The sequence below is a fragment of the Streptomyces sp. NPDC045022 genome, from assembly GCF_056432605.1.
On sequence record NZ_JBWKIR010000019.1, the window covers coordinates 1 to 57,671 of the forward strand.

Sequence of the window (57,671 nt, forward strand, 5' to 3'; positions counted from 1 at the left end):
GTACTGCAGGGGGGACCCTGTGGGAGAGTAGGACACCGCCGAACAAATTTTAGGGAAACCCCCGCATCGAAAGATGCGGGGGTTTTCTGCGTTCCGGGGTGATTGCCGACCCTCTGAAGCGGCGGAAGAGGCCGCTCAGAGCCGACCCGCTGCCTTCAGGGCCAGGTACGCATCCGCCAGTGCAGGCGCCAGATCCTCCGGAGTCGCGTCCACCACCGTCACACCATGACGACGGAGCTGTTCCGCCGTGCGCTGACGTTCGCTTTGCGCCTGGGCCGCAGCCGCGGCCTCGTAGACCGCCTCCGCGTTGCCCCGTGCCTTCCCCATGCCGGCGATGTGCGGGTCCGCGACCGAGGCGACCAGGACGGTATGGCGCTGAGTGAGCTGGGGCAGCACGGGAAGCAGCCCCTGTTCCACCGGCGCCGCGTCGAGCGTCGTGAGCAGCACGACGAGGGAACGGCGGGATGCCGTACGCAGGGCTGTGGCGGTCAGGCCACGGGCGTCGGTTTCGATCAGTTCCGGTTCGAGCCCGGCCATCGCGTTGACCACGGAGGGGAGCACGTCACCTGCTGACCGGCCCTGGACCAGGGCGCGTACCCGGCGGTCGTAGGCGAGGAGATCCACACGGTCGCCGGCGCGGGAAGCGAGCGCTGCGAGGAGCAGGGCTGCGTCCATGGAGGCGTCCAGGCGTGGGGCGTCGCCCACGCGGCCGGCCGAGGTGCGGCCGGTGTCCAGGACCAGGAGGATGCGGCGGTCGCGTTCGGGGCGCCAGGTGCGGACGGCGACGGCGGACTGACGAGCGGTGGCTCGCCAGTCGATCGAGCGGGTGTCGTCTCCGGGCACGTACTCGCGCAGGCTGTCGAACTCCGTTCCCTCACCGCGGGTCAGCACGCTGGTGCGGCCGTCGAGTTCACGCAATCGAGCGAGTTTCGACGGGAGATGCTTCCGGCTGGTGAACGGGGGCAGAACTCGCACCGTCCAGGGCACCGTGTGGGAGCCCTGGCGGGAGAAGAGGCCGAGGGGGCCGTAGGAGCGGATCGTCACGCGGTCGGCCTGGCGGTCGCCGCGGCGGGTAGGACGCAGCCGGGTCATCACACGCCGGCGTTCGCCTGGGGGGATCGTCAGGCGGTGGCGGGAGGCCGCGACCTCGGTGCCGGGCTGCCAGCTGCTGGGCGGCCACCCGTCGCGCAGGCGCGCCCGCAAGGGGCGGCGGGACGGGTTGGTGATCGTGAGCGTGACGTCGGCGGTCTCACCGAGACGCGTGGAGGTGTCGCCGGAGCGCGCCAGGACGAGCCGTCGTACGGGCGCGGCGAACGCGACATCGCAGGCGCAGGCCAGAGCCAGTGGGCCGTTGACCGCGAGGATGCCCGTCCAGCCGGGTTCCAGGATGCCGACGGGGATCGAGCCGAGGGCCGCGAGGAGGGCGGCGCGTCCGGTGAACGCCATCAGCGGGGGACCGGGACGTGGGCGAGGATGGCGTTGATGACGGCGTCGGCCGTCACCCCTTCCATCTCGGCCTCGGGGCGCAGTTGCACGCGGTGGCGCAGAGTGGGCAGGGCGAGGGCCTTCACGTCGTCGGGGATGACATAGTCGCGGCCCGTCAGCCAGGCCCAGGCGCGGGAGGCGGCGAGGAGGGCGGTGGCGCCGCGTGGGGACACGCCCAGGGTGAGGGAGGGCGACTCGCGGGTGGCGCGGCAGATGTCCACGACGTAGGCGGTGATCTCGGGCGACACGGTCGTCTTGGCGACCGCCGCGCGGGCGGCTTCCAGGTCGGCGGGGCCGGCGACGGGGCGTACGCCGGCGGCGCGCAGGTCGCGTGGGTTGAAGCCCGAGGCGTGGCGGGTGAGGACGTCGATCTCGTCCTGCCGGGAGGGCAGAGGGATCGTCAGTTTGAGGAGGAACCGGTCCAGTTGGGCCTCGGGGAGAGGGTAGGTGCCCTCGTACTCGACGGGGTTCTGGGTCGCGGCCACCAGGAACGGCTCGGGCAGCGGGCGCGGGGTGCCGTCGACGGTGACCTGGCGTTCCTCCATGGCCTCCAGGAGGGAGGACTGGGTCTTGGGCGGGGTGCGGTTGATCTCGTCCGCGAGGAGGAGGTTGGTGAAGACCGGGCCGGGCTGGAAGGAGAACTCGGCGGTGCGGGTGTCGTAGACGAGGGAGCCCGTGATGTCGCTCGGCATCAGGTCGGGGGTGAACTGGACACGCTTGGTGTCGAGTTCGAGTGCCGACGCGAGTGCGCGGACGAGCAACGTTTTGGCGACTCCGGGGACTCCTTCAAGTAGTACGTGTCCGCGGCAGAGGAGGGCGACGACGAGACCGGTCACGGCGGGGTCCTGGCCGACCACGGCTTTGGCGATCTCGGCGCGCAGGGATTCCAGGGAGGCGCGGGCGTGGCCCGCGTCCCCGGTCCGCCCGGCGTTGTCAGTGGTCGGGTCCGTCATGAACGGCGTACCTCTCTTTCGAGGGCGTCGAGTTGGTCGGTCAGTGCGATGAGGGCCGCGTCGTCGCGGGGCGGCGGTCCGAAGAGGAGGGAGTGCAGGGGCTGTCCGTCGCCGGTGAGGTGGGCGGACAGGGCGGGGAGCAGGGCCTCGGGCGTGTGCGCCTGGGTCACGGGGACGCCGACGAGGGGGGCGAGGCGCGTGCGGGTGGTGGAGCGAAGAGCGGCGGCCGCGCGGTCACGGGCGTTGGCCTTGCGGTAGAGGCGGGCGCGGCCTTCGGCGGTCTCGGAGGCGCGGATCGCGACCGGGAGTCTTTCGGGTACGAGGGGGCCGAAGCGGCGTGCCCGCCAGAAGGCGGTGAGGACCGCTGCGATGAAGAGCTGAAGGGTGCCCCAGAGCCATCCCGAGGGGAGCAGGTCGAGGAAGTTCTTCTGCTCGCCGGTGTCGGTGGCGGAGGAGTCGGACAGCGAGGGGAGGTACCAGACCAGATGGGGGCGGGAGCCGAGGAGTTGCAGGGCGAGCGAGGCGTTGCCCTGCTCGTCGAGGCGGTCGTTGTAGAGGATGTCGGGTGCGCCGAGGACCACGGTGTCGCCGTCCCCGGCTGCCGCGGGGATGCGCAGCAGGGTGGCGAGGCGCTCGCTGGGGTAGCAGGAGTCGGCGTCGAGGTGGGTGGTGGTGTAGCGGATGCCGCCGGTGTCGGCGCTGCCCGCGCGCCGGGCCTCGGGCAGGGTGCAGTCGGGGGCGAGGGTGGAGTGGAGGCTGTTGGCGGGGTCCGCGGTGACCCCGGGGGCGAGCTGCTCGATGGACGAGCTGCCGGCCGCGACGAGGACGGTGCGTCCGCCGGACGCCGCGGTCGCCTCGCGCAGTCGGGTCTGCTGGCGGCTGGTCAGCAGGTCGGGGACGGCGACCAGGAGAGTGGTGTCGGGGCCGGCGGCGGCGCGTGCCGCGTCGAGGGTGGTGACGGCGCGGGTGGACACGCCCCGGTCGGCGAGGAGCTGGGCGACGGCGCGGCTGCCGTAGGGGTCGGCGGAGCGTGGGTCCAGGGCGCCGTGCCGGGCGGTGGAGCGCACGGCGGCCATGGCGACGGCCGCGGCGAGGATGAGTACGACGGCGAGGCTGATGCCACGCGCGCGGGTCCACAGCTGGCGGGCGGTGGGCGCGGTGGAGGTGGCCGGCCAGGTGGCCTCGGTGGTCACTCGGCGGCCCCCTGGCGGGGGCTGTGGGCCGGGGCGGCGGCGCTGGCGGCGAGGGCGGGCCTGGTGCGTTCCAGGTCGCGGTCGAGTTCGGCCAGGCGGTGGTACGCCTGCTCGCTCGCTCTGCGTCCGCCGTATGTGACGTCGTCGAACTCCCGGGCCGCGGCGCGCAGTCCGTCCGCGTGCGTGGGCAGGGTGCGGCCGGCCTCGGCGGCGGCTTCGTCGGCGGTGCGGCCGGGGCGGACGTCGAGCAGGGCCCGCTCCTCCAGCGAGCGGACGATGGCCCGCATGCGTTCCTGGACGGCCTGGTTCCAGTGGCCCTGGGCCGCGTGTGCCTCGCCGGCCGCACGGTGTTCGGCGGCGCTGCGGGGGCGGTCGTCGAACAGGACGGCGGCGGAGGCCGGGTGGCGGCGGGGCGTGCCCAGGCGCCACCACAGGGCGGCCGCCACGGCGATGACGAACATGATGACGACGATCAGGCCGACCGTGCCGCCGGGTGTCGCCGACGCGGCCGTGCCGAACAGCCCGTCGAGCCAGTCCCAGAAGGCGTCGAGGGCACGCTGGAGGAGGCTGGGGTCGTTCTCGTGGTACATCCGCTTGGACAGCTCACGCCGTGCCGCCTCCCGCGCGGGATCACGCGGGATGGTCACGGGCGGCTCGTCTCCCGAGCCGCCGGCTGCCAGCACGGCCGTGTCCGCCGCACGCAGCAGGCCTCGTATGACCGTGTTGCCGACGTCGGACGCCGCCGGCGTCGTGAGAACTCCCCCCGTGAGGCTCACCGCATCAGCTCCTCGGGACGGGGCCGCCGGCGCCGTACCCCTGGACGCCGGCGGCGCGGGCCAGTTCCAGGTCGAGGGCCTCGCGGCGGATGCGCTGGTCGATGTAGAGAAGCACGGTGACGCCCGCGCTGATCGGGAGGGTGAGCGTGGTGCCGATCAACGACCCGATCCCGCGGATGACCAGGAACGTCCAGCTGACGTCTTCGCCGCCGGTGCCGAACAGGCTGCGCATGCTGTCGCCGCTCACAGCGGCCCCGATGAGGCCGAAGGGGATGGCGACGAGCGATGCCACGATGTTGGTGATGAGGCCCGTGAGCAGCACGATGCCGAAGACGCGCCACCACGAGCCGCGCACCAGCCTCGTGGAGCGGCTCATGGCCTTCACGATGCCCTGCCGTTCCAGCATCAGGGCGGGCGTGGCCAGGTAGAAGCGGATCATCAGCCATCCGGCGACGATGATCGCCGCGAGGATGCCGAGGGCCAGCAGTGCCGCTCCGGCGCCGTCGTTGCCGGCGAGCAGGACGAGGATCCCGGGCAGCGTGCCGGCGAGGCCCACACCGGCGACGATCAGGCCGAGCAGGAGGAGCAGGCCGAACAGCTTGGGGATCTGCGGACGGGCTTCGCGCCAGGCCTCGCCGGTGCTGACCGGCCTGCCGAGGACGGCACGGCTGGTGATGGTCGTCAGCAGGGCGGTCGCGACGATGATGGCGACCGTGGAGATCACGGTGACGATACCGGTGCCGATCATGGTGTCCCGCAGGGCACGGAGGACGTCGCCGGGGGTGGCGCTCTGGTCGTCGAACGACGTCTGGGCGGTGGTGCCGTTCATGACGAAGCCCTGCACCAGGACCAGCGTGGTGTCGACGAGCAGAGCGACCGTCAGCGAGATGCCGAGCACCGTGCGCCAGTAGGTGCGCATCGTGGAGACGGCGCCGTCGAGGATCTCGCCGACGCCGAGCGGGCGCAGCGGGATGACGCCGGGCTTGGCCGCGGGCGGGGGGCCGCCCCAGCCGCCGCCCCAGGCCCCGTAGCCGCCGGGGGTGCCGTAACCGCCGTGGCCGGCGGGCGGGCCGCCGTAGCCGCCGGTGCCGGATCCGGGGCCGCCGGGCTGCGGGCCGCCCCAGCCCGGGCCGGGCGGCGGGGGCGGCGGGGCCTGGTTCGGGCTGGGGGCACCGGTGGGCGTGGACCATTGGCCGGGTGCCGGCTGCTCCTTGGACCACTTCGCGTCTGGGGTCTGCGCGTCCGTGCCCGGCTGTGGTGCGGGCTCGGTGGGACCAGGACGGTCGGCGGGCTCGGCGGGGCCGGACGCACCGGGTTCCCGCCCCTCGGACGACGGGGCGGATCCGGGCGAGGCCCAGCCCGGAGTGTCTGTCATCGAAGCTCCTTCTCGGTGCCCGTCCGCGGTCGCGGCGGCAGGTTGGCAGCCATCGTGCCATGGGGTGGTCACCGGCGGACCGGCCGCGGTAGGGGCCGGACACCTTCAATTGTCCGCGGTATCCGGGGCAGACTGAGCGCATGGCTGATCAGCAGGCGCGAACCGGCGGGGACAAGCGGCCGAGCGAGATACCGGCGATCCGATGGGAGGAACCACCCGAGGGTCCCGTACTGGTCCTTCTCGATCAGACGAGGCTTCCGGCCGAAGAGGTTGAGCTGGTGTGCACCGATGCTTCGGCGCTGGTGGAGGCGATCCGTTCGCTCGCCGTGCGCGGGGCGCCCCTGCTCGGGCTGGCCGGGGCGTACGGCGTCGCGCTCGCCGCCGCGCGCGGCTTCGAGGTCGCCGAGGCGGCACAGGCCCTCGAGGGCGCCCGGCCCACCGCGGTGAACCTGTCCGTCGGCGTGCGCCGGGCCCGGGCCGCGCACCAGGCGGCACTGTCCAGGACCGGCGATCCCACCGCGGCGGCCACTGCCGCGTTGGCCGCGGCGCGGGCGCTGCACCGGGAGGACGCCGAGGCCAGTGCGCGGATGGCGGTGCACGGTCTGGCTCTGCTGGACGAGATGCTGCCCGGTGGCGGGCACCGGGTCCTCACCCACTGCAACACCGGATCGCTGGTGTCGGGTGGCGACGGCACGGCTTTCGCGGTGGCTCTCGCGGCACACCGCGAAGGGCGGCTGCGGAGGCTCTGGGTGGACGAAACGCGTCCGTTGCTGCAAGGTGCTCGCCTGACGGCGTACGAGGCGGCCCGCAACGGCATGGCGTACACCTTGCTCACAGACAACGCGGCGGGATCCCTGTTCGCGGCGGGCGAGGTGGACGCCGTACTGGTCGGAGCGGACCGGATCGCGGCCGACGGTTCGGTGGCGAACAAGGTGGGGAGCTATCCGCTCGCCGTGCTCGCGCGCTACCACCATGTGCCGTTCATCGTGGTGGCGCCGCTGACGACGGTCGATCCGGACACCCCCGACGGGGCGTCCATCGACGTCGAGCAGCGCCCCGGCTTCGAGGTGACCGAGGTCACAGCACCCCAGGTGACGGTGACGGGAGCAGGAGGCGGGATTCCGGTGGCACCCCTGGGAACCCAGGCGTACAACCCGGCGTTCGACGTGACGCCGCCCGAACTGGTGACGGCCATCGTCACCGAGGAGGGGGCCGTTTCACCCGTGACCACCGAGTCTCTTGCCGAGCTGTGTGCCAGGTCACGCCAGGTAACGATTAGCTAATGGGATGATGTCGTTTATGAAGGGACGAGTCCTTGTCGTCGACGACGACAGCGCACTGGCCGAGATGCTCGGCATCGTGTTGCGTGGTGAAGGTTTTGAGCCGTCTTTTGTAGCCGACGGCGACAAGGCGCTGGCCGCTTTCCGTGAGTCCAAGCCCGATCTGGTGCTGCTCGACCTGATGCTGCCCGGGCGGGACGGCATCGAGGTGTGCCGCCTGATCCGGGCGGAGTCCGGGGTGCCGATCGTGATGCTCACCGCCAAGAGCGACACCGTCGACGTGGTCGTGGGCCTGGAGTCGGGCGCCGACGACTACATCGTCAAGCCGTTCAAGCCGAAGGAGCTGGTGGCCCGGATCCGGGCGCGGCTGCGCAGGTCGGAGGAGCCGGCGCCGGAGCAGCTGACCATCGGTGACCTGGTGATCGACGTGGCCGGACACTCGGTCAAGAGGGACGGGCAGTCGATCGCGCTGACCCCGCTGGAGTTCGACCTGCTGGTGGCGCTCGCGCGCAAGCCGTGGCAGGTGTTCACCCGTGAGGTGCTGCTCGAGCAGGTGTGGGGCTACCGGCACGCCGCCGACACGCGGCTCGTCAACGTCCATGTCCAGCGGCTGCGCTCCAAGGTCGAGAAGGACCCGGAGCGGCCGGAGATCGTGGTGACCGTCCGTGGCGTCGGTTACAAGGCCGGACCGAGCTGACATGTCCCGGGACAGTGCCGCTTCGGCTCCCGGCGGGTCCGGGTCCCGGCCGGGGCGGCCTGTCGGCCGGACGACAGCGGGTGCGCGCTTCAGGCGGCTCTTCGAGGGCGGGCTGACGCGGGGCGGGGTGCAGGGCAGCCCGGTCCTGCGGCTGTTCCTGCGCTTGGTGCGTCGGCCGCTGCTGCCGGTCATGCGGCTGTGGCGGCGCAACATCCAGCTGCGGGTCGTCGCCACGACCCTGCTGATGTCGCTGGGTGTCGTCCTGCTGCTCGGCTTCGTCGTGATCGGCCAGGTGCGCAACGGCCTGCTGGACGCCAAGGTCAAGGCGTCACAGAGCCAGGCCACGGGCGGGTTCGCGGTGGCCAGGCAGAAGGCCGACGAGGCGGCCGGCGGGACGGGCACCGGTACGGGTGCCGGGACCGGCGCCGCTGACGGCACCTCGACCGCGGACGGGCGGCAGTCACAGAACGTCATCCAGTGGATGAGCGACCTCGTGGAGTCGCTGTCCAGCGGTGGCGCGGGCGCCTTCGACGTGGCGACGCTGCCCGTGGGCGACGACAGCGGCGGCGGGCGCAGCCCGCGCGGCTCCGGGAACGTCAACCCCACCTCCAGCGTGCCCGCCGACCTGCGCGAGCGGGTCAACAGCGGTACGACGGCCGCCCAGAGCTACACGCGGATCGTCTACTCCAACGCCAAGGAATCCCAGCCGGCGCTGGTCATCGGCAAGCAGGTCAACGACCCGAACGGGCGCCCGTACGAGCTGTACTACCTCTTCCCGCTGACGCAGGAGGAGAAGTCCCTGAGCCTGGTCAAGGGCACTCTCGCGACCGCCGGGCTGTTCGTCGTGGTGCTGCTCGGCGCCATCGCCTGGCTGGTGGTGCGGCAGGTCGTCACGCCGGTGCGGATGGCGGCGGGGATCGCGGAGCGGCTGTCCGCCGGGCGGCTGCAGGAGCGGATGAAGGTCACCGGCGAGGACGACATCGCACGCCTGGGCGAGGCCTTCAACAAGATGGCGCAGAACCTCCAGCTGAAGATCCAGCAGCTGGAGGACCTGTCGCGGATGCAGCGCCGGTTCGTGTCCGACGTCTCGCACGAGCTGCGCACCCCGCTGACGACCGTCCGCATGGCCGCCGACGTCATCCACGAGGCGCGCGAGGACTTCGACCCGGTGACCTCACGGTCGGCCGAGCTGCTCGCCGACCAGCTGGACCGGTTCGAGTCGCTGCTCGCGGACCTGCTGGAGATCAGCCGTTTCGACGCGGGCGCGGCGGCCCTGGAGGCCGAGCCGATAGACCTCAGGGAGGTCGTCCGGCGCGTGGTCAGCGGCGCCGAGCCGCTCGCCGAGCGCAAGGGCACCCACATACGCGTGGTCGGCGATCAGCAGCCCGTCGTCGCCGAGGCGGACGCACGGCGCGTGGAACGGGTACTGCGCAACCTCGTCGTCAACGCCGTCGAGCACGGCGAGGGCAAGGACGTCACCGTCAAGCTCGCCGCCGCCGGCGGCGCGGTCGCCATCGCGGTGCGCGACTACGGCGTCGGGCTCAAGCCGGGTGAGGCGACCCGGGTCTTCAGCCGCTTCTGGCGGGCGGACCCGGCACGCGCGCGTACCACCGGTGGCACGGGTCTCGGGCTGTCGATCGCCCTGGAGGACGCGCGGCTGCACGGCGGCTGGCTGCAGGCCTGGGGCGAGCCGGGCGGCGGCTCGCAGTTCCGGCTGACGCTGCCCAGGACCGCCGACGAGCCGTTGCGGGGCTCGCCGATACCGCTGGAACCCAAGGACTCGCGCCGCAACCGCGGCCTCGACGACGCCGGGCTGCCCCGCGGGAGCGAGGAGAAGCGGGCGACCGTTCCGGTGCAGCAGTGCGGCGCCCAGGCGCCCGCGCTGCCGCCGCGCGCCACGATCGCGCCTCGGCTGGCCACCGGCGCGCCCGCCGCCGACCCGACCGCCCTGCCCGGCAGCGGCAACGGCACCCGCGTGGTGCCCCGGTCCACCGGCGGTGCACGGCGGCCGAACGACAGGCCCGCCCAGGACCCGGCACCCGACACGGGCCCGGCCGGAGCGGAGGACTCGAACGAGCCAGGGGAGGCATTTCGTGGGCGCTGACCGCGAGGGGGGCGCCCGGCGGCGGCCGGGACGCGCGGTGGCCTACGCCGCCTTGGGAGTCGTCCTGCTGGCCGGGTGTGCCTCGATGCCCGACAGCGGGGATCTGCGGGACGTGGAGTCGACACCACGGCAGGACACCGGGGTCCGGGTGTTCGCCATGCCGCCGGCCGACGGCGCCGGTCCGGGCGAGATCATGCAGGGCTTCCTGGAGGCACTGACCAGCGACGACCCGCAGTACGACACGGCTCGCAAGTACCTGACGACCGACGCGGCGCGTGCCTGGCGGCCCGAGCGGTCCACCACGGTTCTGGCGAACGGGCCGAGCATCGAGACCGACTGCCAGGCGGGCGGCCGGGAGGAGGCCAACAGCGTCACCTGCGTCCTGGCCGGCAGCCGGGTCGCCACGGTCGACGCGGAGCAGGCGTACCAGCCCGCCGACGGGTCCTACCGCAAGAAGCTGCATCTCACGAAGAACCCCGAGAGTGGGCAGTGGCGCATAGACGGCCTGCCCGACGGGGTCGTCATGGGCAAGTCGGACTTCCAGCGGAACTACACGTCCGTCGACAAGTACTACTTCGCCTCCAACACGGCGGTCGGGGCGAGCGGGCAGCCGGTGGCGGTCGCCGACCCGGTGTTCGTGCGCAGCAAGGTCGAGCCGATGACCCAGATGGTCCGCTCGCTGCTGAAGGGCCCCACCACCTGGCTCGGGCCGGTGGTCAGGTCCAGCTTCCCCACCGGTACGGCCCTGCAGAAGGACGTGTCGGGGCTGACGCCGGACGACCAGAACAAGCTGACGGTGCCGCTGAACCTCAAGGCGTCCCAGGTAGCGGCGACCAAGTGCACCGAGATGGCGACCCAGGTGCTGTTCACTCTGCGGAATCTGGCGCCGACGCTCGAGTCCGTCGAGTTGCAGGGGCGCGGTGGCGAGCGGCTGTGCGATCTGACCCAGGAGCGCGCCGAGTCCGCCGCCTGGCACGGGTCGGCCAGGCGTCCCGAGTACCTGTACTACCTCGACGGCAAGCACCAGGTGGTGCGGATGCCCACCGGGAGCACCGGCACCGGGGCCGTTCCGGTGCCGGGTCCGCTGGGCGAGGGGGACAAGGGGCTGCAGTCGGTGGCGGTCTCGCGGGACGAGCAGAGCGCGGCCGGGGTCGGTGACGGCGGCAGGTCCCTGTATGTGACGTCGCTGGCGTCGGGCGCCTCGCTCGGGGAGGCGCTGGTGACCAGTACCGGCGCGACACCCGCCGACCGGCTGACCACGCCGAGCTGGGACGCCCGCGGCGACCTGTGGGTGGCCGACCGTGATCCGCACCATCCGCGGCTGAAGGTCATGGAACAAGGCGTCGCGAAGCCGGAGGAGGTCGCCGTCCCGGACCTGTCCGGCCGCATCACGGACGCGCGGGTTGCCGCCGACGGGGTGCGGATCGCGCTGGTCGTGGAGAAGGCCGGCAAGCAGTCCCTGCTCATCGGCCGCATTCAGCGTGACGACGGGACCGGGCAGGGCATGTCGGTGGACGGGCTGCAGTCCGCGGCGCCCGGTTTGGAGCAGGTCAGCGCCATCTCCTGGGCCGGGGACAGCAGTCTGCTCGCCGTCGGCCGGGAGCAGGGCGGCGTGCAGCAGATGCGGTACGTCCAGGTCGACGGATCCGCGCTGGACGCGCCGGCCCCCGGGGCGCTGCCGGGTGTGAAGGCGATCGCCGCGTCCGAGGACGAGCGGGTGCCGCTGGTGGCCTACTCGGACGACGGGATCGTCCGGCTGCCCTCCGGAGCGCAGTGGCAGAAGGTGGACAAGGACGGGACGGCACCGGTCTATCCCGGCTGAGCGGCAGGCACCGGCCCCTCTTGCCGCTCTCCGGGCGGGGCGTACGTGTGCTCATGGCCGGTGGGCCTGCCCCTCGGGTGGCCGACCGCCCCTCGTGTGAGGGACGGCCGGCGCGGGTCGCCTCCGGTTGTCCACAGGACGTTGTCCACAGGGGTGGCAGGCCGTCTCCGGCGTCGGCACAGTGGAGGTCATGCGGGGGTGGTGGCAGGACCTCACCGACCTGGTGCTGCCGGCCGAATGCGCGGGCTGCGGGGCACCTCGTATGGTGCTCTGCCCGCGGTGCCGGGCCGCGCTGAACGGGGGTGGCCCACGGCGGGTGCGGCCAGTGCCGGAGCCGGTCGGGCTGCCGGTGGTGCACGCGGCGGCACCGTACGCGGAGGGGGTGCGGGCGCTGCTTCTCGCCCACAAGGAGCGGGGCGCGCTGGCGCTCGCCGGTGTACTGGGCACGGCTCTGGCGGGAGCCGTACGGGCGGGACTCGGCTGGAGCAGTGCTGCTGCCGGTGCCGGCGCTTTTGTCGGCGGCGAGTCGGCCGAGCCGGTGGGATCGGTCGGGCCGGTGGGATCGGTCGGGCCGGTCGGGTCGGTCGGATCCGGCGAGTCGGGAGGGTCGGTCGGTCTCGGCGGGACTCAGGGGCGTGGGCTCGTGGTGCTCGTGCCCGTGCCCTCCGCCCGGTGGGCCGTGCGGGCGCGTGGACACGACCCGGTGCGGCGGATGGCGCTCGCGGCGGCCGGTGAGCTGCGGCGCACCGGGACACCGGCCCGGGTGGCGGCCGTACTGCGGCAGCGGCGGAGCGTGGCGGATCAGGCCGGACTCGACGCGCGGCAGCGCCTGGAGAACCTCGCGGGCGCGCTGGAGGTGACAGCGGGCGGTGTCCGGCTGCTCGACGCGAATCGGATCGTGCTCGTCGACGACGTGATCACCACGGGCGCGAGTCTCGCGGAAGCGGCGCGTGCCCTGCGGGAGGCGGCCGGATGGCGTCACGAGAGGAGGAAGGAAGAGGGAAGCGGGACGGGAGGAGTCGTGTACGGGGCCGTAAGCCGGGAAGGTAGGGGGGAACGACGGACCGGAGCGCGGCCGGAGAGAGAGATGTGGGTGCATGGTGCATCGGAAAAGACGGCAGTGAACGCCCGTGGCCGGGCGCTCCACGCTGCCGTGATCGCCGCTCCCGGGGATTCTTTCGAAATGGACAGGAACTGACCGTCGACCTGCATCGTTGCAGGTAGCAGGAGGGGTAATTCACTTGAACGGAGGTACGCGGTAGTAGAGGGTGACGCCATCCGTCCGGGCGAGATATGTTCGGTTGTGAGGAAAGGCGCAGGCCACACCCCTCATATCCGAATGCCGTGCCGCGGGTTTTCCGCAATCACCCGCACCGGTGAGGTGGAGATCGCGCCCATGGGGGAGGAGGAGGTGGGAGTCACCCAGTCCGAGGTCCGGTGATCACCGGACCTGGTGCAAAAGGGAGATGCTCCGCCGAGTCAGCGGAGCGATCCGGGAACGGAGTTCTGCGTGGACATCGTCGTCAAAGGCCGCAAGACCGAGGTGCCCGAGCGGTTCCGCAAGCACGTGGCCGAGAAGCTGAAGCTGGAGAAGATCCAGAGGCTCGATGCCAAGGTGATCAGCCTCGACGTCGAGGTGTCCAAGGAGCCCAACCCACGACAGGCCGACCGCTGTGACCGAGTGGAGATCACGCTCCGCTCCCGCGGTCCGGTGATCCGGGCGGAGGCAGCGGCCAGCGATCCGTACGCGGCACTCGACCTGGCGGCGGAGAAGCTGGATGCCCGGCTGCGCAAGCAGCACGACAAGCGTTTCTCGCGCCGCGGTGCACAGCGGATCCCGGCGGCGGAGGTCGCCGATCACGTCCCGGACGCGGCGACGCTGAACGGCAACGGCCTCCCCGTTCATGAGGAGGAGACGGACGGAGTCCCGACCAAGAAGATCGGCTCGCTGGAGGTCAAGGGTGAAGGACCCCTGGTCGTCCGCGAGAAGACCCACGTCGCCTCCCCGATGAGCCTCGACCAGGCTCTCTACGAGATGGAACTGGTCGGCCACGACTTCTACTTGTTCATCGACTCCGAGACGAAGGAACCGAGCGTCGTCTACCGGCGTCATGCCTACGACTACGGCGTGATCCACCTCAGCACGGACCCGATGGTCACCGAGGTGCAGCCCCCCGCGGCCGGTGGCACGCTGGGCGGCTGACCCACTCTGCCGAAGCTGAGCCGGTGCCCCTGGAGTGCGTGTGCGCCCCCAGGGGCACCGGTGTGCGACCACTTCGCGCCCCGCGCGTCGCCGCTGCGTCGTCCAGGCATGAAATCATGGCCGCACCGGCCCAACCGGTGGGCCGCTGCCTTGGGTTGGCGATGGCACAGGACCACAGGCCACAGCCTTCAGGGGGAGGAACGATGGCGGACACCTTCGGACCGATGCGGGACGAGGATGCCGACGACCATGTCATCGGCAGGGACCCGGACGCGGGCTCTCCACGCAAGGAGCCGATCAGAGTCCTGGTCGTGGACGATCACGCCCTCTTCCGGCGCGGCCTGGAGATCGTGCTCGCGGCCGAGGAGGACATCCAGGTGGTCGGCGAGGCGGGTGACGGTGCCGAGGCCGTCGACAAGGCGGCCGACCTGCTGCCCGACATCGTGCTGATGGACGTCCGCATGCCCAAGCGCGGCGGCATCGAGGCCTGCACCTCCATCAAGGAGGTGGCCCCCAGCGCCAAGATCATCATGCTGACGATCAGTGACGAGGAGGCCGACCTCTACGACGCGATCAAGGCGGGCGCGACCGGATACCTCCTCAAGGAGATCTCCACGGACGAGGTGGCTACCGCCATTCGCGCGGTGGCCGACGGACAGTCGCAGATCAGCCCGTCGATGGCGTCGAAACTCCTCACCGAGTTCAAGTCGATGATCCAGCGCACCGACGAGCGCCGGCTGGTGCCCGCGCCGCGGTTGACCGACCGGGAGCTGGAAGTCCTCAAACTCGTCGCCACGGGGATGAACAACCGGGACATCGCCAAGGAGTTGTTCATCTCCGAGAACACCGTGAAGAACCACGTCCGCAACATCCTGGAGAAGCTCCAACTGCACTCCAGGATGGAGGCCGTGGTCTACGCGATGCGGGAGAAGATCCTGGAGATCCGGTAGCGGATCGGCCCTAGGCGAGGGCGCGGGTGAGTTCGCGCGCCAGGGGCTCGCGCAACTCGGGTGCCTCCACGCGCTCCACGCGGACGTCCGTGCAGTCCACCCAGGTCGCCGCCTCGATCAGGGCCTGGGCGACCGCGGGGACCGCGCTCGGACCGTCCAGGGTGACCTGCCGGGCCACCAGGGTGCGGCCCTCGCGGGCGGGGTCGACCCGCCCGACCAGCCGGCCGCCCGCGAGCACCGGCATCGCGAAGTAGCCGTAGACCCGCTTGGGCTTGGGCACGTAGGCCTCCAGGCGGTGGGTGAAGCCGAAGATCCGTTCCGTGCGCGCCCGCTCCCAGACCAGCGAGTCGAACGGCGACAGCAGCGTGGTGCGGTGGCGGCCGCGCGGCGGTGCCGCCAGGGCCGCCGGGTCGGCCCAGGCGGGCTTGCCCCAGCCGTCCACCTCGACCGGCACCAGACCTGAGTCGGCGATCACCGCGTCGACCTGCTCGCCCTTGAGCCGGTGGTAGTCGGCGATGTCCGCGCGCGTGCCGACGCCGAGGGACTCGCCGGCCAGCCGGACCAGACGGCGCAGGCACTCGGCGTCGTCCAGCTCGTCGTGCAGCAGCGCCTGCGGGACCGCGCGCTCGGCGAGGTCGTACACCCGCTTCCAGCCGCGCCGCTCGACGCACACCACCTCGCCGTACATCAGCGCCCGCTCCACGGCGACCTTGGTGCCCGACCAGTCCCACCAGTCGTTGGTCTTCTTCGCGCCGCCCAGCTCCGTGGCGGTCAGCGGGCCTTCCGTGCGCAGCTGCTTGACGACCTGCTCGTAGGCACCTTCGGGGAGTTCGTGGTTCCAGTGCGGGCGGTTGCGGTAGGCGCGGCGGCGGAAGGCGAAGTGCGGCCACTCCTCGATGGGGAGGATGCACGCCGCGTGCGACCAGTACTCGAAGGCGTGCGCGTCCTTCCAGTACGCGGCCTCCACCGTCTTGCGGCCGACCGCGCCGAGCCGGGCGTACGGCACGAGCTCATGGGAGCGGGCGAGCACCGAGATCGTGTCGAGCTGGACCGCGCCGAGGTGGCGCAGCACCCCCCGGACACCGGCCCGCCGGTCGGGCGCACCGAGGAAGCCCTGGGCACGCAGGGCGATACGGCGGGCGTCGTCCGCGGTGAGGGTGACGGTGGGGCGCGGAAGGGTCGTCATGCTTCGGACGATAGAGGGTGCCACTGACAGCCCGCGGTGAGCCGTGGTCCCGTCCGTCCCTAGGCGCGCGCGGGCAGGTACGGCGCTGTGGACGGCAGGCCCAGGTCGGAGGGGAGCAGGGAGCCGACCCAGCAGTCGCGTCGCACTCCTTTGTTGTTGAAGCCCGAGCGCAGGGTGCCCTCGATGGTGAAGCCCGCGCGCTCGGCCACCGCGCGGGAGAGGTGGTTGCCGACCTCGGCGCGCCATTCGACCCGGTCGACACCGATCTCGGTGAAGATCCAGCGGCAGGCGGTGAGGGTGGCCTCGGTGATGTAGCCGTGACCGCGGTGTTCCTTGGCCATCCAGAAGCCGACCTCGGCCGTGCCCAGCGAGTGCATCGTCAGGCCGAGCATGCCGGTCAGTTCCCCGCCGGTCAGGAAGACGCCGAAGGTGTACATCGAGCCCTGCGCCCAGCCGTCGGGGACCAGCTGCTCGGTGAAGCTCCGGGCGTGCTCGGGCAGGTAGGGCGAGGGAACTACGGTCCAGCGCTGGATGTCGGGGTCCTGCGCGGCCTCGTACACCGTCTCGGTGTCGGCCGGGCCGACGGTGCGCAGCACAAGACGGTCGGTGGTGAGTGTGACGGGTTCCATCGGCAGATTCTGCTCGGGATGTCCGCGGGGAGACCATCGATTTTCGCGATACGTGAGTGCGTGATCACATTTCGCGCAATTCCTGGTGACCGGTGCGGCACCATCGGTGTGCCCCGTCCGTTGTCCTGATGAAGCAGCCGCCGGGTCGCCAGGCCTCCCGACGTGGCCGGGTCCTCGCATACGATGGCGGTTGCTCAGTACGTCAGAAGGAAACCCGACCGTCCCAGGCCCGACCGGCAAGGAGACCAGCCCCCGTGTCCGTCCTCTCGAAGATCATGCGTGCAGGCGAAGGTAAGATCCTGCGCAAGCTGCACCGCATCGCGGACCAGGTCAACTCCATCGAAGAGGACTTCGTCGACCTCTCCGACGCCGAGCTGCGGGCCCTCACCGAGGAGTACAAGCAGCGGTACGCCGACGGCGAGTCACTGGACGACCTGCTCCCCGAGGCGTTCGCCACCGTCCGCGAGGCCGCCAAGCGTGTCCTCGGCCAGCGCCACTACGACGTGCAGATGATGGGCGGCGCCGCGCTCCACCTCGGTTACGTCGCCGAGATGAAGACCGGTGAGGGCAAGACCCTCGTCGGCACGCTGCCCGCGTACCTGAACGCCCTGTCCGGAGACGGCGTCCACCTCATCACGGTCAACGACTACCTGGCCGAGCGTGACTCCGAGATGATGGGCCGGGTCCACAAGTTCCTGGGCCTGGACGTCGGATGCATCCTCGCCAGCATGACGCCGGCTCAGCGCCGCGAGCAGTACGCGTGCGACATCACCTACGGCACGAACAACGAGTTCGGCTTCGACTACCTGCGCGACAACATGGCGTGGTCGCAGGACGAGCTGGTGCAGCGCGGCCACAACTTCGCCATCGTCGACGAGGTCGACTCCATCCTCATCGACGAGGCCCGTACGCCGCTGATCATCTCGGGCCCGGCCGACCAGGCCACCAAGTGGTACGGCGACTTCGCCAAGCTGGTGACGCGCCTCAAGCGCGGCGAGGCGGGCAACCCGCTCAAGGGCCTCGAGGAGACCGGCGACTACGACGTCGACGAGAAGAAGCGCACGGTCGCCATCCACGAGTCCGGTGTCAGCAAGGTCGAGGACTGGCTGGGCATCGACAACCTCTACGAGTCGGTGAACACCCCGCTCGTGGGCTACCTGAACAACGCCATCAAGGCCAAGGAACTGTTCAAGAAGGACAAGGACTACGTCGTCATCGACGGCGAGGTCATGATCGTCGACGAGCACACCGGCCGTATCCTCGCCGGCCGCCGCTACAACGAGGGCATGCACCAGGCGATCGAGGCGAAGGAAGGGGTGGACATCAAGGACGAGAACCAGACGCTCGCCACGATCACCCTGCAGAACTTCTTCCGCCTCTACAAGAAGCTGTCCGGCATGACCGGTACGGCGATGACCGAGGCCGCCGAGTTCCACCAGATCTACAAGCTCGGCGTGGTCCCGATCCCGACGAACAAGCCGATGGTCCGCAAGGACCAGTCGGACCTGATCTACCGCACCGAGGTGGCCAAGTTCGAGGCGGTCGTCGACGACATCGCCGAGAAGCACGAGAAGGGCCAGCCGATCCTCGTCGGCACGACGTCCGTCGAGAAGTCGGAGTACCTGTCCCAGCAGCTCAGCAAGCGCGGCATCCAGCACGAGGTGCTGAACGCCAAGCAGCACGAGCGTGAGGCGTCGATCGTCGCCCAGGCCGGCCGCAGGGGCGCCGTGACCGTGGCCACCAACATGGCCGGCCGTGGTACGGACATCAAACTCGGCGGCAACCCCGAGGACCTCGCCGAGGCGGAGCTGCGGCAGCGCGGCCTCGACCCCGAGGAGCACATCGAGGAGTGGGCGCACGCCCTGCCCGCCGCCCTGGAGAAGGCCGAGCGGGCGGTCAAGGCCGAGAAGGACGAGGTCGAGTCGCTCGGCGGCCTGTATGTGCTCGGCACCGAGCGGCACGAGTCGCGGCGCATCGACAACCAGCTGCGCGGTCGTTCCGGCCGTCAGGGCGACCCCGGCGAGTCCCGGTTCTACCTGTCCCTCGGTGACGATCTGATGCGCCTGTTCAAGGCCCAGATGGTCGAGCGCGTGATGTCGATGGCGAACGTGCCGGACGACGTGCCGATCGAGAACAAGATGGTCACGCGCGCGATCGCGTCCGCCCAGGCCCAGGTGGAGACGCAGAACTTCGAGACCCGTAAGAACGTCCTGAAGTACGACGAGGTGCTCAACCGGCAGCGCGAGGTCATCTACGGCGAGCGCCGCCGCGTCCTGGAGGGTGAGGACCTGGAGGAGCAGATCCAGCACTTCATGGACGACACGATCGACGCGTACGTCGCGGCGGAGACCGCCGAGGGCTTCCCCGAGGACTGGGACCTGGACCGGCTGTGGGGCGCCTTCCGGCAGCTGTACCCGGTGAAGGTCGTCATCGAGGAGCTGGAGGAGGCCGCCGGTGACCGGGCCGGTCTGACCGCCGAGTTCATCGCGGAGTCCGTCAAGGAGGACATCCACGAGCAGTACGCGGCCCGTGAGGCGCAGCTCGGCTCCGAGATCATGCGTGAGCTGGAGCGCCGGGTCGTGCTGTCGGTCCTGGACCGCAAGTGGCGCGAGCACCTCTACGAGATGGACTACCTCCAGGAGGGCATCGGCCTGCGCGCGATGGCGCAGAAGGACCCGCTGGTCGAGTACCAGCGCGAGGGCTTCGACATGTTCACCGCGATGATGGAGGGCATCAAGGAGGAGTCCGTCGGCTACCTGTTCAACCTGGAGGTCCAGGTCGAGCAGCAGGTCGAGGAGGTCCCGGTCGAGGAGGCCCAGCCGGTGGGCGAGGGCGTCCAGGACACGGTGCCCGCGCAGGCGGGGGCCCGTCCCGAGATCCGCGCCAAGGGGCTGGACGTTCCGCAGCGGCGTGAGCTGCACTTCTCCGCGCCGACGGTGGACGGTGAGGGTGGCATCGTCGAGCGCGACCTGGAGGACGACGAGCCGGTGCGGTCCGAGTCGGACGGGCTGACGCGGGCGGAGCGGCGCCGGCAGGCCAAGGGCGGGCGGCGCCGTAAGAAGTGACGCGTGCGGTTGAGAAGGGCCGGGTCTCCTCTGGGGCCCGGCCCTTCCGCGTTGCCGTGCGGTGGGCTGCCGCGTGGGCTGTCAGCCGGTCGTCGGGTGGGTGGGGGCCGTCCTCGGAGTGCCCGTTTCCACGGCTGTGCAGCGCCAGCGGAGGTCGGGGCCCTGTTCCAGGCGGAAGGCCAGGGCCCGTAGCTGGCTGCCGGCGGCGATGCGGGCGAACGCCTCGATGGCGCCGGTGCGGGGGATGAAGTAACCGATGTCGTGGACGACGGGGCGGGAGCCGCGGGTGCGCAGCGGGCCCAGTGCGGCGAGGCGGGACAGATCGTCGTAGGCGCGGCCCGCGGTGTGGCGGAGCATCCAGTGGACGGGGCGCTGGCCGCTCAGGACGGCCAGCAGGCGGTCCGCGAAGAGGTCGGTGGGGCGCGGCTGCCGTACGGCCGTCTCGGGCGGCGCAGGGGCCGTCTCCGGGCCTGTGGTCGTGCGGGTTGCCGTACCGGCGGGCTGGGCCGTCGGGGCGGTGGGCTGCCGGGAGGACGCTCGGGTGGGCCGGGGGGCCGCCGTAACCGTTGCGGGGGTGGCCTCCCGGGGGGTGGTGGGGCGGGCCGCGCTCCTGGTCGGGGTGCGGGGCGGGGCGCCGGCCGGGCGGCGGGTGTCGTGGCGGGTCGGCGGACGGTGGCGCGGGCGGGGCTGGGCGGTGCGGCTCATGACCTTGTTCATGGAGGTCCCCGTTCGGCGGGCCCGGGTGATACCGGGCGGTAACTCGCTGTCGAGGATCTTGTACGGGGACGGGGGAGGGGGTGGCAAGGAAGCCGGGGAGGGTGTGACGGGGGCGGAGAAGTTCACCTATCCGAGCGGCGGGCAGGGGTGGAAACCCCGTGGGGAAGCGGGCGCACCGGGTGAACGCGGGGCGTCGGGTGGACGCCTTCCGGGGTGTGGGCAGGGACCCGAAAGGGGACGGGCGCACGTATCCTGAGGGCCCCCGGGAGGCGCGCCAGCCGGGCTCCCCGGGGCCCCAGCGAAGCCTTTTGACCAGGAAAGAGCGGCCCGCCATGCGCGTCTACGTCCCCCTGACCCTCCCCGGTCTCGCCGAGGCGCACAAGACGGGTGAGCTGGGGAGCGGCCCCTTCGTTGCGTATGCCGTCACGCCCGCGCTGCGCGAGTGGTACCTCTCCGACGACATCGAGGAGCTGGAGTACGCCGCGCTCAGCCGGGCCGCGCTGGCCTCGCTGCAGCTGCTCGCCGCCGACCCGGATGCCGTACGGCGCCGGGTCGTGGTCGCCGTGGACGTGCCCGACGGTGCCGCCGCCACCGACCCCGGCCGCGGGCTCGACCCGGCCGCGCTCGGTGAGGTGACCGTGACCTCGACGGTGCCGCTCGCGAAGGCGGCCGCGGTGCATGCCGACGCCGCCGACGCGGAGGCGGACGTGGCCGCGGCGGCGGGCGCCCTGGAGGCGGCCGACGGTGGGGACGACGACGCGCAGTTCGTCGTGGACGGGGCGGACGACCACGAGCTGCTCTGGTACGCCACCCAGGAGATTCCGAACCTGGTCGGACAGGCCTGACCTGGGCGGCCGCCCTGATTGTCAGTGGGGGCGGGTACGGTCTTGGACATGGGGACGCAGGAGAGCGCGCACATCGTCTGGGACTGGAACGGCACCTTGTTCCACGACAATGACGCGATCATCGGAGCGACGAACGCGGCCTTCGCCGAGCTGGGGCTCGCGCCGATCACGCTGGAGCAGTACCGGTCGCTGTACTGCGTGCCGGTGCCGAAGTTCTACGAGCGGCTGCTGGGCCGGCTGCCGACCGATGCCGAGTGGGAGCTGATGGACGAGGTCTTCCATCGGCACTACGCCGAGCAGCGGGTGCGGTGCGGGCTCACCGCGGGGGCGGCCGAGCTGCTTGCCGGGTGGCGGTCGGCGGGGCGCAGCCAGTCGTTGCTGAGCATGTACGTGCACGACGAGCTGGTGCCGCTGGTGCGTGGCTTCGGCATCGAGGCGCACTTCATACGGGTCGAGGGGCGTACGGGGCCGTCCGGTGGGAGCAAGGCCGAGCACATGGTGCGGCATCTGCGGGCCCTGGCCGGAGTGGCGGAGCCCGCGCGCACGGTGGTGATCGGGGACGCGGCGGACGACGCGGTCGCGGCGGGGCACGTGGGGGCCCGGGCTGTCCTGTACACCGGCGGGTCGCACAGCCGGGCCAGCCTGGAGGCGGTGGGGGTGCCGGTGGTGGACACGCTGGACGAGGCCGTGGCGGAGGCGCTGCGGATCGCGGCGTAGCCGCGGGGGCGGCCTGTGGGTGGCCTGTGCTGTGGCTGGGCGGGGCGCATCGCTTGCCCGTGCCGGTGGGGTGCCGCCCTGCTCGGAGACGGGCGCCACCCCAGCGGTACGACTGCCCGCGGTTACGCGGGTGTGGAGGCCGTCGCTCAGTTCACCGGTGCCTTCGACCGCAGCACCGTGAGGAACTCCCGCATCCAGGCCGGGTGGTCCGGCCAGGCGCGGGCGGAGACCAGCGTGCCGTCGACGACCGCCTCGGTGTCCTGATAGCCCGCGCCGGCCGCCTGCATGTCGAGTTCCAGGGCGGGGTAGGCCGTGACCCGGCGACCGCGCAGGCTGTCGATCGCGGCGGTGAGCAGGGGGCCGTGGCAGATCTGGGCGACCGGCTTGTCGGAATCGAAGAACGACTTGAGGATCTTGCGGAGTTCGGGGTCGTTGCGCAGGTACTCGGGGGCTCGGCCGCCGGGGATGACGACGGCCGCGTACTCGCCGGGGTCGACCTCGGAGAAGGCGAGGTCGGCGGGCCAGGTGTAGCCGGGTTTCTCGGTGTAGGTGTCGTAGCCGGGTTCGAAGTCGTGCACGACGAAGCGGAGGGTCTTGCGGGTGGGGGCCGCGATGTGGACCTCGTAGCCCTCCTCGCGCAGCCGCTGGTAGGGGTAGAGGACTTCCAGGGACTCCGCTGCGTCTCCGGTGACGATGAGGATCTTGACGGACATGTCGGCTCCTCCGGGGCGAGCGCTGTTATGGGCACCGTGCCTCTCCGGGGGCGTGCTTGCCAAGTGGGCCGGTGCCGTTCGGAGGGATCGGATACGCCGCCCGTGCCCGCTCCGGCGCTGTGCAGAACGTCAAAGTTCCCCCCTCGGTTTTGTACACATACGGCTCATGACGGGTCCCGGGTGAGGAGCGATAGCCTTGTGGCGTGATCAGCGCGATATCCCGCGGGGGCGTTTCTGCCCCTGCCCTGCGCCCGGGTTGCACGGAACACCTCCGTGACCGGGCGGCGGTCGCTGGTCTTCGCGGGCGGGACGGGGGCATGGACGCCTCCAGGACGCCGAGACCACCCCGGGACGCGGCGGCGCCGAGCGCAGCCGCACACCTGACGGGCGTGTCGAGAATGGCCGAATTCCCCCCGCTGATCTCACCTCGCGGCATAGCGTCTGAACGGACCGGACACCCCGGGCCGTGGCGTTACGTCGTAGGGGGAGAGACCGTACTTCCTTCTACGTCACGCAACGGCGCGCGACAGGAGCCAGAGGACAATGCAGACCAAGCTGGACGAAGCCAAGGCCGAGCTGCTCGAGAGGGCCGCCCGGGTAGCTGAGAACAGCCCGGTCGGGGGGCACCTACCGACCGGGACGACGAACGAGGGCACTCCCGGCACCCCGGACGGCGAATCCGTGCTCGCGTTCCTCCAGCGCTACTACCTGCACACCGCCCCGGAAGACCTCGCCGACCGCGACCCGGTCGACGTCTTCGGCGCCGCGGTCTCGCACCACCGTCTCGGCGAGACCCGTCCCCAGGGCACCGCGAACGTGCGGGTGCACACCCCGACCGTGGAAGAGAACGGGTGGACCTGCAGTCACACCGTCGTGGAAGTCGTCACCGACGACATGCCCTTCCTCGTCGACTCGGTCACCAATGAGCTGACGCGGCAGGGGCGCGGCATCCACGTCGTCATCCACCCGCAGTTCGTCGTCCGGCGCGATCTCACCGGCAAGCTGATCGAGGTCCTGCCGACCCCGCCCACCGGTGACCTTCCGCACGACGCGCACATCGAGTCCTGGATCCACGTCGAGATCGACCGGGAGACCGACCGCGCCGACCTGAAGCAGATCACCGCCGACCTGCTGCGCGTCCTGTCCGACGTCCGCGAGGCCGTCGAGGACTGGGAGAAGATGCGGGACACGGCGATCCGGATCGCCGACGGCCTGCAGAGCGAGCCCGCCCCCGGCGACCTGGTGAAGCCCGAGGTCGAGGAGGCCCGCGAGCTGCTGCGCTGGCTGGCCGCCGACCACTTCACCTTCCTCGGCTACCGCGAGTACCAGCTGCGCGGCGACGACACGCTCGCCGCCGTGCCCGGCACCGGTCTCGGCATACTGCGCTCCGACCCGCACCACGCCGAGGACGACCAGCACCCGGTCAGCCCCTCCTTCGAGCGGCTCCCGGCCGACGCCCGGGCCAAGGCCCGCGAGCACAAGCTGCTCGTGCTGACCAAGGCCAACAGCCGGGCCACCGTGCACCGGCCGTCGTACCTGGACTACATCGGCGTCAAGAAGTTCGACGCGGACGGCAATGTCGTCGGTGAGCGCCGCTTCCTCGGCCTGTTCTCCTCCGCCGCCTACACCGAGTCCGTTCGCCGGGTCCCGGTCATCCGCCGCAAGGTCGACGAGGTCCTGGACCGCGCCGGGTTCTCGCCCCACAGCCACGACGGCCGCGACCTGCTCCAGATCATGGAGACCTACCCGCGCGACGAGCTGTTCCAGACGCCCGCCGCCGAGCTGCAGTCCATCGTCACGAGCGTGCTCTACCTGCAGGAGCGCCGCCGGCTGCGGCTCTACCTGCGCCAGGACGAGTACGGCCGCTACTACTCGGCCCTCGTCTACCTCCCGCGGGACCGCTACACCACCGGTGTCCGGCTGCGGATCATCGACATCCTGAAGGACGAACTCGGCGGTGTCAGCGTCGACTTCACCGCCTGGAACACCGAGTCGATCCTCTCCCGGCTGCACTTCGTCGTCCGCGTCCCGCCGGGCACCGAGCTGCCCGAGCTGTCGGACGCCGACAAGGAGCGCATCGAGACCCGCCTGGTGGAGGCGGCCCGTTCCTGGGCGGACGCGTTCGCGGAGGCGCTGACCGCCGAGTGCGGCGAGGAGCAGGCGGCCGAGGTGCTGCGCCGCTACAACCACGCCTTCCCCGAGGGCTACAAGGCCGACCACTCCCCGCGCGCCGCGGTCGCCGACCTCGTCCACCTGGAGCAGCTCAGCGAGGACAAGACCTTCTCGCTGAGCCTGTACGAGCCGGTGGGCGCCGCCCCGGACGAGCGCCGCTTCAAGATCTACCAGAAGGGCGGCACCGTCTCCCTCTCCAAGGTGCTGCCGGTGCTCAGCCGCCTGGGCGTGGAGGTCACCGACGAGCGGCCGTACGAGCTGCGCTGCGCGGACCGCACCACCGCCTGGATCTACGACTTCGGTCTGCGCATGCCGAAGTCGCTGGGCGGCGGCAACGGCGACTACCTGGGCGACGACGGCCGTGAGCGCTTCCAGGAGGCGTTCGCCGCGACCTGGACCGGCAAGGCGGAGAACGACGGCTTCAACTCCCTCGTGCTGAGCGCCGGGCTGACCTGGCGGCAGGCGATGGTGCTGCGCGCCTACGCCAAGTACCTGCGGCAGGCCGGCTCGACCTTCTCGCAGGACTACATGGAGGACACCCTCCGCAACAACGTCCACACCACCCGGCTCCTCGTCTCCCTGTTCGAGGCGCGGATGTCCCCGGACCGGCAGAAGGCCGGGCTCGAGATCACCGACGCCCTGCTGGAGGAGCTGGACGCGGCCCTGGACCAGGTGGCGAGCCTGGACGAGGACCGGATCCTGCGCTCCTTCCTGACCGTCATCAAGGCGACCCTGCGCACGAACTTCTTCCAGAAGGCGCTCGGCGGCAAGCCGCACGAGTACGTCTCCATGAAGTTCGACCCGCAGGCCATCCCGGACCTGCCCGCGCCGCGCCCGGCGTACGAGATCTGGGTGTACTCGCCGCGCGTCGAGGGCGTGCACCTGCGCTTCGGCAAGGTCGCCCGAGGCGGTCTGCGCTGGTCCGACCGGCGTGAGGACTTCCGCACCGAGATCCTGGGCCTGGTCAAGGCGCAGATGGTGAAGAACACGGTCATCGTGCCGGTCGGCGCCAAGGGCGGCTTCGTCGCCAAGCAGCTGCCGGACCCGAGCGCGGACCGCGACGCCTGGCTGGCCGAGGGCATCGCCAGCTACAAGACGTTCATCTCGGCGCTGCTCGACATCACCGACAACATGGTCGCCGGCGAGGTCGTGCCGCCGCAGGACGTCGTCCGGCACGACGGCGACGACACCTATCTGGTCGTCGCGGCCGACAAGGGCACCGCGACGTTCTCCGACATCGCCAACGAGGTCGCGAACACGTACAACTTCTGGCTCGGTGACGCCTTCGCCTCGGGCGGCTCGGCCGGTTACGACCACAAGGGCATGGGCATCACCGCGCGTGGCGCCTGGGAGTCCGTGAAGAGGCACTTCCGTGAGCTGGGCGTGGACACGCAGAGCGAGGACTTCACGGTCGTCGGCATCGGTGACATGTCCGGTGACGTGTTCGGCAACGGCATGCTGCTCTCCGAGCACATCCGCCTGGTCGCCGCCTTCGACCACCGGCACATCTTCATCGACCCGACCCCGGACGCGGCCACCTCCTACGCCGAGCGCCGCCGCCTGTTCGAGCTGCCCCGCTCCAGCTGGGCCGACTACAACACCGAGCTGCTGTCGGCGGGCGGCGGGATCTTCCCGCGCAGCGCCAAGTCGATCACCCTGAACGCGCACATCCGGGAGGCCCTGGGCATCGAGGAGAAGGTCTCCAAGATGACCCCGGCCGACCTGATGAAGGCGATCCTCGAGGCGCCGGTGGACCTGCTGTGGAACGGCGGCATCGGCACGTACGTGAAGTCGTCCGCGGAGTCGAACGCGGACGTCGGCGACAAGGCCAACGACGCCATCCGCGTCGACGGCGCCGACCTGCGCGTCAAGGTCGTCGGCGAGGGCGGCAACCTGGGCCTGACCCAGCTCGGCCGCATCGAGTTCGCGCTGCACGGCGGCCGCATCAACACCGACGCGATCGACAACAGCGCCGGCGTGGACACCTCCGACCACGAGGTGAACATCAAGATCCTGCTGAACAGCCTGGTCACCGAGGGTGACATGACCGTCAAGCAGCGCAACAAGCTGCTCGCCGAGATGACCGACGAGGTCGGCGCCCTTGTCCTGCGCAACAACTACGCGCAGAACACCGCCCTCGCCAACGCGCTGTTCCAGGCCAAGGACATGCTCCACGCCCAGCAGCGGTTCATCCGTCACCTGGTGCGCGAGGGCCACCTGGACCGGGCGCTGGAGTTCCTGCCGGCCGACCGCCAGATCCGCGAGCGCCTCGCCCAGGGGCAGGGCCTGACCGGCCCGGAGACGGCCGTCGTGCTGGCGTACACCAAGATCACGGTTGCCGAGGAGCTGCTGCACACCTCGCTGCCGGACGACCCGTATCTGAGCGGCCTGCTGCACGCCTACTTCCCGACGGCGCTGCGCGAGCGGTTCGCGGACGCCATCGACAACCACCCGCTGCGCCGCGAGATCACCACGACCGTGCTGGTCAACGACACGGTCAACACGGGCGGCACGACGTATCTGCACCGCCTGCGCGAGGAGACCGGTGCCTCGCTGGAGGAGATCGTCCGCGCCCAGACCGCGGCCCGCGCGATCTTCTGCTCGGCGCCGGTGTGGGACGCGGTGGAGTCCCTGGACAACAGGGTCGACGCCGGCGTCCAGACCCGGATCCGGCTGCACTCGCGCCGCCTGATCGAGCGCGGCACCCGCTGGCTGCTCAACAACCGGCCGCAGCCGCTGCAGCTCGCCGAGACGGTCGAGTTCTTCGCCGACCGGGTCGAGCAGGTCTGGCAGCAGCTGCCGAAGCTGCTGCGGGGCGCGGACCTGGAGTGGTACCAGCACGTGTACGACGAGCTGGTCGAGGCCGGTGTCCCGGACGAGCTCGCCACCCGCGTGGCCGGGTTCTCCTCCGCCTTCCCGGCGCTGGACATCGTCTCGGTGGCCGACCGCATGGGCAGGGAACCGCTGGACGTCGCCGAGATCTACTACGACCTCGCCGACCGGCTGCACATCACCCAGCTGATGGACCGCATCATCGAGCTGCCCCGCGCCGACCGCTGGCAGTCCATGGCCCGCGCCTCCATCCGCGAGGACCTGTACGCGGCGCACGCGGCGCTCACCGCGGACGTCTTCGCGGCCGGCAACGGCACGTCGACGCCCGAGCAGCGCTTCACGGCGTGGGAGCAGAAGAACAGCGCGATCCTGGGCCGGGCGCGCACCACCCTGGACGAGATCCGCAGTTCGGACTCGTTCGACCTCGCCAACCTGTCGGTGGCGATGCGCACGATGCGGACGCTGCTGCGCACGCACTCATAGCCGTACGGCACCGAAGGCGCCCCGGGTCCGCACACTGCGGCCCGGGGCGTCGTCGTTCTTGCCGGGCCTTGGCGGAAAACGGGCGGTGAATTTACCGTTTCCTGCTGATCGGTGCGTTTCGGATAGGGTCTGCGATGTGACAGTGAACCTCACCGAGACCCGCCCGGAGCAGCCCGCGCCGGCCCCGGACGTGGCGGAATCGAACCGGGTGGTCCGGCAGGATGCACGCCGCGCCCTCTGACCTCGAGCCGGTGAGCCGCACGGCGCCGGCGCCCGGCACCGCGCGGGCCGGCCGGTCGCTGCCATGGGCCGCCGCCGCGCTCGTCCTGGTGCTGCTGCTCCTGGTCGTCGTCCGGCTGCCGTGGGCGGGCGATCTCGGCATGCACGCGGCCACCGTGCAGCGACTGCGGCACAACCTGCTGCACCCCGGCAACCCGCTGGTCGACGCCGACACACCGAGCCCGTACTACTCGCCGTGGATGCTGGTGCTCGGCTGTGTGGCCAAGCTGACCGGTCTGTCGGTGTTCGTCGTGCTGCGCATGGCCGCGCTCGTCGCTCTCGGGCTGCTGACCACGGGGGGGTGGCGGTACGTCCGTACCCTGAGCAGCCACCGCGCGGCCCCCGCCCTGGCCCTGCTGAGCCTCGTCTTCCTCTGGGGCCCGTTGCTGTTCAACTGGAGCGGCTTCCTGGGCCTGAACTCCCTCGCGCTGACGGTGTCGTATCCGAGCGTGTTCGCGGTCGGGCTCACCTTCCACTTCTGGGCGTGGCTGACAGGCGCGACGCGCGGGTCGGCCGGGTGGGGGACGTGGCTGGGCATCGGAGTGCTGTGGGCACTGATCCTGCTGTGCCACCAGTTCACGGGGGTCGTGGCGTCCCTGGGCGCACTGGCCATGGTGGTCGCGGCGCGACCGGGCCGGGCGGTGCTGCCGCGGCTCGCCGCCGCCCTGGCCCTGGGCGTGGTGGTGCTGTGGCTGTGGCCGTACTACGACTTCTTCGCGCTGTTCTCCGCCGGGGCGGACCTGGAGGCCATCCACCGGTCGCTGTACGAGCACCTGGCCGAACGGTTCGGGCTGGTGCTGCTCGGGGTCGCGGCCTTGGTACCGCGCTGGCGGCGGGATCGCCGGGACCCCCTGGTGCTGTTCTTCGCGCTCGGCGCGCTGGTGTTCGCCGCGGGCGGGCTGACCGGCCACTATGCGTGGGGCCGGGCGCTGCCCGCCGCGCTGATCCCGGCCCAGCTGGCGGCCGCGCTGGAAACCGTGTCGGCCGGACGGCGTGCGGTGCGGGTCGGGTGGGCGTGCGTGCTGGGCGCCGCGCTGGCGGTGGGGGCGTGGACACAGGCCGGAACGCTCGGGTATGTGACCGGGCGGGACGCGCTGCCCGGGGTGGTCGCGGCGAAGTACCGGACGCCGTGGGCGGGTTACGAGTGGATCATGAGGTCGGGGGTGAAGTACGGGGACGTGGTGATGGCGCGTACGTTTCCCGCCCGGCAGATTCCGGCGTACGGGCCGTACACCGTGGCGCCCGGGTATCCGGATGTGTTCCTGCGGGACGCCGCGCGGCGGGACGCGGCGGTGACGCGGTACTTCGGCGCGGGGACGTCTTCGGCGCAACGGCGGGGGATCGTGCGGGAGTACGGAGTGCGGTGGGTGGTGGGGCCGAAGGACATGGCCGGCCCCGGCCTGCGGAAGGTGACCGGCGGCCCGGGCGGACAGGTCCTGTACCGAGTGGTGCGCTGAGCCACGGCTGACCGGGGCCGGGGGCGCTCACCGGCGCCGGCCGGGTGCCCCTGCGCCGGGTACGGGAACCGCGCGATCGGCCGGCCACGGACCCGCGGCCGGCCACGGGGCCTTCGGCGTGTCGGCCCCACGAACCCGGCGCCCTCACCTCAGCAGGCTGGACGCCAGCTTCGCTGCCCTGCGCACCCTCGGCTGCGCGATCCTTCGGACCACAGGCCGGATCACCCGTGCCGTCACGCCCACCGGACGCCAGCGGAGCTGCAGGCGGCCGGGGTTGCGGCCCTCCGGTTCGACGGTGACCTCGTGCGGGGTCGTACCCGAGTGGTAGTCGATGCGGGCCGTACGGGCCGGGAAGTCCAGCGGGGCCAGCAGCAGGCCCGAGTGGTACAGGCCCTGTTGCTGCAGGCGGACCATCGGGTGGCGTACGCCCTCGAAGCCCTGGAGGGGGAGCGGCGCGGAGGCGAGGTCCAGCTGGACGGTGCCTTCGAAGACGCCGGGCCGGACCGGCTCCAGACGGAAGGGGACCGTCATGCGACGCCCGCCGGGGGCCAGCAGCAGGCCGGCCCGCTGAGGGCCGACGGGCAGCCGGAGCCCGGGGTCGTAGGTGCGGACGGCGAGGGTGAGGCGGGCGCCCGTGCCCGGGGTCAGCTCGGTGATCTCGTGGCGGAACTGGGCGCTGGGGAAAGGCCGCGTGTCCAGTTCCAGGTCGGACAGGTCCAGTTCGCGCCGGGCCTGTTCGGAGCCGGGGACGCTGTCGCCCCAGTACGGGATCCCGGAGTCGTCGGCGGTGATCTGCCGCGGCGCCACCCCGTGCCCGAGGCCGCGCGCCGCCAGCCGGGCGTCGGCCAGGCGGCCGTCCCGCAGCAGTTGCAGCACCACCCGCTCGTGGCGGGGCAGCCGGGCGTACGCGCCGGGTGCCAGGGTGTCCAGGTAGGGGTTCATGATCTCGGCGAAGGAGCGAAGCCACTCCTCGTCCCGGTAGGGCAGGTCGCCGGCGTACATCCGGAAGTCGTGCTTGAGGAACTTGTAGTCCTTGTCCTCCCGGAGTGCCGCGTGCCCGCTGCTCACCAGGAAGTCGTCGATCAGATGCTGGACATGGACGCGGTCGCGGACGTTGGAGATCTTGTGCCGCTGGTTGGAGATGGAGGCGGAGGACGCGGCCGCGAACGGCTCGATGTACCAGACGTACACCGGGTCCGGGATGATCGTGAACGCCTTCGCCAGGCAGTACGCCTGCGCCGAGAACAGCTGGTCCTCGTAGTGGATGCCCTCGGGGAAGCGGAGCCGGTGCCGGTCCAGGAAGGAGCGGGCGTACATCTTGCTCGTGGACAGGTGCTCGAACAGCAGCCGCGGGTCGGCGTCGATGCCTTCCAGGGTGCGGCGCTCGGCCACCAGGTGCGGCATCCAGGTCGAGCGGCGGCCGTTGTCCACCCGTACCCGGCGCACCGCGCCCATCGTGAAGTCCACCTCGCGTTCCCGGTGGGCGGCGAGGAGCGATTCCACGGCGCGCGGCGGGAGCTCGTCGTCGCTGTCGAGGAACATCAGGTACGGCGCCCGGGCGACCTCGATGGCCCGGTTGCGCGGGGCGCTGCAGCCACCGCTGTTCTCCGGCAGGCGCAGATACCGGATGCGGGGGTCCTGCGCCGCCAGCTCCCGGGCGACGGCGGGAGTGTCGTCCGTGGAGTGGTCGTCGCTGATGACGATCTCGATGTCGGCGTGGGTCTGCGCGCGCAGGGAGGCGACCGCGCGCGGGAGGCGGGCCGCGTCGTTGTAGACGATGACCGTGACGGTGACGTCGGGAGTCGTCATGCCGTGGCCTCCTCGGGGGTCGGGGCGGGGGTACGTTCTTCCAGCGGCAGCACCGGGGGCAGCGCTTCCTCGGGTTCGCCGAGGAAGACCCGCCGTACGACCCGCTCGGCGGCGCGGCCGTCGTCGTACTCGCAGAACCGGCGCCGGAACGTGGCCCGCGCCTTCGCCGCGTTCTCGTCGCGCCAGGCGCCGGAGACGAAGATCTCCGCGAGTTCCTCCTGCGTGCGGGCCACCTGGCCGGGGTGTTCCGCCATCAGGTCGAAGTAGACGCCCCGGGTGGTCCGGTACGTCTCCCAGTCGTCGGCGTAGACGACGATCGGGCGGTCCAGGTTGGCGTAGTCGAACATGATCGACGAGTAGTCCGTGACCAGCGCGTCGGCGGCCAGGCACAGTTCCTCGACGGGGTCGTAGGAGGAGACGTCGATGATCCGGCCGGAGCGGCGCAGGCCGGTCAGCGGGGAGGCGGCGCCGCCGTAGAAGTAGTGGGCGCGGACGAGGAGGACCGTGTTCTCACCGAGGCGGTCGGCGAAGGCGGCGAGGTCGAGGCGTGGGGTGAAGCCGGCCTCGTAGTCGCGGTGGGTGGGGGCGTAGAGGACGGCCGTCCTGCCCGGCGCGATGCCGAGGCGCTCGCGGGCCGCGCGGACGTCGGCGGCCGTGGCCGTGTAGAAGACGTCGTTGCGCGGATAACCGTGGTCCAGGGAGGTGAAGCGGGCCGGGTAGGCGCGCTCCCACATGCGCGTGGAGTGGCTGTTGGCGCTGACGCTGTAGTCCCACTTGTCGATGCGGGCGAGCAGGGCGGCGAAGTCCAGGCCCTTGGCGGCGGCCGGGTGGTCCATCTGGTCCAGGCCCATGCGCTTGAGCGGGGTGCCGTGGTGGGTCTGCAGATGGATCGCGTCGGGCCGTTTGACCACCGCGTTGGGGAAGTTGACGTTGTTCGTCAGGTACTTGGCGGTGGCCAGGGTTTCCCAGTAGCGGCGGGTGCCCGGGATCACGTGGTCCGTGCCGGGCGGCAGCAGGGCCTCGTTCTCCTTGTTCACCACCCAGACCGGGTGGATGTGCGGGGCGAGTTCGGCGAGCTTGGCGGCGATCGCGGCCGGGTTGCAGGCGACCCCGCGCTCCCAGTAGGCGGCGAACACGGCCAGATGAGGGTCCACCGGGCGGCTCAGGGCGCTGCGGTACTGGCGGTCGCGGATCTTCGCGCTCACCTGGCGCTTGCGGGCGCGTACGGCCTTGCGGGCGGCGCGGCGGGTGCGGTTGGCGGCCTGGAACGCGCGGTACCTGGTGTAGGCGCCCTCCTCCAGCAGGGCGTGCCGTACGCCCTCGAGGCCCGCCGGGCGCTGGTGTCCCTCGGGGCGCCAGCGGACCGCCGCGACGGAGGCGCGGCGGAAGAACTCGCGGGCGACGGCATCGGGCAGGTTCTCCCGGGCGAAGGTGCGCACCAGGTCGCGCACCATCAGGTCGTACAGCACCCGGCGGGCGGCGCGGCGGTCCCGGGTGAGCGGGAGCAGGGACTCGTAGCGGTCGATCAGGGCGAGGCGGTCCTCGGGGGCGAGCGGCGGCAGGCTCTCGGGGCGCAGCACGCGCTTCTCGTACGCCACCTGGTTCAGGCAGGCGACGCGGCCGGCGTGCAGCAGGGCCGCGTAGGCGGCCTGCGGCTCGTCGTCGGTGGTGAGCCGCTCCTCGTGCGCTCGCCAGAAGTCGGCGCGCAGGGCGCGGTTGCCGAGCAGCGGGGCGAGGCGCAGCAAGTCGGGGGCCTGGTCCAGGCTGAGGCTTTCGCGGCCGACCGCGGCGAGGAAGCGGCCGTCGCGGGAGGGGGAGGCGGCGGTCTGCCAGGTGGTGCTGACGTGGTCGAAGACGAGCACGTCCACCGGGGCGCCCGGGGCGCCGGTCCCGTCCAGCTCGGCGGCACGCTCGGCGATCAGGCGGGACGCGCCGGCCGGCAGGCCGTCCTCGGCGCGTACGAAGTGCAGCCAGCGGCCGGACGCGCGGGCGGCGCCGGCCGCCCGCGCCGCCGCGTCACCGGTGCCCTCCGGCAGCGGCACCACGATCGTCTCCGGGGCGTGGCCCTCGGCCGTCTCCCGTGCCCACTCGCCGACCGCGGCGACGATCACCTCGGCGCCGGGGAGCGGATGGGCTTCCAAGGAGTCCAGCAGCTCGGTCAGGTGCCCCTGTGCGTTCGGTCCGTAGACGATCACGCTGAGGTGGGGCATCGCAGGGAACTCCTTCGACTAGTCGGCTCCGGGCACCCTTCATAACATAGCGTCATTAAGTAGATGAAAGGGATAACCACGCTTTAGGTAAGAGCCGGACTCAGGAAGGAAGAGGCGATTTCGGCGCGTTCGGTTGCGGTGTGTCCGCTTTCGGTGCGGGCTTCTTCGCGGCCGGCTTCTTGTCGCCGGTGAAGGTCTCGTACTCCTTCATGACCTCCTCCGTCGGCCCGTCCATGCGCAGCTCGCCGCGCTCCAGCCACAGGACCCGCTCGCAGGTGTCGCGGATCGACTTGTTGTTGTGGCTGACCAGGAAGACCGTGCCCGCGTGCTGACGGAGTTCGCGGATCCGCTGCTCGGAGCGCTTCTGGAAGGAACGGTCGCCGGTGGCCAGGGCCTCGTCGATGAGCAGGACGTCGTGGTCCTTGGCGGCGGCGATGGAGAAGCGCAGCCGGGCGGCCATGCCGGAGGAGTACGTGCGCATCGGAAGGGTGATGAAGTCACCCTTGTCGTTGATCCCGGAGAAGTCGACGATGTCCTGGTAGCGCTCCTTGATCTGCTCGCGGGGCATGCCCATGGCGAGACCGCCGAGGAAGACGTTACGTTCACCCGTAAGGTCGTTCATCAGTGCCGCGTTGACGCCGAGCAGGGAGGGCTGGCCGTCGGTGTAGATGTGCCCGTTCTCCACCGGGAGCAGCCCGGCGATCGCCTTGAGGAGGGTCGACTTGCCGGAGCCGTTGGTGCCGATGAGCCCGATGGCCTCGCCCTTGTAGGCGGCGAAGGACACCTTCTTCACCGCGTGCACCCGGCGCACGCCCGAGGCCTTCTCGGCCTGTTTGCGGCGCAGCATGCGGTTGAGGGCGGCGGTGGCGGAGCCGCGGCCCGCGCCGGTGCCGTTGACCCGGTAGACGATGTCGACGCCGTCGGCGACGACGGTGGGAATCTTCTCGCTGGTCCGCTCAGCCACGGCCGTACCTCTCTTCAGCCTTCCAGAAGTAGATGAAGCCGCCGATGCCGGAAAGCAGGGCCCAGCCCGTGGCCGCCGCCCACACGTGCGGGGGCAGCGCGTCGGCGTGGAAGCTGTCGATCAGCGCGAACCGCATGAGGTCGATGTAGACCGCGGCCGGGTTGATCTGCAGCAGGACGGTGACGATATGCGGCAGGTCGTCCTTGTTGGCGAGCTTGTCGATACTCCACATCACGCCGGACACGTACATCCAGGTGCGCAGCACGAAGGGCATCAACTGGGCGATGTCCGGGGTCTTGGCGCCCATCCGCGCCATGATCATCGACACGCCGGCGTTGAACGTGAACTGCAGGACGAGTGCGGGGATCGCCAGCACCCAGGAGGCGGCGACCGGTACGCCGAAGCAGAGCAGGATGACGACCAGCGCGGCCATCGAGAACAGCAGCTGCTGGAGCTGCTGGAGGGCGAAGGAGATCGGCAGGGCGGCGCGCGGGAAGTGGAGCGCGCGGACCAGGCCGAGGTTGCCGGAGATCGCCCGGGTGCCCGCCATGATCGAACTCTGGGTGAACGTCCAGATGAACACGCCCGTGACCAGGAACGGCACGTAGTCGGGCACGTTGTGCTTGGTGCCGAGCAGGACGCCGAAGATGAAGTAGTAGACCGCCGCGTTCAGCAGCGGGGTCATGACCTGCCAGACCTGGCCGAGCTTCGCCTGGCTGTACTGCGCGGTCAGCTTGGCGGTGGCGAAGGCGGTGATGAAGTGGCGCCGGTCCCACAGCTGGCGGACGTACTCCGGCAGGGAGGGGCGGGCGCCGCTGACCGAGAGGCCGTGCCGGGCGGCCAGTGCCGCGAGGTCGTCGTCGGCCGGGGCCTGGGTCGGGGGCGGTGTGTGGAGGACCTGGCTCACATCCGCTGCTTTCGCTCGGGGGAGGGGGGTGCTGCGCCGACTGTCGCCGGGGGTGCCGCGTCCGTGTCCCGTCGTCCGGCGTTTCCTCACGGTTCTCTTTACGTCTTCTTACGTCGGGACGGGACCGTATCGTCGCAACGCGAGCGTAGGCCCAACCGACGTCGGAACGCAACCGTTTCGTCGTGACGCCCTATGCTGTCCCGCATGACGACGAACGCCGACGAGTCCGCCGACGAGCCGCCGGCGCGTCCGCGCCGCCGGGCCCCCGCCGGGGCTGCCGTGCTCCGGGAGGACGTGACCGAGGCCATCCGGGCGGCCGTCTTCGAGGAACTCGCGGCCGTCGGCTACGCACGCATGTCCATCGAGGGGATCGCCCGCCGGGCCGGCGTCGGGAAGACCGCGGTGTACCGGCGCTGGCGTTCGAAGCTGCACCTGGTCCTGGACGTCGTCTCGGCGATGGCGGTCCTGGGTTTCCCGGTCCCCGACACGGGCTCCCTGGAGGGGGACCTGCGCCTGCTCTACGAGGTCACGTCCCGGGCCCTCCGGCATCCGGTGGCCTCGCAGATCATCCCCGACCTGCAGGCCGAGGCGGCCCGCAATCCCGACATCGCCGAGGCCTTCCAGAAGGCACTGCGGGACGGCCAGGAGAGTGTGGCCAGCAAGATCGTGGCGGCGGCGGAGCAGCGCGGCGAGATCCGCGCGGGCGTCGACCCCGACCTGGCCCTGGACCTGATCTCCGGGCCGCTGTACTGGCGTGCGGTCGTGATCCGCTCCCCGAAACCCCCGAAGGGCTACCTGGAAAAACTGGCCCGGGCTACCGCGGGGGCACTGAAGGCACTGTGACCCGGCCGGCCGGTGGGCCAGGGACGTCAGTTCGTCAGCTCGCAACACGCGCTCGCCAGGCCCCGGCAGGGGCACGTGTAAGGGCTCGGTCCAGCGCTCCGGTACGGCCCCGATCCCGTACACCGCGCCCGCCGGCGCCCCGGTCACCGCTGCCACCGTGTCAGCGTCACCGCCGAGGCCGACAGCCGCGCGCAGCGCTTCCCCGTACGACGTCGTGGTGCGCAGCGCCCGGACCGCCGAGCCCAGGCAGGGCCACACCGCGCCGTCGAACTCCTCGGCCAGGTCCGGGTGCCGTGCCGGGGCGCGCTGCTACGCGCGTGCCGCCTCCGGGTGGTGCCGGACCCAGCCCTCCCAGGCCGACGCGATCATGTCCTGGACGTCGTACTTGGCCTGCCAGCCCAGTTCCGTGGCGATGCGGTCGGCGGAGGCGACGACGCGGGCGGGGTCGCCGGGGCGGCGCGGCGTGACGGTCGGGGGGCGGTCGTAGCCGGTGACCGCGTTGACGCTGTCGATCATCTCGCGGACGGAGACGCCCTCCCCGCGGCCGATGTTCAGGGTCAGGTCGGTGCCGGGGGAGGAGTCCAGCTCGCGGGCGACGGTCACATGGGCCTCGGCCAGGTCGACCACATGGATGTAGTCGCGGACACAGGTGCCGTCGGGGGTCGGATAGTCGTCGCCGAAGATGCGCGGCGGCGCTCCCTCCGTCAGCTTCTCGAAGATCATCGGGACCAGGTTGGAGACGCCGGTGTCGGCGAGTTCGGGGGTGGCCGCGCCCGCCACGTTGAAGTAGCGCAGGGACGCGGTGGCGAGGCCGGTCGCCCGGCCCGTGGCACGGACCAGCCACTCGCCGGCCAGCTTCGTCTCGCCGTAGGGGGACAGGGGGTGGCAGGGCGTCTCCTCCGTCACCAGGTCCACGTCCGGCATGCCGTAGACGGCCGCCGAGGAGGAGAAGAGGAAGGCCGGGACCTCCGCCGCCGTGACCGCCTCCAGGAGGACGCGCAGGCCCTCCAGGTTCTCCCGGTAGTAGTGCAGCGGACGGACCACCGACTCGCCCACCTGCTTCTTCGCCGCCAGATGGACCACCCCGGAGACCTCGTGCCGGGCGAGCGTACGGGCCAGCAGGTCCGCGTCCAGGATCGAGCCCCGCACCAGCGGGATCTCCGCCGGTACGCGCTCGGCGACGCCCGTGGACAGATCGTCGTAGACGACCGTGCGCTCTCCCGCCTCGGTCATCGCCCGTACGACATGCGATCCGACGTATCCGGCGCCGCCGGTGATCAGCCAGGTCATGTGCGGCCGTTCCCCTCGTCGGTTGTCCCGGACGTCCCAGTGAAGCAGCCGGTGCCGCTCAGCGCAGCAGACGGCGCAGCCGGCCGCGGGCCACCCCGACGACTCCGCGCACCCCGGTCGCCACCCGCACCGCCAGCGCACCGGAGTGGGTGGGGTACGGCTGCACCAGGAGCACGCCGTACCGGATGCTCGGGACGGCGTGCCGACGCAGCCGGCCGGCGCCCGCCAGGGCGTGCGCCGTGACGTCCCGGTACGCGCCGTCGGCGAAACGGAGGGTCAGCCGCAGGTCCCAGGTGCCCTCGCCGAGCCCGGCCAGGTCGACGGGCACCTCCGCCGACCAGGTGCCCGTGCCCTGGGGCGTGAGGGCGGTCGTCAGGCGCGCGGCCGTCCGATCGTCCTCCCGGGAGTGCCAGTGCACGTCCACCTCGCGCGGGCCCGCCTCGGCCACCCTCCCGTACAGCTCGTGCAGCCGCAGGCGCAGCAGCGACGCACGCGTGCGTGGGCGCAGTTCGGCGTCCACCGCGAGCGGAAGCGCGCCGGTGGGGCGGGTCAGCAGAGGGGCCAGGGTGACCTCGGGGAGGTCGCCGGACCAGACGGGGGTGCCGTCGGGCGTGCGCGCGCAGGGCGGGAGCAGGCGTGCCGGGCGGGCGGCGAGTTCCCGCAGGCGGGGCAGGTCACGCGGCTCGGGGGACGCCAGGACGACCCGCGCGAGCAGGCAGCCGGAGGTGGCGGGGTTCACCTCCCAGTCGGCGGCGTCGTAGCGCGCGAGGTACTCCCGGGTGTGCGTCCACCATGCGCGCCGGTAGTGCGCGTCGCGCAACCCCAGCTCGCGCGCGTACATGCGCACCTCGTGGTCGAGGAACTTGGCCCGCGCCGCCCGCGCCAGCTCCTTCTGCCCGGCGCCCAGCAGAATCTCGTGCGCCAGCGCGCACGCCTCGACGCGCGCCTTCCAGTTGTCGACCCGCCCCCGGTCCAGGGAGAGGGACAGCTGTTCGGCGGACCGGCGCACGTGCCACACGTACACCCGGTCCGGTACGAGCGCGATGCGCGGGCCGGCGGCCAGCACGCGCGCGGTGAAGACGAAGTCCTCGTAGAGGAAGCGGCCCTCGGGGAAGCGGATGCCGTGCTCGCGCAGGAAGTCGGCGCGGTACAGCTTGTTGACGCACAGCGTGTCGTGGACCAGGCGCGGGCGCTGGGAAGGGCGCGCGAGGACGGTGTGCGCCGTGTAGAGGGGCTTCTGCCACGTCTGTTCGCGCCCCGACGGCAACTCCCGGCGCACGCACAGTCCGCTCGCGACCTCCGCGCGCGCCCCCGTGGCCGCCGCCAGCAGCGCGTCCACCGCACCCGGCGGCAGGAGGTCGTCGCTGTCCAGGAACATCACGTACGGCGCCGTCACCGCGTCGATCCCGGTGTTGCGCGGGCTGCCGCAGCCACCGCTGTTCACTGCCCGGCGCACCACCCGCAGCCGGGGCTCCCCGGCGGCAAGCCGGTCGAGCAGCTCGGCGCTGCCGTCGGTGGAGCAGTCGTCCACGGCGATCACCTCGGTGACCGCGGGCCCCTGGGCCAGCGCCGAACGCACCGCGCCGCCCACATGGGCGCGGTCGTTGTAGCCGATGACGACGACGGCGACCCGCGGCGTCGGGCCCCGGTCTGACGGGCCGGTCGGATCTGGCGTGTCTTGATGCATGGGGTCCATGGGCCGGGAGCGTAGAAATATTCGGTAATACCCCGTTAAGAGATGCTCAGGGCTCGATCCGGAAGACGGCCGGAACCGGGTCGGGGTTGCGTCGTCGGCACGTTCTTTCCGGCCGGTGGCCGCGCGGCCCGCCACACCCGCACGAAGGACAGCACGGCGGCGGCCGCCAGCAGCGCGTTGCGGGCCAGCATCAGCAGGCAGCCGGTCCAGCTGCCGTCGACCACCTCGCGGTAGCACATCGGGTACGCCACCGTGCTCAGCGCGGACGCCGCCAGGATCAGCGCCGCCACCGGCCGCTGGCTGGTGTACCGCGAGGTCAGGCACACCGCGGCGAGCCCGATCAGCCAGATCATGTACTGCGGGCTGATGACCCGGCTGGTGGCCGTGAACAGCAGCACCGCGCTCAGCGCCGCGTCGTAGGGGGTGGCCTCGCTCCAGTGGCGCGCCCGCACCCGCCACAGCACCAGCAGCCCGAAGGCCACCGCCGTGAGCGCGAGGGAGACGCTCGCGACGGCGTGCACATGCGGGCCGACCAGCTCCATCGCGCCGTACTGGTAGCGGACCCGGCCGCTCCAGCCGGCGTGCCGCGCGAGGCTGAGCGCCGTACCGCCGAGCGACTCGATCTGCACGCCACGGCCGCCCTGCTCCCGCAGGAAGGACAGCGGGCCGGTGAGGAAGACGGCGAGGAGTCCGAGGGCGGCGGCCCCGGCGGCCACCGCCCACGCCCACGCCGTGCGGGTCGCCCGCCCCGGGGGCGTGCCGAGCAGCACCAGCAGCGGCCAGCCCTTCACCAGCGCGCCCAGCGCCCCGAACACCCCGCCCGCGCGCGGGGAGCGCGACACCGTCAGCAGGGAGAGGACGGCCAGGGCGGTGACCTCCACGTCGTACCGGGCGAGCGGCAGGTGCAGCAGCAGCGGCAGGCCGCCCGTCCACGCGGCCGCGCCGAGCAGGCTCCGCCCCGGCCGCGTGCCCGCGCGGACCAGCGACGCCGCGATCAGCGCGTCCGCGGCCAGCGTCAGCACCACGAACGCCTGAAAGTACGTCAACCCCGGCAGCAGGCCCGGCGCCAGCAGCACCGCGCCCGCGCCCGGCGGGTACTGCCACAGCGTGTCGTGCGCCGGGAAGGAGCCGTGCGTGAGGACGCCGTACCAGTGGAAGTACAGCCGCCGGACCTCACGGGCCACCGAACCGCCGCCCAGCAGTGGCGCGCTGTCGTGCAGGAGCAGCCACAGCATCAGGGCACGGGTGGCGGGCCAGAGGACGGTGAGGGCGAGGACCGGGCCGGGGGTGACACGGAGACGGTTCATCACATGGGAGCCTAAGCCGTGCGGATGTGTATTCATGCCGATACACCGTCAATGCGGGTCAAAGATTCGCTAATCGCAAAAGATCGGGCCGTGGTGAACGTCGGGCTTCGTGTGAAACGGCAGTCGCGCCGGGCGGCTGGAGCGAAAGCTGGCGCATCCACCGGTGCAACGACGCAGCCGCCGAATGGTGCGCCGAACCGTGGGCCGGACCGCGTGTCGAGCCGTGCGCCGGGGAGCCCGCCGGTGCGGGTCCGCCGTGCCGCCGCCGTGTGCGCACCCGCGCTGGCGATACTCGCGATCGGGCTGTGGGGGCTCGACCGGGGCGGGATGTGGCGCGACGAGGCCGTCACCTTCCAGGTCGCACGCCGCACGGTGCCGCAGATCTGGCGGCTGCTGCACGGCGTGGACGCTGTGCACGGCGTGTACTACCTCCTCATGCACGCCGTCCTCACCGTCCACCCCGGCGAGGTCGTCCTGCGGCTCCCGTCGGTCTGCGCGGCGGCGGTGACGGCCGGCCTGGTGGCCGCGCTGGGCGTCCGCTTGGTGCGGCCGCGCGTCGGGCTGTGGGCCGGGCTGCTCTACGCCGTCACGCCGATGGCCGGCCACTACGCCCAGGAGGGCCGCTCCTACGCCCTGGTGGCGGCCGGGGCCACCGGCGCGACGCTGCTGTTCGTGCGGGCCGTGCAGGGGGACTCCTGGTGGGCGTACGGCGCCGTCCTCGGTCTCACCTGCTGGCTGCACGAGTTCGCGGTCCTGCTGCTGCTCGCCCACGCGGTGTCGCTGGCGCTCGCCCGGGCCGGGGCGCGGGTGTGGCGGGGCTGGGGGCGCGCGTCCGGCGCGGTCGTCCTCGCGCTGCTGCCGATGGTGCTGGTGTCCCGGGCGCAGGCGGCGCAGGTCGCCTGGCTGCGGAGGCCCACGGCGGCCACGGCGGAAGGGCTGTCGCGTGGTTTTCTGGGGCCGGCGTCAGGCGTGTACTGGGTGTGTCTCGGGCTGGCCCTGCTGGGGCTCGCGGGGCTGCCGGGGCGGCGCGGGGAGGTCACCTGCGCGGGGCTCGCCCTGCCGTTGACGGTGGTCCCGCCGGTCACCTTGATGCTGGCCTCGCAGTGCTCGCCACTGTACGTCGATCGGTATGTGCTGTATGCCCTCTCGGGGGCGCCGTTGCTGGTGGCCGGCGGGGTGGAGTGGGTGGCCGGACGCGTGCGGCGGCTGTGCCCCGGTGGACGTCGCGGGCCCGCCCTCCCCGGTGCTCTCGGCGCCGTCCGGGCAGGGAGGACCCCCATCGCGCTGCGCGACGGCTGCTCGCACAGTGACGGCCGGCCGAAAGGGCGCCCTCCCTGGTCCCGGCCGGTGCCGCCGCCCCAGGTGGTCACCCTCGCCGGTGCACTGGCCGTCGCCCTCGCCCTCCTCCAGCACTTCCCCCTCCTCCGCGCCGACCGCGTCCCGGACACCCGGCCCGACGATCTCGCCGCCGTCTCCCGGGTCGCCGCGCGGGAGGTGGGGCCCGGGGACCCGGTGCTGTTCCTGCCGGTGCAGACGCGGAACGTGGCGCTCACCTACCCGGGGGCGTTCCGCAGGGTGCGGGACGTGGCCCTGGCGGAAGGGGCCGCCGCGTCCGGGACGCTGTACGGGCGTGAGGCCGGGCCCGGTGAGCTGCGCCGGAGGCTGGCCCGGCTGGACCGGGTGTGGGTCGTCGCGGACCGGGAGCTGCTCGCCGGCCGCTGGACCCCGGGCAGTCCCACCGAGCGGGCCAAACTCGCCGTGCTGACCGAGGAGTTCGCGCAGCGCGAGGAGACCGCGCGGGACGGGGTGACCGTACGGCTCTACATCCGCCGGGCCAGGCCCTAGCGAGCCTCCCGGGCCTGCGACGATGCCGCCGCGTCCAGCGCGGTGGTGAGCTGGTCGAGCCGCTCGCGCAGCTCGCCGATCTCCGTCAGGTCGAAGCCGGTCGCCGCCACGATCCGCCGCGGCACCTCCAGGGCCCGCTCGCGCAGCGCAGCGCCTTCCCCGGTCAGCCGCACCCACACGGACCGCTCGTCCCGCGCGCTGCGCTCGCGCCGCACCAGGCCGGCCCCCTCCAGCCGCTTCACCAGCGGGGACAGCGTGCCGGAGTCGAGCCGAAGATGTTCGCCGAGTTTCTTGACGGGCTGGTCGCCCTGCTCCCACAGCACCAGCATCACCAGGTACTGCGGGTAGGTGAGCCCGAGGTCCTTGAGGATCACGCGGTAGACGCCGTTGAAGGCGCGGGACGCGGCGTGCAGGGAGAAGCAGATCTGGCGGTCCAGGCGGAGCCAGTCGGCGTCGGCGGTGGTGGTCCGCGGGGCGGGCGATGCGGTCATGGGTCAAGGATAGCTCGAGCGAGCCATTTAGTTGTGCACAACTGAATTGTGTGCTCTACTCGTGTTCGGAACGGGCCGCAACGAAACCCGTCACGCACCCCACATCCGAGAGGGATGGTCTTCCATGGACGCGCTCTACACCGCTGTCGCCACCGCCACCCACGGCCGCGACGGCCGTGCCGTCTCCTCCGACGGCAAGATCGACCTCAGGCTGGCCCCGCCGGTGGAGCTGGGCGGCAACGGCGAGGGCACCAACCCGGAGCAGCTCTTCGCCGCCGGTTACGCCGCCTGTTTCGGCAGCGCCCTCGGCCTCGTCGGCCGCCAGGCGAAGGTGGACGTCAGCGACACGGCGGTGACCGCCGAGGTCGGCATAGGCAAGCAGGGCGAGGGCTTCGGGCTGAAGGTGACGCTGCGCGTCGAGCTGCCCGACACCGTGGACGAGGCCACCGGCCGCAAGCTGGTCGAGACCGCCCACCAGGTCTGCCCGTACTCCAACGCCACCCGCGGCAACATCGAGGTCGACCTCGTCATCGAGTGACACCGGGCACCCGAGTGGCCACGACCGGCCGGCGCGCGGCGCCGGCCGGTCGTTCTCACGCCGAGGTCAGCACGTCCCGGCCCGTGGCCTGGCCGGGCAGCCGGACCCGGGTTCCCGGCATGTCCTCGCCCAGCAGCAGGGTCCGTACGACCCGCTCGGCGGCGCGCCCGTCGTCGAACTCGCAGAACCGGGCCCGGAAGTCCGCCCGCAGCCGGGCCGACTCCCCGTCCTGCCACGAACCCGAGGCGAACAGCCACGCCAGCTCCCGGTAGGAGCGGGTGATATGACCCGGCGGCTCGGCGGTGAGGTCGAAGTAGGTGCCCCGGCTCGCGGTGTACGCGGGCCAGTCGTCGGCGTGCACCACGATCGGCCGGTCGAGGTTGGCGTAGTCGAACATCACGGCCGAGTAGTCGGTGACCAGCACGTCCGCCGCGAGCAGGACGTCCTCGACCCGCGGCTCGCCGGTCGCGTCGACCACGATCCCGCGCCGGGCCAGCTCGGCAAGGCCCATGCCCCGCGCGGGACCGTTCACCAGCGAGGGATGCAGCCGGACCACGAGGGTGTGCCCCGCACCGAGGTCCGCCGCGAACCGGGCCGGGTCGAACCGGTCCACGTGGCCGCCCCGGCGGTAGTCCCGGCGGGTCGGCGCGTACAGCACGACCGTGTGGTCCTCGGGGATGCCGTGCCGCTGCCGGAAGTCGCTGGTACCGGCGTTCACCAGCACGTCGTTGCGCGGACTGCCGGTGCGCACCGAGGTGAAGTGGCACGGATAGGCCCGCTCCCAGACCAGCTCGGAGTGGCGGTTGGCGACCAGGCTGTAGTCCCAGCGGTCGGCCCGGCGCAGCATCTGCGGCACGTCGAAGCCGAGCCGGGCGCCGGGCTTGTCCAGCAGGTCCGCGCCCAGGTACTTGAGCGGGGTGCCCTGGTGGGTGTGGATGTGCACGCTGCCGGGCCGCTTGGCCAGGGCGCCGGGCCAGTTGACGTCGTTGACGAAGAACTTCGCCCGCGCGGTGACCTCAAGGTATCGCGCGGAGCCCACGACCACGTGCTCGACATCGGGCGGCAGCTGCTCCGCGGCCTCCGCGTCCCGCACCACCCACACCCCGCGCAACCGCGGGGCGATCTCCCGCGCCTTGCGGTAGACGGCCGCCGGGTCGCCGAGCATCCCACGGTGCGAGGACGCCGAGTACACCACGAGGTTCTCGTCCAGCGGGCGGCGCGCGTGCAGGGACGCCCAGCCGCTACGGGCCCGCGCGGCCGCCGCCCGGCGCGCCAGGCCCGCCCGCCGAGCCGCCTCCCGCCCGGCCCGTGCCGCCTGCCGCCCCAGCCGGTACCGCGTCCAGGAGCCCTCCAGCGCGGCCACCTCGCCGCCCACCAGGGCCCCCTCGGGCCTGTGCTCGCGGAACATCCGCGCCGTACGCCGGAAGAACTCGGCCTTGTCGGTGGGCGGCAGCCGGTCCGGCTTGGCCAGGATGTCCAGGCAGTGCTCGCCCATCTTGCGATGCAGGTACGGCCGCCAGCTCGCCAGTTCCGGCCGCTGCTCCACGAAGGCGAGGACCCGTTCGTACTGGTCGTGGATGTCGAAGTGCTTGCGGCTGGTGGTGGACAGGATGTTGCCCTGCCGGCGCTGCCGGTAGTTCAGGCAGATCCGGTCCAGGGCGGCGATCCGTCCGGCGCTGAGCATGACCGGGAAGGTCCAGGGGGTGTCCTCGTAGTAGCCGGGCGGGAACTCGAAGCCGTTCCCGGCGACGAACTCCCGCCGGTAGACCTTGTTCCACACCACCATCAGCAGGTCGAGGATCCGCGGGTACTCGGCGACCGTGAAGGTGCCCGGGCCGGCCTCGGCGAGCACGTCGGCCAGCGCGTTGCGCCGGGTGCCGCCCCACCAGTAGGTGCGCGCGTAGTCGAAGACCAGCACGTCCGGTTCGGCGGCCTCCGCCAGCCGGCCGGCGATGGCCCGCAGTGCGCCCGGGGTGAGGGTGTCGTCGCTGTCGAGGAAGAAGAGGTAGTCGCCGGTGGCGTGGGGGAGCCCCGCGTTGCGGGCCCGGCCGAGGCCCACGTTCTCCGGCAGGTGCAGCACCTTCACGCGCGGGTCCCGCTCGGCGTACTCGTCGAGGATCGCGCCGCAGCCGTCCGGGGAGCAGTCATCCACGGCGATCAGCTCGAAGTCGTCGAAGGACTGCGTGAGCACCGAGTCCAGGCACTCGCGCAGGAAGCCCTGCACCTTGAAACAGGGCACGATCAGACTGAAGCGGGGCACGGCGGATCAGCTCCTCACGAGGGTCGCGGCGGCGGGGGCGGGGACGCGTTCGGCGAGCGGGATCACGGGCGGGACCGCCTCCGGCGGCTCGCCGAGCAGCACCCGCCGTACCACGCGCTCGGCGGCGCGCCCGTCGTCGAACTCGCAGAACCGCTCCCGGAACGCGGCCCTGAGCGCCCCGGCCTCCGGGCCCGTGTACGAGCCGTCGCGGAAGACCCCGGCCAGTTCCTCGGGGGTGCGGACGACCGGGCCGGGCGGTTCGGCGGGCAGGTCGAAGTAGACGCCCCGGGTCTCCTGGTAGACGTCCCAGTCGTCGGCGTACACGACGATCGGCCGGTCCAGGTTGGCGTAGTCGAACATGATCGACGAGTAGTCCGTGACCAGCGCGTCCGCGGCCAGGCACACGTCCTCGGCGGAGCGGTGCGCGGTCACGTCGATGATCCGGCCGGAGCCCTGGGAGCGGCCCCGGTCGTAGAAGTAGTGGGCGCGCAGCAGCACGACGACGTCCTCGCCGGCCGCCTCGCAGAACGCCTCCAGGTCCAGGCCGGTCTCGAAGCCGGTGTGGTGGTCGCGGTGGGTCGGCGCGTACAGCACGGCCGTCCTGCCCTCCGGGACCCCCAGCTCCCGGCGGATCCGGGCGACGTCCTCGGCGGTCGCCGTGTAGTACACGTCGTTGCGCGGATAGCCGTACTCCAGATGCTCGTACGAGCCGGGGAAGGCGCGCTCCCACATCTGGGTGGAGTGGCGGTTGGAGGAGAGGTTGAAGTCCCAGCGGTCGACGCGGCCCAGCAGCCTGGTGAAGCTGCCGGACCGCGCGGCCACCACCGGATACGTCGACTGGTCCACGCCCATCGTCTTCAGCGGGGTGCCGTGCTGGGTCTGCAGGTGCACGCTGCCGGGCCGCTTGACGACACCCTCGGCGAAGTTGGCGTTGTTGATCAGGTACGTGGCGCGGGCCAGCACCTCCCAGTAGCGGCGGGAGCCGATCACCGCGTACTCGACGCCCTCGGGCATCGCGTGGGCCTGGTCGGCCTCGACCAGGAACACCGAGCGCACGTGCGGGGCGAGTTCACGGGCCTTGGCGTGGATCGCGGCCGGGTTGCAGGCGTAGCCCCGGCCCCAGTAGGCGCAGTACACGGCGAGGTGGGGGTCGAGCGGGCGGCGCAGGTCGCGGGCGTAGCGCAGCCGGGTGCGCAGCATGTGCGGGCGGGGCAGGGCCTCGGCCGAGCGTGCGGCCACCTGGTTGGCGCCGCGCAGGGCACGGAACGCGGTGTACGCACCCGTCGCCAGCAGCCGGTGCTGCACACCCAGGCTGCCACCCGGCGCCCGGTAACCGGCGGGCCGGTGCCGTCGGTAGAGGCGCCCGGCCCGGCGGAAGAACGCCCGGTGCCCGGAGGGCAGCCGCTCCGGCCGGGACGCCGTCTTGAGCACCACCGCGAACAGCTGCTCGAACAGCGGTCCGGTCCGCTCGGCCGGCAGGGCGCACTCGGCCGCGCGCGTCAGCACCAGGTCCACCTGGTCGAGGAGGGCGTGCTGGTGCGGTCCGGGCAGATTGAGCCGGCTGCCCTGCCGGCGCAGCCGGTGCCGTACGACGGCCCGGCGCAGCACCGCCATCCGCTCGGCGGCGATCGTGGTGAGCCCGCCCCAGCCCAGGTCCGTGAAGTGACTCTCGGGAAAGGCCAGTTCGTGCGCGGTGAGGAAGCCGCGACGGTACACGGCACTCCACGCCGGGAGCTGCACACCGGTCAGTCGCGGCAGGTCGGCGGGGACGAAGGAGCCCTTGGGGGCCTTGGCGAGCAGGGGTGCGGCCGGGTTCGTCGGCTCGCCCTCCCACCAGGGGGCGCGCTCGTGCTCGACGTGCAGCACGTCGACGCCGGCGGTCTCGGTCAGGCGGGCGTCCAGCGCCGCGAGCGCGCCCGGCAGCAGCAGGTCGTCGCCGTCCAGGAACAGCAGATAGGCGCCGGTCGCGGCCCGCATCCCGGCGTTGCGCGCCCCGCCCAGACCGGCGGACGGCGGCGAGTGGACCGGGGTCACCCGGGAGTCCCGCTCCGCGTACCCGGCGGCGACGGCGGCGCCCGGAGCGTCGGGGGCGTCGCAGACCGGGATCAGCTGAAGGTCGCCGAAGGACTGGCCGAGGACCGAGTCCAGCGCCTGGGACAGCCGGCCGGCGACCCCGTGGGACGGGACGATGATGCTGAAGCGGGGCATTCTGCTCTTTCTGTCGTCTTGCGGACGCGGCTGGGCCGTCCCGCCGGACGCCAGGTGGACGGCCGGCTCGGGGCGGGCCGCGTCGAGCCGAGGGGCACGCAAACTCCCGAAGGGACCAACGGTGTTCAGCGGCTCTCGGTGACGGGAAGCGGACCGGAAGGTTGCGGCACGGTGGCCAGCGGGGACCGCGCGCAGGCCGGCGGCGCGGGTTTCCGGTCCGCGAGCGGAACCACCGGCGGCAGGTCCGCCTCGCCCAGCACCACCCGCCGTACGACCCGTTCGGCGGCACGTCCGTCGTCGTACGGGCAGAACCGCTCCCGGAACGCCGCCCGCAGCTGCGCGGAACGCGAGCCGCGCCAGTGACCGGAGGCGAAGATGTCGATCAGCTCGTCCTCGCTGCGCGCCACCGCGCCCGGCGGGAAGGCGCGCAGGTCGAAGTAGGTGCCCCGGGCGGCCCGGTACGGCTCCCAGTCCGCGGTGTGCACGACGATCGGCCGGTCCAGGCCGGCGTAGTCGAACATGATCGACGAGTAGTCGGTGAGCAGCGCGTCCGAGGCGAGGCAGAGGGACTCCACGCTCGGGTGGTCGCCGACGTCGATGATCCGGGTGCCCGTGCCGAGGGAGCCACCGTGCGCGGGGTGGGGGCGGGCCATGATCACGAAGCGCGGGCCGAGGCGGCGCACGATCCGCTCCAGGTCCAGCAGCGGGCGCTGGGTCCGGTGCTGGTCGCGGTACGTGGGCGCGTACAGGATGGCGACCGTGCCCGCGGGGATGCCGAGCGACTCGCGCAGCCGTGCCACGTCCGCCGAGGTCGCCCGCTGGAAGACGTCGTTGCGCGGGGAGCCGTACTCCAGGGTGGTGTAGCGGCCCGGGAAGACCCGCTCCCAGGTGAGGGTGGAGTGCCGGTTGCCGGACAGGACGTAGTCCCACTGGTCGACGCCCCGCAGCAGCTCCTCGAAGTCGGTGTCCCGGGCGGCGGCCGGGTGCTCCTGGAGGTCGAGGCCCATCTGCTTGAGGGGGGTGCCCTGCTGCGTCTGGACGAAGACCTGGCCGGGGCGCCAACGCAGCCCGCGGTCGAATCCGGCGTCGTTCACCAGGTACTTGGAGCGGGCCAGCGCCGTCCAGTAGGCGGCTGAGCCGGGACGCAGCCGACGCGGGCCGGGCGGGACGGTGTGCTGCTGCTCGGGGCGGGCGATCCACGCGGTGCGGATGTGCGGGGCGTGCGTCCGGAACGCTTCCTCCAGCGCGCCCGGGTCGCGGCGCCCCCAGGAGGCGGCGAACACGGCCCGGTCGCCGCGCAGCGGCAGCCGCAGCTGGACGCGGTAGTGCAGCTGGAGCACCCCGGACCTCAGGGCGCGGGCCAGTTTCACGGCCGACTTCAGCGCGCGGCGGCGGACGGCCGCGGCCAGCTGGAGTGCCCGGAACGTGCGGTGCAGGCCGTAGCGGACCAGGGTGTGCCGCAGCCGCAGCCGGATCCGGGTCCCCGGGACCCCGTAGCGGCGGCAGTGGGCGCGGGCCCGGTGCAGGAAGGCGCCGTGGCTGCCGCGCGGCAGCCTGCCGCGCCTGGCGAACACCAGGGCGTAGTGGTCGACCATGCGGCGGAACAACTCCGGCCGCCACCGGTCCAGTTCCGGCCGCTCCTCGACGTACGCGAACACCCGGTCGTACTGGTCGAAGAGGTCGAAGTGCTTGACGCTGGTGGTGCCGAGGATGCTGCCCTGCCGGCGCTGCCGGTAGTGCACGCACACCCGGTCCAGGGTGGCGATCGACTCCGCCGTCATCAGCACCGGGAAGGTCCAGGGGGTGTCCTCGTAGTAGCCCGGCGGGAACGCGAAGCCGTGTTCCTGGACGAACTCCCGCCGACAGGCCTTGTTCCACGCCACCATCAGCACCCTGAGCAGCCCCGGCCGGTCCTCCAGCCGGAACGGCGCCGGGCCCTGCTCGGTGAGCTGGGCGGCGAGCTGGTTGCGGACCGCCCGGCCGTCCCAGTACGTGCGCGCGTAGTCGTAGACCAGGACGTCCGGCTCGCCGGTCTCCTTGAGCCGTTCGGCGACCGAGCGCAGCGCGTCCGGGGTGAGCGTGTCGTCACCGTCCAGGAAGACCAGGTAGTCACCGCTCGCCTCCGCCATGCCCGCGTTCCGGGCGCCGCCGAGCCCCTGGTTCTCGGCCAGGTGCACGGGCTTCACGCGCGCGTCCCGGGCCGCGAACTCGTCGATGACCGCGCCGCACGCATCGGGTGAGCAGTCGTCCACGGCGATCAGTTCGAGATCGGGATACGACTGGGAGAGCACCGAGACCAGGCACTGGGAGAGGTACGCCTGGACCTTGTACGCGGGGACGATGACACTGAACCTGGGCAAGGGGCATCCATGGGTCGGTCGGCGCGGGCGTTCTGCCCGGCAACGGCCGATGGAGTGACTTGGTTACGGCGTGTACGGCATGTGGGGGACGCCGCCCGGTGAACGCGGCGGGGCGGACCGACGACGGCCCGCCCCGCAGAAGACGGCTCCCTCACCGCTACTTGACCGCGCCCGCCATCACCCCGGAGACGAACTGCCGCTGGAACGCGAAGAACACGGCCAGCGGGATCACCATCGAGATGAACGCGCCCGGCGCCAGCACGTCGATGTTGTTGCCGAACTGCCGCACCTGCGTCTGCAGGGCGACCGTGATCGGCTGTGAACCGGACTTGGTGAACACCAGCGCGACCAGCATGTCGTTCCACACCCACAGGAACTGGAAGATGCCGAGGCTCGCGATCGCCGGCCCGCCGAGGGGCATCACCACGCGGGCGAACAGGCGCAGTTCGCCGGCGCCGTCCAGCCGGGCCGCCTCCAGCAGCTCGCGGGGGATCTCCGCGAAGAAGTTCCGCAGCAGGAACACCGCGAACGGCAGACCGAAGCCGACATGGAACAGGATCACCCCGAGGATCGTGCCGAACAGGCCGATCTTGCCGAACAGTTCGGCGATCGGGATCAGCGCCACCTGCACGGGCACCACCAGCAGGCTCACCACGCCCAGGAACCACCAGTCCCGGCCCGGGAACTCCATCCACGCGAACGCGTAGCCGGCCAGCGAGCCGATCACCACGACCAGGATCGTCGCCGGGACAGTGATCAGCACCGTGTTCACCAGTGAGCTGGTGATGTCACTGTTCTCCAGCAGCTTCTGGTAGCTGTCGAAGGTCAGCCGGGACGGCTGGGAGAACACCTTCCACCAGCCGCTCGCGCTCATGTCCTCCGGTGCGCGCAGGGAGGAGACGAGCAGGCCGATGGTCGGCACCAGCCAGAACAGGCCCACGAGGATCAGGAAGACACGGACCAGTCCGCCGCTCAGCTTCTCGGTGATCTTCGAGCCGAGGGACTGCCGGGCCTTCACCGCCGTGCCGGCGGGTGCCGTCCTGCCGACGCTTCCGGTGGCGGTCGTCATCGCCGCACCTCCCGCCTGAGCCTGCGGATGTTGAACAGCATCACCGGGATGACCAGCAGCAGCAGGAACACCGCGATCGCGCTGGCGATGCCCGGCTGCCCCTCCGCGAACCCCTTGCGGTACAGCTCCAGGGCCAGCACGTTCGCGTCGTCCTGGGAGGAACCCGGCGCGATGATGTACACGAGGTCGAACACCTTCAGCACGTTGATCATCAGCGTGACGGCGACCACCGCGAGGACCGGTGCGAGCAACGGCACGGTGACCCGGCGGAACACCTGCCACTCGTTGGCGCCGTCCACCCGCGCGGCCTCCAGCAGCTCCCGGGGCACGCCCGCGAGCCCGGCCGCGATCAGCACCATCGCGAAGCCCGCCCACATCCATACGTACGACCCGATGATGGCCGGGGTGACCAGCGCCGGGCCGAGCCAGTCGACGCCGTTGTACGGCTCCCTGAAGTTGCCCGCCGGCAGTCTCAGCCGGGCTCCGTCCGCCTTCGCGGGCAGCGTGAAGGTGCCGTCGCCGGCCGCCTCGGCGGTGGCCACGACCTTTCCGTCCTTCACCGCCTCGATCCGCATCCCGGCGTAACCCAGCTCCGACGGGTCCGGGGCACCGAGCTTGCCCACGCCCCTGCCGCGGGTGAAGTCCTGCCACGTGGTCCCGGTGATCTTCCCCGGCTCCGGCGCGGCCGCCACCGCCTTCTTCGCGTCGTCGGGCATCTGCTCGGGGGCGACACCGACCAGCGGGAGCGTGACGGCCTGGCCCGTGTGCACCGTGGCCGTGGTGATGAAGCCGCCGCTTCGCGCCACGAGCGGCGACTCGCGTCCCGGATGCGCCTTCGGGAACGCCGACGACTGGGCGAAGGTGTCGTGGACACCCACCCACACGGCGTTCGCGACGCCCTTGTCCGGGTCCTGGTCGTACACCAGCCGGAAGATGATCCCGGCCGCCAGCATCGAGATCGCCATCGGCATGAAGACGACCAGCTTGAACGCCGTGCCCCAGCGCACCCGTTCGGTCAGCACCGCGAAGACCAGACCGAGCGCGGTGGAGACCGTGGGCGCGAACACCACCCAGATGACGTTGTTCTTCAGCGCCGTACGGATGCCGTCGTCCGTGAACAGCGCCTTGTAGTTGTCGACCCCGGCGAAACCGTCACCCCGGGCGTTGTAGAAGCTGCGGACGATCGAGTACCCGATCGGGTAGACCACGAGCGCGCCGAGCAGCACCAGGGCGGGCAGCAGGAAGAGGGCTGCCACCGTCCTGCGGGTGCCGGTCACGCTCTTGCGGCTCTTCGGTGCGGCGGGGCCCGGTGGGGCCCCGGCCGCCGCTGCCGACGCCATCGCCGGGTCAGCTCCCGTTCCCGTAGGCCGCCGCCGCGTCCTTCTCCAGCTTCGCCTGCGTGCCCGCCACGTCCTTCGGGTTCTTCAGGAAGTCCTGCAGGTCCTTCCACTCGCCCTTGCCCGGTGTGCCGCCGAAGGCCTGCGGGGCCTGGTCGGACATGTCGAAGCGGAAGTCGTCGCCGGACCCGATCAGCGCCTTGGCGATCTTCTGCTGCACGGCGTTCGGGTACGCCGAGTTCGGCACGTTCTTGTTCGGCGAGAGGTAGCCGCCGAGCCTGGCCTGGATGGTCGCCGCGTCCGGGGAGGCCAGGAAGGTGGCCAGCGCCTGCGCCGCCTTGGAGTCCTTCAGGATCACGGCCGCGTCACCGCCGGAGACCACCGGCGCGGACGAGCCCACCGCGGGGAAGGGGAACACCTTCGCGTCCGTGCCCACCTTCGCCTTGGTGTCGCCGATGTTGACCTGGGCGAAGTCGCCCTCGTAGACCATCGCGGCCTTCGGCTGGTCACCGCCGGTGAAGGTCTGCGTGACGGAGGCCGGGAACTCGGTCTGCAACGCGCCGTCGGCGCCGCCCGCCACGAAGTTCTTCCTGCCCCAGATCTGGGCGAGTGTGGTCAGGGCCTGCTTCACCGAGGGATCAGTCCACTTGATCTTGTGCTGGGCGAGCTGGTCGTACTTCTCCGGCCCGGCCTGGGACAGATAGACGTTCTCGAACCAGTCCGTCAGCGTCCAGCCGTCGGCGCCGCCGACCGAGAACGGGGTGACACCGGAGTCGTACACCGCCTGGGACGTGGTCTGCAGGTCCTGCCAGGTCTTCGGCTCCTTGGCGCCCGCGTTCTCGAAGACCTTGGCGTTGTACCAGATCAGCGACTTGTTGGCGGCCTTGTAGTAGACGCCGTAACTCTTGCCGTCGACCTTGCCGATGTCCTGCCAGCCCTGCGAATAGTTCTTCCGCAGCGCCTTGAGCGCGTCCGCGCCGAGGGGCTTGGCCCACTTCTTGTCCACGGCCTGCTTGATCGCGCCCGGCTGGGGCAGCAGCGCCACGTCCGGCGGCTGACCGCCCGCGATCTTCGAGCCGAGGAAGTTGATGATCGGGTCCTGGGCGGGCACGAACGTCACCTTCGCGCCGGTGCGCTTCTCGAACTCCGCCAGGACCTTCTTGAAGTTCGCCTGTTCGGTGCCGGTCCAGACGGCGGCGACCTCCAGGCTCGCGCCGTCCAGTTTCGGCAGGGTGACGGTGGAACCGGTCGCTCCGCCGCTCTGCTCGCCGTTGTCCTTCTTGTCGTTGTCACCGCTGGAGCAGGCGGTGAGCGCGAGCGCTCCCGCGAGCAGCGCGGCGAGCGTGGTGACGGCCCTGTGTGTCCGGATGGTGCTGCTCTCGCTGTGCATCACTTCCCCGTTCGTCGTTCTCCGTTGAACGTCAGAACTGTGTCCGTGAGAACTGTGTCCCGTGCGGTCCGGTCTACGCCGAGCCGCTCACGGCGGGCAAGAGCGCCTGCGGTGTCAACCCGCTCATCGTGACCGGCTCGTGACCGGGAGTGTATGCCTGCCGGTTCCCGCCGGAGCCGGAGATCACAGAAGGGAGGGCACCTGCTCCGCCGAGACCTGCCGGGCCGCGCGCTCCACCGCGCTCGCCAGCAGGGCCAGGTCGGTGGGGCCGTTGCCCAGTTCCCGCACGGGCCGGCGGGCCGGTGGGTCGCCCATGCGCTGCCACTCCAGCGGGACGACCGTGGGCCGCTGGGTCGCGGTACGCGGGATGCGGCCCGTCACCCGGCCGCCCTGGAAGTCGGTGACCCCGCCGTCCGCGCACACCAGCCGCCCGCGCCCCGGCGCCGGCTCGTCCGGCCCGGGCTCGGGGGCGTCCAGCGCGACCCGCAGGGTGGCCCGGCGCGCCGGTTCCGTCTCCGCCGTACGACCGCCCGTGCCGGCCGCCACCAGGTGCACCCCAAGACGTTCACCCTCCCGGGCGACCGCCTCCAGCGCCCGCATCACCGACCCGGCGGCGGGCCGGCCCGGCGAGCCGAGCGGCGGGGAGACCAGCGCGTCCAGGTCGTCGACGACGACCACGAGCCGGGGCAGCGGCGGCGCGGCCCCGGCGCGCTGCCCCGCCGCCGCGCCCGGGCGCAGCCGCAGGGTGGAGCTGGACGGCGTGTCTATGTCACCGTTGGCGGGCGTGCGCTGGGCGACGATCCGGCCCGGCACCTCGCGCCCCCGGTGCCACTCGGCGAACTCCGCCCGGCCCAGCAGCTCGGCCCGCCGCTTCAGCTCGGCACTCAGCGACTGCGCGAACTCCCGCATCCGCACCGGGTCGTTGGCCGCGAGGTGGGTGGTGACATGGGGTATGTCGGCACAGACCCGCAGTCCTTCGTCGCGTCCGGCGCCCGTCCCGACCCCGTCGCGGCCGTCGATCAGCACCACGCCCAGCCGGTCCGGCCGCTCGGCGGCGGCCAGCGAGGCGACCACGGCCCGCAGCAGCTCGGTACGACCGCTGCCGGCCGGTCCCTCGATCAGCAGATGCGGACCGTCGGCCACCAGGTCGGCGGTGAGCGGGCCGCGCGGACCGGCACCGAGCACCGCACGGGCCCGGCCGCCCAGCGCCTCGGTGTCGTCCGCCGCGTCCGCCCAGCGCGCCATCAGCGATGCCGGGGTGGCCCGGGCCAGCCCCAACTCGTCCAGCAGGCGCGCCGACCGCGGCAACGGTGTGGTCACGCGCGCGTGCCGCTCACCGATGGGGCCGTCCGGACGCAGGGGCGCCAGCGCCCGCGCGAACCGCTCCGCCCAGGCGGCGGAGACGGCGTCCACGGAGGCCACCGTGCCGGCGCCGACGGGCCCGCTCGGGGCCACGCGCATCAGATGCACGGCGGTGGCGACATCCCCGCTGAGCAGCGCCACGGCACCGCAGTGCCGGAACGTCGGCGTCAGCGCGCACGCGGCCTCGTACGCGCGGGCCACGGGGAACGCGGGCGAGGCCGGCTCGGTCTCGGCGAGACACACCACATGGATCCCGGCCCGCGGCCCGGCCACCGCCAGCCGCGCGACGGCTTCCCGCAGAGCGGCCCCGCCGGGGTCCCCGTCCACGACGACGACGGTGTACGGCCCCGAGAAACCACCGCCGCCGGCACCGATGTCCGCCTCGTCCCTGGCCCAGGAAGGACGGCGGCCGGCCACAGCGGACCCCGGTGCGGGGGTGCCGGGAGGCGGGGCGTGCCCTGGGGCGGTGCGGTCGGCGGTGCCGGGTGGTGCGGTGTGCGGTGGGGTGGTCCGGTTCGGGGTGCCGGGTGTGCCGGTGGGCGTGGGGCGTCCGGGGGTGGCGGTCGCCTCCGACACCGACGCCGACGCCGACGCCGACGGAGCCGGGACACGGACCGGGGCGGGAGAGGCGGCGGTCCTGCCCGTCGCCGCGTGGTCCTCGACCCGGCGCAGCAGTTCCTCCGTACGGGCCGCCGCCTGTTCACGGTCGTAGGCGAGCAGCAGGCGGCAGTCCTGGCCATGGCCCGGCCGGACATGCGGGAGCCAGCCCAGCCAGGACCACTCGGCCGTGCGCTCTTCCACCGGGCGTGAGTGGTCCGCGCTGATCAGCACGATCTCCAGCAGATCGGGGGAGTGCAGCGCGGCGAACTGGGCCAGCACCGCGCGGGCGAGCCCGGACAGCCGGGGCCGCGGACCGGCCAGGCCCAGCGCGCCCGCCTCGCGCAGTGCCGCCGTCACCGGTACGGCGGGCAGCAGGCCCGAGCCGTCCGGCGCGCTCCGGTCGGCCGTGCCGAGCCGTACGGTCAGCGCCTCCGGGTGACCGGGCCCCCGCTCCCACAGCCGGGGCCCGGGCCCCAGCGCCGTCAGCAGCAGCGCGGCGGGGTCCGGCCAGGTCTCCGGTTGCTGCGGGGAACCGGGCGCCGGTGCCTCGGCGGAGTGGGCCGCCGTACCGTCGTACGTCCCTCGGCCGGCCGGCTGTTCCGCGCGCCCGCCGGCCAGCCGTCGCGCCCACGCGCCGAGCCCGCGCCGCCGTGCGCCCTGTGGGGCGTCGGTGCCCCGCAGAGGGGCGTCTTCGCGGCCGCCCGCTCGAGCGTCCTCCGCGCGGTACGTGCCGCCGTCCGCCTGACCGTGTGCCGTCACACCTGCGTACGGGTCTCCGGACACCCCGCCCGCCCCGCCGACCCCGAAGCGCCCGGAGTGCGTCTGCCCACCGGAAGTCGCGCCGGCCGGCCCCCGGGTCCCGCCGCGGTTGCCGGAGGCCGCGCCGGTCTCTCCCGGTCCCTCGCCGCGGTTGCGGGAGTCGGCACTGCCTGTCCTCGGGCCGCCGTCGCCGTCGCGGTTGTCGGAGCCGGTGTCAGTCGCCGCCCAGCCCCCGCTGCGGTTCTCGGTGGCCGCGCTCACTCCTCGATCCCTGCCGCGGTTCTGGGAGGCGGCGCTGGTCGCTCCCGGTCCCTCGCCGCGGTTGCGGGAGTCGGCACTGCCTGTCCTCGGGCCGCCGTCGCCGTCGCGGTTGTCGGAGCCGGTGTCAGTCGCCGCCCAGCCCCCGCTGCGGTTCTCGGTGGCCGCGCTCACTCCTCGATCCCTGCCGCGGTTCTGGGAGGCGGCGCTGGTCGCTCCCGGTCCCTCGCCGCGG

The 57,671-nt window shown here is 72.2% G+C and carries 39 protein-coding genes and 1 pseudogene (1 of these 40 running past the window's edge); 15 read left to right on the forward strand and 25 right to left on the reverse strand.

Features of this window, described 5'->3' with window-relative positions:
• Positions 1–135 precede the first annotated feature (135 nt).
• From AC07C1_RS28345 to AC07C1_RS28365, 5 genes are read right to left on the reverse strand one after another with little or no spacing between them, the layout of a single operon-like run.
• Complete coding sequence (locus AC07C1_RS28345) at positions 136–1,446, reverse strand: DUF58 domain-containing protein (RefSeq protein WP_478943486.1); 1,311 nt, start codon at positions 1,444–1,446, stop codon at positions 136–138.
• Positions 1,446–2,438 carry an AAA family ATPase gene (locus AC07C1_RS28350; protein ID WP_478943488.1) on the reverse strand — a complete coding sequence of 331 codons (993 nt, stop codon included), beginning with the start codon at positions 2,436–2,438 and terminating at the stop codon, positions 1,446–1,448. The genes AC07C1_RS28345 and AC07C1_RS28350 overlap by 1 nt, the downstream gene beginning before the upstream one ends.
• A complete protein-coding gene (locus AC07C1_RS28355) occupies positions 2,435–3,631 on the reverse strand; it encodes a DUF4350 domain-containing protein (RefSeq protein WP_478943490.1) in 1,197 nt (398 codons plus the stop codon). The genes AC07C1_RS28350 and AC07C1_RS28355 overlap by 4 nt, the downstream gene beginning before the upstream one ends.
• The gene (locus AC07C1_RS28360) at positions 3,628–4,407 is read right to left on the reverse strand and encodes a DUF4129 domain-containing protein (protein WP_478943492.1); all 780 of its coding nucleotides are present in this window, start codon (positions 4,405–4,407) and stop codon (positions 3,628–3,630) included. The genes AC07C1_RS28355 and AC07C1_RS28360 overlap by 4 nt, the downstream gene beginning before the upstream one ends.
• Positions 4,408–4,411: 4 nt before the next feature.
• Entirely contained in the window at positions 4,412–5,782 is a 1,371-nt protein-coding gene (locus AC07C1_RS28365) for a DUF7847 domain-containing protein (RefSeq protein ID WP_478943493.1), read from the reverse strand.
• 140 nt (positions 5,783–5,922) lie between these two features.
• On the opposite strand from AC07C1_RS28365, the gene mtnA reads away from it, so the two are divergent.
• The 7 genes from mtnA to AC07C1_RS28400 all read left to right on the forward strand — a co-directional run bounded on the left by mtnA (position 5,923) and on the right by AC07C1_RS28400 (position 14,838).
• Positions 5,923–7,065 carry an S-methyl-5-thioribose-1-phosphate isomerase gene (mtnA, locus tag AC07C1_RS28370; protein WP_478943495.1) on the forward strand — a complete coding sequence of 381 codons (1,143 nt, stop codon included), beginning with the start codon at positions 5,923–5,925 and terminating at the stop codon, positions 7,063–7,065.
• A 4-nt stretch (positions 7,066–7,069) separates the two neighbouring features.
• A complete protein-coding gene (gene mtrA / locus AC07C1_RS28375) occupies positions 7,070–7,759 on the forward strand; it encodes a two-component system response regulator MtrA (RefSeq protein WP_202485207.1) in 690 nt (229 codons plus the stop codon).
• A gap of 1 nt (position 7,760) precedes the next feature.
• On the forward strand, positions 7,761–9,863 hold the full coding sequence (gene mtrB, locus AC07C1_RS28380; RefSeq protein ID WP_478943497.1) for an MtrAB system histidine kinase MtrB: 2,103 nt from the start codon (positions 7,761–7,763) through the stop codon (positions 9,861–9,863).
• On the forward strand, positions 9,853–11,685 hold the full coding sequence (locus tag AC07C1_RS28385; protein ID WP_478943498.1) for an LpqB family beta-propeller domain-containing protein: 1,833 nt from the start codon (positions 9,853–9,855) through the stop codon (positions 11,683–11,685). The genes mtrB and AC07C1_RS28385 overlap by 11 nt, the downstream gene beginning before the upstream one ends.
• Before the next feature lie 190 nt (positions 11,686–11,875).
• Entirely contained in the window at positions 11,876–12,883 is a 1,008-nt protein-coding gene (locus AC07C1_RS28390; RefSeq protein ID WP_478943500.1) for a ComF family protein, read from the forward strand.
• A gap of 312 nt (positions 12,884–13,195) precedes the next feature.
• Entirely contained in the window at positions 13,196–13,888 is a 693-nt protein-coding gene (gene hpf / locus AC07C1_RS28395; protein ID WP_478943502.1) for a ribosome hibernation-promoting factor, HPF/YfiA family, read from the forward strand.
• A 203-nt stretch (positions 13,889–14,091) separates the two neighbouring features.
• A complete protein-coding gene (locus AC07C1_RS28400) occupies positions 14,092–14,838 on the forward strand; it encodes a response regulator (protein ID WP_478943504.1) in 747 nt (248 codons plus the stop codon).
• Positions 14,839–14,848: 10 nt separating this feature from the next.
• Here AC07C1_RS28400 and AC07C1_RS28405 read toward each other — a convergent pair whose 3' ends face one another.
• Both AC07C1_RS28405 and AC07C1_RS28410 read right to left on the reverse strand, forming a co-directional pair.
• Positions 14,849–16,024, reverse strand: coding sequence for a winged helix-turn-helix domain-containing protein (locus AC07C1_RS28405; RefSeq protein ID WP_478943506.1), 1,176 nt, complete (start codon positions 16,022–16,024; stop codon positions 14,849–14,851).
• Between the two features lie 59 nt (positions 16,025–16,083).
• On the reverse strand, positions 16,084–16,653 hold the full coding sequence (locus tag AC07C1_RS28410) for a GNAT family N-acetyltransferase (protein ID WP_478943508.1): 570 nt from the start codon (positions 16,651–16,653) through the stop codon (positions 16,084–16,086).
• 254 nt (positions 16,654–16,907) lie between these two features.
• Between AC07C1_RS28410 and secA the strand changes: the two genes are divergently transcribed.
• The gene (gene secA / locus AC07C1_RS28415; RefSeq protein WP_478943510.1) at positions 16,908–19,718 is read left to right on the forward strand and encodes a preprotein translocase subunit SecA; all 2,811 of its coding nucleotides are present in this window, start codon (positions 16,908–16,910) and stop codon (positions 19,716–19,718) included.
• 81 nt (positions 19,719–19,799) lie between these two features.
• On the opposite strand, the gene AC07C1_RS28420 is transcribed toward secA, so the two are convergent.
• Complete coding sequence (locus AC07C1_RS28420; protein WP_478943512.1) at positions 19,800–20,435, reverse strand: Rv3235 family protein; 636 nt, start codon at positions 20,433–20,435, stop codon at positions 19,800–19,802.
• Positions 20,436–20,767: 332 nt separating this feature from the next.
• On the opposite strand from AC07C1_RS28420, the gene AC07C1_RS28425 reads away from it, so the two are divergent.
• The gene (locus AC07C1_RS28425; RefSeq protein WP_478943514.1) at positions 20,768–21,280 is read left to right on the forward strand and encodes a DUF6912 family protein; all 513 of its coding nucleotides are present in this window, start codon (positions 20,768–20,770) and stop codon (positions 21,278–21,280) included.
• Positions 21,281–21,328: 48 nt separating this feature from the next.
• Positions 21,329–21,997 carry an HAD family hydrolase gene (locus AC07C1_RS28430; RefSeq protein ID WP_478943516.1) on the forward strand — a complete coding sequence of 223 codons (669 nt, stop codon included), beginning with the start codon at positions 21,329–21,331 and terminating at the stop codon, positions 21,995–21,997.
• A gap of 146 nt (positions 21,998–22,143) precedes the next feature.
• On the opposite strand, the gene AC07C1_RS28435 is transcribed toward AC07C1_RS28430, so the two are convergent.
• Positions 22,144–22,710 carry a DJ-1/PfpI family protein gene (locus tag AC07C1_RS28435; RefSeq protein ID WP_478943518.1) on the reverse strand — a complete coding sequence of 189 codons (567 nt, stop codon included), beginning with the start codon at positions 22,708–22,710 and terminating at the stop codon, positions 22,144–22,146.
• Between the two features lie 543 nt (positions 22,711–23,253).
• Between AC07C1_RS28435 and AC07C1_RS28440 the strand changes: the two genes are divergently transcribed.
• Together AC07C1_RS28440 and AC07C1_RS28445 are read left to right on the forward strand one after the other, a co-directional pair.
• Positions 23,254–28,197: an NAD-glutamate dehydrogenase gene (locus AC07C1_RS28440; RefSeq protein WP_478943520.1), complete on the forward strand. Its 4,944-nt coding sequence runs from the start codon at positions 23,254–23,256 to the stop codon at positions 28,195–28,197.
• 221 nt (positions 28,198–28,418) lie between these two features.
• Positions 28,419–29,933 (forward strand): hypothetical protein, encoded by a 1,515-nt coding sequence (locus AC07C1_RS28445; RefSeq protein WP_478943522.1) that lies wholly within the window; start codon positions 28,419–28,421, stop codon positions 29,931–29,933.
• Positions 29,934–30,077: 144 nt separating this feature from the next.
• On the opposite strand, the gene AC07C1_RS28450 is transcribed toward AC07C1_RS28445, so the two are convergent.
• The 4 genes from AC07C1_RS28450 to AC07C1_RS28465 all read right to left on the reverse strand — a co-directional run bounded on the left by AC07C1_RS28450 (position 30,078) and on the right by AC07C1_RS28465 (position 35,823).
• Entirely contained in the window at positions 30,078–31,742 is a 1,665-nt protein-coding gene (locus AC07C1_RS28450; RefSeq protein WP_478943524.1) for a glycosyltransferase family 2 protein, read from the reverse strand.
• Entirely contained in the window at positions 31,739–33,952 is a 2,214-nt protein-coding gene (locus AC07C1_RS28455; protein ID WP_478943526.1) for a CDP-glycerol glycerophosphotransferase family protein, read from the reverse strand. The genes AC07C1_RS28450 and AC07C1_RS28455 overlap by 4 nt, the downstream gene beginning before the upstream one ends.
• Before the next feature lie 100 nt (positions 33,953–34,052).
• Positions 34,053–34,916: an ABC transporter ATP-binding protein gene (locus AC07C1_RS28460; protein ID WP_478943528.1), complete on the reverse strand. Its 864-nt coding sequence runs from the start codon at positions 34,914–34,916 to the stop codon at positions 34,053–34,055.
• The gene (locus tag AC07C1_RS28465) at positions 34,909–35,823 is read right to left on the reverse strand and encodes an ABC transporter permease (protein ID WP_478943530.1); all 915 of its coding nucleotides are present in this window, start codon (positions 35,821–35,823) and stop codon (positions 34,909–34,911) included. The genes AC07C1_RS28460 and AC07C1_RS28465 overlap by 8 nt, the downstream gene beginning before the upstream one ends.
• A gap of 204 nt (positions 35,824–36,027) precedes the next feature.
• Between AC07C1_RS28465 and AC07C1_RS28470 the strand changes: the two genes are divergently transcribed.
• The gene (locus tag AC07C1_RS28470; RefSeq protein ID WP_478943532.1) at positions 36,028–36,666 is read left to right on the forward strand and encodes a TetR/AcrR family transcriptional regulator; all 639 of its coding nucleotides are present in this window, start codon (positions 36,028–36,030) and stop codon (positions 36,664–36,666) included.
• Here AC07C1_RS28470 and AC07C1_RS28475 read toward each other — a convergent pair.
• The 4 genes and pseudogenes from AC07C1_RS28475 to AC07C1_RS28490 form a co-directional block, all read right to left on the reverse strand.
• Positions 36,667–36,969, reverse strand: a pseudogene (locus AC07C1_RS28475) (ADP-ribosylglycohydrolase family protein); the annotation flags it as partial.
• A 6-nt stretch (positions 36,970–36,975) separates the two neighbouring features.
• Positions 36,976–37,956, reverse strand: a complete 981-nt coding sequence (gene galE / locus AC07C1_RS28480; protein WP_478943534.1) for a UDP-glucose 4-epimerase GalE — start codon at positions 37,954–37,956, stop codon at positions 36,976–36,978.
• 58 nt (positions 37,957–38,014) lie between these two features.
• The gene (locus AC07C1_RS28485; RefSeq protein ID WP_478943536.1) at positions 38,015–39,643 is read right to left on the reverse strand and encodes a glycosyltransferase family 2 protein; all 1,629 of its coding nucleotides are present in this window, start codon (positions 39,641–39,643) and stop codon (positions 38,015–38,017) included.
• Between the two features lie 44 nt (positions 39,644–39,687).
• Positions 39,688–40,959 (reverse strand): glycosyltransferase 87 family protein, encoded by a 1,272-nt coding sequence (locus AC07C1_RS28490; RefSeq protein WP_478943538.1) that lies wholly within the window; start codon positions 40,957–40,959, stop codon positions 39,688–39,690.
• 267 nt (positions 40,960–41,226) lie between these two features.
• Here AC07C1_RS28490 and AC07C1_RS28495 point away from each other — a divergent pair, with 267 nt between their 5' ends.
• The gene (locus AC07C1_RS28495) at positions 41,227–42,804 is read left to right on the forward strand and encodes a glycosyltransferase family 39 protein (protein WP_478943699.1); all 1,578 of its coding nucleotides are present in this window, start codon (positions 41,227–41,229) and stop codon (positions 42,802–42,804) included.
• Here the strand turns inward: AC07C1_RS28495 and AC07C1_RS28500 are convergent.
• Entirely contained in the window at positions 42,801–43,295 is a 495-nt protein-coding gene (locus AC07C1_RS28500; protein WP_478943540.1) for a MarR family winged helix-turn-helix transcriptional regulator, read from the reverse strand. The two genes, AC07C1_RS28495 and AC07C1_RS28500, sit on opposite strands and share 4 nt — an antisense overlap.
• A 124-nt stretch (positions 43,296–43,419) precedes the next feature.
• On the opposite strand from AC07C1_RS28500, the gene AC07C1_RS28505 reads away from it, so the two are divergent.
• The gene (locus tag AC07C1_RS28505; protein WP_478943542.1) at positions 43,420–43,833 is read left to right on the forward strand and encodes an organic hydroperoxide resistance protein; all 414 of its coding nucleotides are present in this window, start codon (positions 43,420–43,422) and stop codon (positions 43,831–43,833) included.
• A gap of 55 nt (positions 43,834–43,888) precedes the next feature.
• On the opposite strand, the gene AC07C1_RS28510 is transcribed toward AC07C1_RS28505, so the two are convergent.
• The 7 genes from AC07C1_RS28510 to AC07C1_RS28540 form a co-directional block, all read right to left on the reverse strand.
• Positions 43,889–46,093: a bifunctional glycosyltransferase/CDP-glycerol:glycerophosphate glycerophosphotransferase gene (locus tag AC07C1_RS28510; protein ID WP_478943544.1), complete on the reverse strand. Its 2,205-nt coding sequence runs from the start codon at positions 46,091–46,093 to the stop codon at positions 43,889–43,891.
• Positions 46,094–46,099: 6 nt separating this feature from the next.
• Positions 46,100–48,301, reverse strand: coding sequence for a bifunctional glycosyltransferase/CDP-glycerol:glycerophosphate glycerophosphotransferase (locus AC07C1_RS28515; protein ID WP_478943546.1), 2,202 nt, complete (start codon positions 48,299–48,301; stop codon positions 46,100–46,102).
• 125 nt (positions 48,302–48,426) lie between these two features.
• Positions 48,427–50,661 carry a bifunctional glycosyltransferase/CDP-glycerol:glycerophosphate glycerophosphotransferase gene (locus AC07C1_RS28520; RefSeq protein WP_478943548.1) on the reverse strand — a complete coding sequence of 745 codons (2,235 nt, stop codon included), beginning with the start codon at positions 50,659–50,661 and terminating at the stop codon, positions 48,427–48,429.
• 157 nt (positions 50,662–50,818) lie between these two features.
• Positions 50,819–51,730 (reverse strand): carbohydrate ABC transporter permease, encoded by a 912-nt coding sequence (locus AC07C1_RS28525; RefSeq protein ID WP_478943550.1) that lies wholly within the window; start codon positions 51,728–51,730, stop codon positions 50,819–50,821.
• The gene (locus AC07C1_RS28530) at positions 51,727–53,070 is read right to left on the reverse strand and encodes a carbohydrate ABC transporter permease (protein ID WP_478943552.1); all 1,344 of its coding nucleotides are present in this window, start codon (positions 53,068–53,070) and stop codon (positions 51,727–51,729) included. Before AC07C1_RS28530 ends, AC07C1_RS28525 begins: the two co-directional genes overlap by 4 nt.
• Before the next feature lie 7 nt (positions 53,071–53,077).
• Positions 53,078–54,457 (reverse strand): ABC transporter substrate-binding protein, encoded by a 1,380-nt coding sequence (locus tag AC07C1_RS28535; RefSeq protein WP_478943554.1) that lies wholly within the window; start codon positions 54,455–54,457, stop codon positions 53,078–53,080.
• A 183-nt stretch (positions 54,458–54,640) separates the two neighbouring features.
• Positions 54,641–57,671 carry part of the coding region annotated (locus AC07C1_RS28540; protein WP_478943556.1) for an FtsK/SpoIIIE domain-containing protein on the reverse strand (this coding region is incomplete at its 5' end). 218 nt of the annotated region lie beyond the right edge of the window, so 3,031 of the 3,249 annotated nt are shown.

What these genes read in the sequence shown, in the direction of transcription:
- AC07C1_RS28420 (WP_478943512.1), bottom strand. Translation starts at nt 20,435, where the DNA reads ATGAACAAGGTCATGAGCCGCACCGCCCAGCCCCGCCCGCGCCACCGT.
- AC07C1_RS28390 (WP_478943500.1), top strand. Translation starts at nt 11,876, where the DNA reads ATGCGGGGGTGGTGGCAGGACCTCACCGACCTGGTGCTGCCGGCCGAA.
- AC07C1_RS28515 (WP_478943546.1), bottom strand. Translation starts at nt 48,301, where the DNA reads ATGCCCCGCTTCAGCATCATCGTCCCGTCCCACGGGGTCGCCGGCCGG.
- AC07C1_RS28445 (WP_478943522.1), top strand. Translation starts at nt 28,419, where the DNA reads ATGCACGCCGCGCCCTCTGACCTCGAGCCGGTGAGCCGCACGGCGCCG.
- AC07C1_RS28530 (WP_478943552.1), bottom strand. Translation starts at nt 53,070, where the DNA reads ATGGCGTCGGCAGCGGCGGCCGGGGCCCCACCGGGCCCCGCCGCACCG.
- AC07C1_RS28500 (WP_478943540.1), bottom strand. Translation starts at nt 43,295, where the DNA reads ATGACCGCATCGCCCGCCCCGCGGACCACCACCGCCGACGCCGACTGG.
- AC07C1_RS28470 (WP_478943532.1), top strand. Translation starts at nt 36,028, where the DNA reads ATGACGACGAACGCCGACGAGTCCGCCGACGAGCCGCCGGCGCGTCCG.
- mtrB (WP_478943497.1), top strand. Translation starts at nt 7,761, where the DNA reads ATGTCCCGGGACAGTGCCGCTTCGGCTCCCGGCGGGTCCGGGTCCCGG.
- AC07C1_RS28400 (WP_478943504.1), top strand. Translation starts at nt 14,092, where the DNA reads ATGGCGGACACCTTCGGACCGATGCGGGACGAGGATGCCGACGACCAT.
- AC07C1_RS28450 (WP_478943524.1), bottom strand. Translation starts at nt 31,742, where the DNA reads ATGACGACTCCCGACGTCACCGTCACGGTCATCGTCTACAACGACGCG.
- AC07C1_RS28405 (WP_478943506.1), bottom strand. Translation starts at nt 16,024, where the DNA reads ATGACGACCCTTCCGCGCCCCACCGTCACCCTCACCGCGGACGACGCC.
- AC07C1_RS28435 (WP_478943518.1), bottom strand. Translation starts at nt 22,710, where the DNA reads ATGTCCGTCAAGATCCTCATCGTCACCGGAGACGCAGCGGAGTCCCTG.
- AC07C1_RS28440 (WP_478943520.1), top strand. Translation starts at nt 23,254, where the DNA reads ATGCAGACCAAGCTGGACGAAGCCAAGGCCGAGCTGCTCGAGAGGGCC.
- AC07C1_RS28525 (WP_478943550.1), bottom strand. Translation starts at nt 51,730, where the DNA reads ATGACGACCGCCACCGGAAGCGTCGGCAGGACGGCACCCGCCGGCACG.
- AC07C1_RS28430 (WP_478943516.1), top strand. Translation starts at nt 21,329, where the DNA reads ATGGGGACGCAGGAGAGCGCGCACATCGTCTGGGACTGGAACGGCACC.
- AC07C1_RS28410 (WP_478943508.1), bottom strand. Translation starts at nt 16,653, where the DNA reads ATGGAACCCGTCACACTCACCACCGACCGTCTTGTGCTGCGCACCGTC.
- AC07C1_RS28425 (WP_478943514.1), top strand. Translation starts at nt 20,768, where the DNA reads ATGCGCGTCTACGTCCCCCTGACCCTCCCCGGTCTCGCCGAGGCGCAC.
- AC07C1_RS28485 (WP_478943536.1), bottom strand. Translation starts at nt 39,643, where the DNA reads ATGCATCAAGACACGCCAGATCCGACCGGCCCGTCAGACCGGGGCCCG.
- mtrA (WP_202485207.1), top strand. Translation starts at nt 7,070, where the DNA reads ATGATGTCGTTTATGAAGGGACGAGTCCTTGTCGTCGACGACGACAGC.
- AC07C1_RS28455 (WP_478943526.1), bottom strand. Translation starts at nt 33,952, where the DNA reads ATGCCCCACCTCAGCGTGATCGTCTACGGACCGAACGCACAGGGGCAC.
- mtnA (WP_478943495.1), top strand. Translation starts at nt 5,923, where the DNA reads ATGGCTGATCAGCAGGCGCGAACCGGCGGGGACAAGCGGCCGAGCGAG.
- AC07C1_RS28345 (WP_478943486.1), bottom strand. Translation starts at nt 1,446, where the DNA reads ATGGCGTTCACCGGACGCGCCGCCCTCCTCGCGGCCCTCGGCTCGATC.
- AC07C1_RS28535 (WP_478943554.1), bottom strand. Translation starts at nt 54,457, where the DNA reads ATGCACAGCGAGAGCAGCACCATCCGGACACACAGGGCCGTCACCACG.
- AC07C1_RS28490 (WP_478943538.1), bottom strand. Translation starts at nt 40,959, where the DNA reads ATGAACCGTCTCCGTGTCACCCCCGGCCCGGTCCTCGCCCTCACCGTC.
- AC07C1_RS28505 (WP_478943542.1), top strand. Translation starts at nt 43,420, where the DNA reads ATGGACGCGCTCTACACCGCTGTCGCCACCGCCACCCACGGCCGCGAC.
- AC07C1_RS28365 (WP_478943493.1), bottom strand. Translation starts at nt 5,782, where the DNA reads ATGACAGACACTCCGGGCTGGGCCTCGCCCGGATCCGCCCCGTCGTCC.
- AC07C1_RS28350 (WP_478943488.1), bottom strand. Translation starts at nt 2,438, where the DNA reads ATGACGGACCCGACCACTGACAACGCCGGGCGGACCGGGGACGCGGGC.
- galE (WP_478943534.1), bottom strand. Translation starts at nt 37,956, where the DNA reads ATGACCTGGCTGATCACCGGCGGCGCCGGATACGTCGGATCGCATGTC.